Origin of the sequence: Kribbella sp. ALI-6-A, assembly GCF_001984195.1 — a bacterium.
Taxonomy (GTDB): Bacteria; Actinomycetota; Actinomycetes; order Propionibacteriales; family Kribbellaceae; genus Kribbella.
The window spans coordinates 563,267-619,355 of record NZ_MTQN01000012.1 but is presented as its reverse complement, the minus strand read 5'-3'; the positions used below and the strand labels follow the sequence as shown (position 1 = coordinate 619,355).

Below are 56,089 nucleotides of genomic sequence, written 5' to 3'. Positions count from 1 at the left end.
CGCTCGGCATGGGGTTCGCGCCCCGGCTGTTCTCCGGGCTGAGCCGGCGCCGCCTGTTCGCGGCCGGGCTGGTCGGCTCCGGCATCGGGCTGGCCGGGCTGGCGCTGATCCAGCAGATCGAGATCGCCACGATGATCGCGATCGTGCTCGGCTTCTGCGCCGGCGCGTCCTGGGTGTCGGGTTACACGCTGCTCGGCCTGGAGGTGCCCGACAACGTGCGCGGCCGGACCTTCGCGTTCGTGCAGTCGGCGGTCCGGACCGTGCTCGCGGTGACGCTGGCGGTGGCGCCGTTCGCCGCCGGCGCGATCGGCCGGCAGACCTGGAGCATCGGCGACCGTTCGATCAGCTACAACGGCGCCGCCCTGACGATGCTGATCGCGGCCGTGCTGGCCGGCGTGATCGGCCTGGTCGCCTGGAAGCAGATGGACGACCGGCCGGGCGTGCCGTTCTGGCGCGACGTACGGCGCAGTTTCGGCAAGACTCCGGGGGTGTATCCGACCACGGGCCTGTTCATCGCGCTGGAAGGTGGCGAGGGCGCGGGCAAGTCGACGCAGGCCGCGCTGCTGGTGAAGTGGTTGCAGGAGCGCGGCCAGCACGTGCTGCTGACCCGCGAGCCGGGCGCGACCGATCTCGGCAAGACGCTGCGGCAGATCGTGCTCGACCCGGCCACCGGCGACATCTCGCACCGGGCCGAGGCGCTGATCTACGCCGCCGACAAGGCCGAGCACGTCGACTCGGTGATCAAGCCGGCCCTCAAGGCGGGCTCGGTGGTGATCACCGACCGGTACGTCGACTCCGCGCTGGCCTACCAGGGGTCGGGCCGCGACCTGGACGTGTCGGACGTCGAGCGGGTGAACCGCTGGGCCACCGACGATCTGCGGCCGAACCTGACCGTGCTGCTCGACCTGCCACCGAAGAGCGGTCTCGGCCGCTTCGAGGAGCGCGACCGGATCGAGGCACAGTCGGCGGACTTCCACGAGCGCGTCCGCGCGGCCTTCCTGGAGCTCGCCGCGGCCGAACCGCAGCACTACCTGGTCGTCGACGCCACCCAGGACCGCGAACAGATCGCTGAACAGATCCAGGCGAGGTTGCTCCCGATGCTCCCGAAGGTGGACCTATGAGTGTTTGGGACGACTTGGTCGGGCAGGAGCCCGCGGTCGGGATCCTGCAGCGGGCGGTCTCGGGGGCCGCGGCGCGGTTGCGCGGTGAGAGCGGCGCGGCGACCGCCGGGATGACGCACGCGTGGCTGATCACCGGCCCGCCGGGATCCGGCCGGTCGAACGCGGGCCGAGCCTTCGCCGCCGCGTTGCAGTGTGCGAACGAGGGCTGCGGCGAGTGCAACGAGTGCCGTACGGCGCTCAGCGGCGCCCACCCGGACGTGTCGCTGATCCGGACCGAGCTGCTGTCGATCCGGGTCAGCGAGATCCGCGAGCTGATCCGGCGGGCGGCGATGAGCCCGACGCAGGGCCGCTGGCAGGTGATGGTCGTCGAGGACGCCGACCGGCTCACCGAGCAGGCGGCCGACGCGTTGCTGAAGAGCATCGAGGAGCCGGGGCCGAAAACCATCTGGGTGCTCTGCGCGCCGACGGTCGAGGACGTCGTACCGACGATCCGGTCGCGCTGCCGGCTGCTCGTGCTGCGCACCCCACCGGTCCCCGCTGTCGCCGAGATGCTGAGCCGCACGCTCGGGGTCGACGCCGAGCTGGCCGGGTTCGCGGCGCGCGCGGCGCAGGGGCACATCGGGCGGGCGCGGGCGCTGGCCCGGGACGAGACCGTGCGGGAGCGGCGGACCAAGGTCTTGGAGGTGCCGTTCGCGCTGCGCGATCTCGGGGCCTGTCTCAAGGCGGCCCAGCAACTGGCGGAGGCGGCCAAGGAAGAGGCGAAGGGCAGCGCCGCGGCGGTCGACGAGAAGGAACGGGCCGCGCTGGAGCAGGCGCTCGGCGTCGGCACGAAGGGCGCCAAGCCCCGCGAGGCCGCGGCCGCGGTGAAGGATCTCGAGGAGCAGCAGAAGGCCCGCGCCAAACGCTGGGAACGCGATGTGCTCGACCGGTCACTGGTCGACCTGATGGCGCTGTACCGCGACGTCCTGGTGGTCCAGACGCGCGCGGGCAGTGAGCTGATCAACGCCGAGCTGCACACGTCGATCGTCCAGTTCGCCGAGCGCACCACGCCCGAGCAGACCATCCGCCGGATCGACGCGCTGGCCGCCTGCCGGGAGGCGATCGAGATGAACGTCGCCCCGCTGCTCGCCCTGGAAGCGATGACCATCGCGCTCTTCGAGGGCTGATCGGCCCGCCGGAGCAGGCTCGGGTCTCGCCGCCTGTTCGAGGCGTGAGACACGAGTCTGAGGTGCGGACTCGATGTAACGAAGGTACGGACCGGGCCGATGTGCTGGCTGGCTGGGGAATCCAGCCACCGGCCCGTCGCGAAGGAACTGGATGACCCACCCGACTCGGCCGATCGAGCCCGCGCGATCGCTGCCGCCGGCCGAGTCGTGGCTGGAGGGAGTACCGGCGCCGACCCAGCGACGGCTGGACCGGTTCGCCGTCGCGGCGCTGGCGTTCAGCCTGCCCGGCCTGATCCCGGCCGGGATCCCGCTGGCCCTGGTGGCACTGCGGCGGATCCGTCGCTCCGGTCACCGCGGCCGGCGGATGGCGCAGGCCGCGCTGGCGCTGTCCGGCTGCTGGGTGATCGCGATCGCCGTCGCCGCCGGACTCGGCCTGTACGGCGAACGGCAGGCGGGCATCGGCCGGTCGGTGCCGATCGCGGAGGTCGGGGTGCTGCAGTGCTTCCACGCCGACCTGGCGGCCGAGACCCTGCGCACGGTCACCATCGCCGACTGCGGCGCGTCGCACTCGGGCGAGGCGTACGCGAAGGTGAAGGCGGCGATGACCGGGCTGACCACCGAGCAGAAGAACACCTCGGCGACCCAGCACTGTGCGACCGCGTTCCAGGAGTTCGTCGGCAAGCCGTACGAGCAGTCGGGTCTGGACATGTACTACGTCGTACTGGAAGATCAAGCTGTTGCTGATGGCAACGTACTGTGCATGGTGGGCGGCGAACGCCTGGTGGGCTCCATGCGCGGGGCGCAGCGCTAGGGCCTGGGGGACACCGAGATGACGCAACCGCCGTACCAGTACGACCCGAACCGGCCGCAGGACGGGCCGCGGAGCTTCCCCTCCTACACCGAGCAGCAGCGGCCGCAGGACACGCCACCGCCGTTCGTGCCGCCGCAGCACCAGCCGTTCGTGCCGCCGTACTCGGCGCCGCAAGAGCCTCCCCAGCAGCAGTTCCCGCCCTACCCGGCCCAGCAGTACCCGCCGGCCTACGGCCAGCCGCCCGCGCCGTACGGCTACGGCTACTCGGGCACCACGCGACCCACGAACGGGCTGGCGACCGCCGCGCTGGTCACCGGACTGGCGAGCATCGTGTTCTTCGTCGCCGCGCCGGTCGCGATCGGGCTCGGCATCGCCGCGCTGGTCCAGATCAAGCGGCGCAACCAGAACGGCACCCCGCAGGCGGTGGTCGGACTGATCGCCGGCTCCGTGATCACGCTGATCACGGCCGTGGTGATCGGCCTGATCGCGCTCGGGTCCACCTTGCCGGACGAGGACTACTCCGACGGTTCGTCGACCGGCTCGGACGCTTCCACCGGCGTCTACATCGAAGCCCTGGTGGTCGGCGAGTGCTTCGACGACGCCTCCGACGAGGACGAGGTCGAGCGCCGGTCCTGCACCACCGGTCACGACGGAGAGCTGTACGCCGTGGTGACACTGCCGGCCCAGCCCTGGCCGGGTGACAAGAAGGTCAGTGAGCTCGGCGAGGCGGCCTGCGACGAGAAGTTCGCGGTGTACGTCGGGATCGACGTCGACGACTCGGAACTGGAGCCGGTCGCCTGGTTCCCCGAGCGGGCCGGCTGGAACAGCGGTGACCGCAACATCTACTGCACGGTCTACGGCCCGTACGGCGACGAGCTGGACAGCACCGTCAAGGGCAGCAAGCGCTGAGCGTGCCGGTCGGGGTCACTCGGTCAGCGCGAGGTGCAGCAGCGAGCTGACCAGGCCTTTGGTCGTGTGCGGATCCCAGCCGGTCAGCTGGTGCCAGCGGTCCAGCCGGTACGCCATCGTGTTCGGGTGGATGGTGAGCGCACGGGCGGCGGCCGCCGCCGAGAAGCCGTTCTTCGCGAAGGCCTGGACGGCGTCGGCCAGGTGCGGATGGTCCCGCCCGATCGTCTCGTCGCCGCGCAGCAAGGGCGACAGCCGCTGCCGATGGGTCCCGACGACCGCCAGCAGCCAGTCCTCCTCGAACCTGACGACACCACCACGGAGCTCGGCCACGCGCAGGGCCTGCTCGGCGTCGAGCAGCCCCGCTTCGGCGCCGCCCAGTCCCTGGCGGGCCAGACCGATTCCGAGCGGGAGGCCGGGCCGGATGCGATGCACTGTCGAGACCACGACGTCCGGCGTGACGTCCTGACACAGGATCACCGTCACCGGTCCGCGAGTGGCGGCGCGAATGGTTCCGCGCGCGAACTGGAGAGAACGCTGCAGGTCGTCCAGCTGATCCTCCGCCCACGCGCCGCCCGGCGCGCAGACCGCCTGGAACAGGTGGTCGGGGTCGAAGCCCAGCGCGCGGGCGAGCCGGATCGCCTCGTCGGAACCGGCGTCGCCACTGTGCAGCGCTCCGAGGAACCGATGCGTGAGGTTGATCTGGGTCGCCTGCAGTGAACGGATCGCCTCGGCGTGCGCGTCGGCGGCCGCGCTGCTGAGCCGGATCCAGGTCCAGAACAGCGAGACCACCTCGACCAGCTGCGTGCTCAACTTGGGGTTGTTCTGGGCGCGCGCGAGCAGCAGTTCCCAGAAGTCGCGGTAGCCGATGTGGTACGCGCTGATCATCGCCTCGACCGCAAGGCCCTCCTCGGCGCGCGTGCGGCCCAGTGCCCGGGCCCGCTCGATCTGCTCGCCGCTGGGCGCCTGGCGGGTCGCCAGCCCCTGAGCCATGTCGCGCAGCTGTTCCAGTACGCCGAGCACATGGTTCTCCGGCGGGATCTGGGCGTACCGGGGCACCTCGGCGCGGATGTGCTCGGCGATCTTCGCCGCGACCTGGGGGAGCTCGGCCTCGATCGACCGGGACAGCGCGGCCACCTCGCTCCAGTCCTGCTGCTCACCGGCCACCACACCACTCCTTGGGGAATCACCGAAGCACCCGTCTCGGAACTCGTGGTTCCGCTCTGGTTGCGCGCTGAGGCTCCGGCACAAAATGGATCTGATCAAAAAGACTGCTCTTCGGTTCTGTGTATAACACAGGACCGGCGATGGTTCGGCCCGTACGGAGGGAAGTTCACCTGATGGCGAAGACGACGGTCACCGGCTACCTGCTCGACCGGCTGGCGGAACTCGGGGTCCGCCACCTGTTCGGCGTACCCGGCGACTACAACCTGCGTCTGCTCGACCAGGTCGTCGATCATCCGGCCATCGCGTGGGTCGGCACCGCGAACGAGCTGGGCGCGGCGTACGCCGCCGACGGCTACGCGCGGATGCGCGGGATCGGCGCGCTGCTGACCACCTCCGGCGTCGGCGAGCTCAGCGCGATCAACGGCGTGGCCGGCAGCTACGCCGAGCTGCTGCCCGTCGTCCACATCACCGGCAGCCCCTCCTCGGCGTTCGAGCGCACCGGCGCTGCGGTCCACCACACCGCCGCGGACGGCGACTACGAGCGCTTCGCCCGCGCGCAGGAGAGCGTCAGCTGCGCGCTCGCCACGCTCACGCCGGAAAACGCCGCGCGCGAGATCGACCGGGTGCTGCTCGCCGCTGTCGAGCACCGCCGGCCGGTCTACCTGCGGATCCCCGCCGACGTGGCCACGGCGCCGATCGACGCGGCCGAGGGTCCTCTGCGGCTGGCATCGCCCGCGGTGGACGAAACGGCCCTGCAGGCGTTCTTGGAGCACGCGCTGAAGCTGCTCGGCGACGCCCGGACCGCCGTGGTCCTGGTGGATCATCTGGTCGACCGGTTCGGCGCCCAGCCGGAGCTCGACCTGTTGCTTGCCGAGAGCAACTTGCCGTACGCCGACCTGGCGATGGGCAAGGGCCTGGTCGACGAGTCGGATCCCCGGTTCGTCGGCACGTACGTCGGAGGGTTCAGCCGGCCGGCGACGCAGCGGGCCGTGGAGGGCGCGGACGTGCTGATCCAGGCCGGCGTGCGCTTCACCGACACCACCAGCGGGTTCTTCAGCCAGCAGATCGACGAGGCGAAGGTGATCGATCTGCAGCCCGGCAGCGCGCGGATCGGCAGTACGGCGTACGTCGGCGTACCGCTCAAGGCGGCTCTTGCCGGTCTGGCCAAGCTCTTCGTGGATCTGCCGCGGTTCGAGGCGGTCGAGACCGAGGACGCCGACCAGGTGGTTGCTGGTGACGCTGATCTGCCGTTGAGCCAGGAGGAACTGTGGAGCCGCGTGACGGCGTTTCTCCGCGGCGACCACTTCGTCGTGGCCGACCAGGGAACGGCGTTCTTCGGGATGTCCGGGCAGCCGTTGCCTGCCGGCGCGGGCTTCATCGGTCAGCCGTTGTGGGGGTCGATCGGGTACGCGTTGCCCGCCGTACTGGGAGCGCAACTGGCTGACGACCGGCGACGGGGTGTGCTGCTGATCGGCGACGGCGCGGCGCAGATGACGGTCCAGGAACTCGGCAGCATGGTCCGGTACGGCGTCAGTCCGATCGTGGTGCTGGTGAACAACCAGGGCTACACGATCGAGCGGGCGATCAACGGCCCGCGCGCGCCGTACAACGACATCGCGCCGTGGAACTGGTCCGCGGTCGCCGCGGCGATGACCGGCGACCGCGCCCTGCTGCTCTCGGCGCGCACTCCGGCCGAACTGGAGACGGCACTCGCCGAAGCCGACGCCGCGAAGGGCCAACTGGTCTTCCTCGAGGTTCACACCGGCATCGACGACATCCCGCCGCTGCTCACCCGCATCGCCGCAGCCGCCGGAGGCCGCGCCGCCTGACCCCGGTCGCGGGCGACGCCCACCACCGATCAACCTCCCCGCCGGCGGCAGCTCCACGCTCGGGCGTCGACCGCAGGCAGAGGTTGGTCGGTGGTGGACGTCGGCGCCGCCGCCCAAACCGATCACCGGTCATGCCATACCCTGGCCGCGTGGGCATGGTGATGGCGGTGTCGTTCGAGCGCTACGGACGGCTGTACTACCTGGACCCCGGCCCGCACCGGCCGCGGGTCGGGGACAAGGTGCTGGTTCCGACCGACGACGGGCCGGAAGTCGCCGAGTGCGTGTGGGCGCCGCAGTACGTCACCGAGGACATCGGCGGCCTTCCGCTGTGCGCCGGAGTCGCGACCCCGGCCGACCTGGAACGCGACGAGCACAACCGCGACCGCCGGGCCGAGGCTCGGCTGATCGCGAAGCGGCTGATCCGTGAGCACGGGCTGCCGATGAAGGTAGTCGGCATCGACTTCGTCGACCGGCGGCCGGACGTGGACCAGCTGGTGATCGTGTACTTCTCCGCGCCGCACCGGGTCGATTTCCGCGAGCTCGTGCGCGACCTGGCCCGCGGGCTGCGCGCCCGGATCGAGCTGCGGCAGGTCGGTGCCCGCGACGAGGCCCGGCTGCAGGGCGGGATCGGACCGTGCGGGCGGGACCTGTGCTGTGCGACGTTCCTGAAGGACTTCGAGCCGGTCAGCGTGCGGATGGCGAAGGACCAGGACCTGCCGCTCAACCCGCTGAAGATCTCCGGCGCCTGCGGCCGGCTGATGTGCTGCCTGAAGTACGAGCACCCGCTGTACCAGGAGTTCAACGCCAAGGCACCCTCGGTCGGTACGCCGGTCGAGACGCCCGCCGGGGACGGCGTGGTCGTCGGGCACAACGTGCCGAGCGACACCGTCGTCGTACGGCTGGCGGCGTCCGGTCGCCGGTGTGCTTGCAGCCGCGCCGACGTGTGCTCGCCGCGCCAGCAGTACGAGGCGAGCAGCACCACCACGCCGGACGCCCCGGTGAGCCTCCCGACCCCGACCGCCCGGTCGGCTGAGCAGGAGCCCGCCCGGGAGCGGATCGCTGAGCAGGAGCGCACTCAGGAGCCCGAGCAGCAAACCACCCCGGACCCTGCGGCCGAGCAGACCACCCAGGAGCCGGCTGCCGGGGAGTCCGCCCCCCGCCGCCGCAAGCCACGCCGTCGGCGGCGTTTGAGCGACTCGTCGACGGACACCGGGCCCACCACCGCTGGACCGGACGACAACACGGGAGACGGCTCGTAGTGAAGACGCGCAGGGTTGTGGCAGGGCTGCTGGTCGTCGCGCTCGTCGGTGGATGTGGAGTCGCCACCCGGGCCCAGGACGCCGAAGGCCCGAGCGGTCCGACCGGCGGCAACCCGACAAACGCTCCGGCCGGGCCGATCCCCGTCGGGCTGGAGAAGTTCTACCAGCAGCGGCCCGCGTGGGAACGCTGCGGCTCCGGTAGCCAGTGCGCGACGATCACCGTCCCGCTCGACTACACCAAACCCGCCGGCGACACGATCGAGCTGCGCGCCCGCCGGATCCCGGCCCGCGACCGGTCAAGCCGGATCGGCACGCTGTTCATCAATCCCGGTGGTCCCGGCGCCTCCGGTGTCCAGTTCGCCTCGTCGGCGCCGTTCAGCCTGGGCGCGGCTCTGCTGCGCAAGTTCGACGTGATCGGCTGGGACCCGCGCGGCGTGGGTGACTCGACGCCGGTGCGCTGCCTGGACACCGAGGAGCAGGACAAGCTGCTCGCGACCGACGGCAGCCCGGACGACGAGACCGAGATCAGCACGCTGAACGCCGAGAACAAGGCGTTCGCGCAGGCCTGCGAGCGGCGCTCGGGCAATCTGCTGCCGCACGTGTCGACCGAGGACGCGGCCCGCGACATCGACGTCCTGCGCGGCATCGTCGGCGACGCCGAGCTGAACTACCTCGGCTACTCCTACGGCACGTTCCTCGGCGCGACGTACGCCGAGCTGTTCCCGAAGAACGTCGGCCGGCTGGTGCTGGACGGCGCGGTCGACCCCTCGAAGACGGCCGAGCAGAACAACATCGCCCAGGCGAAGGGCTTCGACGTCGCGCTGGACGCGTTCGCCGAGGACTGCGCCGCGCGGTCCTGCCAGCTCGGCGGCAGCAAGACCGAGGTGCTGGCCGCGGTCGACAAGCTGCTCACCGAGACCGATGCCAAGCCGCTGCCGACCGGCGGCGACCGTGAGCTGACGCAGGCGCTGACGGTGCTCGCGGTGATCTTCCCGCTGTACCAGAAGGAAGCCTGGCCGCAGCTCGAGGAAGCGGTGGCCAACGGCCTCGAGGGCAAGGGCGCCAAGCTGCTGGCGCTCGCCGACGCGTTCACCGACCGGACGCCGCGCGGCTACGCCGGCAACCAGAACGAGGCGATCTACGCGGTGAACTGCCTCGACCGCCAGGACATCACGTCGGTCGCGGACGCCAAGTCGAAGCTGGCCAAGTACACGGCCGAGTCCCCGCGCTTCGGCCCGTACCTGCTCTGGGGTTCGCTGGCCTGCGCGAACTGGCCGGTCAAGCCGACCGGCAAACCGCACCCGATCAAGGCGACCGGTGCGAAGCCGATCGTCGTGATCGGCACCACCCGCGACCCGGCGACGCCGTACGCGTGGGCCGTCGGTCTGGCCGGGCAGCTGGACAGCGGCGTACTGATCACTCGCGACGGCGACGGCCACACCGGCTACAAGGCCGGCAACCCGTGCGTCGACAGCGCGGTGGAGAGCTACCTGCTGCAGGGCTCGGCGCCGGCGACCGACATCGAGTGCTGACCCCAGTACGACGTACTGGCGTCAGCTCGGCCGGTCGTCGGACTCGCCTGACAGCTGCAGCGTTTCCGTCGCCCGCTCCAGTACGGCGCGCAGCCCGGCCTGGTCCTGCGGGCGGCCGCCGACGGTGATCTCGAGCGCCGACCGGTCGCTGTCGCCGGCCGCGATCCAGCGCGACAAGCCCATCCGCGGGCCGCGCTCCTGGTCGGTGTAGGTGTAGACCAGCGTGGTGTTGTCGGTGCTGATCACCTTGTAGTCCGGCTCGTCGATGCTGCCCTGGCGAGCCTCGAGCAGCGCGTCGGGCGTCTGCTTGCTGCCCCGTGCGTCGAACCTGATCTGCCAGACGCCGGTCGGGTCGACGTACCGTGGCCGGGTGCCGGTCTGGCTGGACTTCCAGCCCGCCGGAACCTCCGCGGTGATCGGCTCGCGCTCGGTGCCGAAGGTCTCGGCCACGAACTGCAAGGCATCGGGCTGCAGCCCGTCGCTCGCGATCGGCGTGGGCGTCGACGTCGGACTGGTGACGACGGTCTGGGCGGAGTCCTGCCCGGTCGCGCTGTTGATCGCGAGCACGGTGCCGAAGACGGCCACGCCGACGGTCATCCCGGCCAGTGTCGCCAGCAGCGCCTGGTGCCTGGGCGTGAGCATCCGGACCTCCGCAATCCTTGTCGTCGCCGTTGATTATCGACCACGAGGGGGCCGTCGGCGAAACCGCCGCTACGCTGGCCTGTCGTGGACTTCGATGCGGCGCTGCGCCGGTACCGAGCAGGTGAAGCCGAGCGGGCCGATCTGAAACTCCTGGTGAAACAACTGCTGAAGCTGCTGGTCGCGGAGGCGCCCGGTCACGCGGTCGAGGTGCGCGTCCCGCCGTACGGCGCGGTGCAGTGCATCGAGGGTCCGCGGCACACCAGGGGGACGCCGGGTGCGGTGGTGGAGATGCCGCCGGAGCTGTGGATCGACCTGGCGACCGGGCGGATCGGCTGGCCGGAGGCTCGGGACAGCGGCAAGTTGCGGGCCAGCGGGGAGCGCACCGATCTGAGTGCGCTCCTGCCGCTGGTCAGCGATTGACGAACCGGCTCAACGACCGGCGGTACCGGTGGACCAGACCGGGGTGCGGCCCGAGTAGATCACCAGGTTGCCGTCGCCCTGCATCTGCAGGATCGAGCCCTTCCTGGTGGTCCGGCTGGACCACAGCGCGGTGCGGCCGACGTACACGACCAGGTTGCCGTCGGTCTGCATGATCGCGAAGGCGCCCTTCTTGGTGGTCCGGGTCGACCACAGCGGGGTCTTGCCGGCCTTGACCAGCACGAGGTTGCCGTCGGCCTGCATCTGCAGCCGGTACATGCCGTTGCGCGAGTAGAGCAGCTGGCCGGTCTTCAACGTGCGGCCCGGGGCGAGCGTCTCGATCACGGTCCAGCGCGACCAGTAAGCGCGCTTGGCGGTGTCGTACATCACCAGGTTGCCGTCGTCCTGGACGACCAGGCCGGACGGCTTCTTGCCGGCGGTGTTGCTGTGCCAGATCGCCCGGGTGCTCAGGAAGACCACCAGGTTGCCGTCGCGCTGCAGCGCGATCGAGCTGCCCTTGACCTTCGTGGCGGTGGACCACAGAGCGGTCCTGCCCTGGTAGAGCACGGCGTTGCCGTCCTTCTGCATGATGAACGTGTACTTGTTGTTCCACGAGCGGCGGTACTGCCCCGGCCGCAGGATCTCGCCGGGCTTGAGCGTGAACGGCACACCGCTCCGCACCTGCGCCGGCGCGGCGGCGACCGCCGTGCTCGCAGGGGCCGCGCCGGCGGCGACCGGCGCCAGCAGCGCCGTACCGATCACGGTGGCGCCCGCGGCGACGAGGGCCAGGGCCCGGGTTCGGACCGTCGTGGTTGAGATCATCTGGTTCTCCGTCGGTGATTCACGCGCCGGTCGGTCGCCGACGCCGTCGTGGTTGACGCCGTGCCCGGCGATTTGGTTGCGGTCCAGACCGGGCACGCGGCCGACGGTAGGACCGAAATAGGGTCGTCGCGGCCCGCGACCGGGTGCAACCATGTGCCAGTGGCAACAAGTTTCCGCGAGCGCCTGACCCGGCTCCGGGTCGATCTGACCCCGTGGCGGGCGTCTCGCGACTTCCGGATCCTGGTGATCTCCGGCTCGGTGTTCTTCCTCGGTGGCATGGTCGGGTACGTCGCGCTGCCGTTCCAGCTCTACCAGTTGACCGGATCCAACTTCGCCGTCGGCGCGATGGGCCTGGTGACGATCGTCCCGCTGGTGGTCTTCGGCCTGTACGGCGGCGCGCTGGCCGACCACGTCGACCGGCGCAAGATGCTGATCCTGACCGGGATCGCGCAGGTCGCGGTCTGCGCGGTGCTGCTGGCCAACACGCTGCTCGCCAGTCCGCAGGTCTGGGTCATCTACGTCTGCGGCGCGCTCAACGCGATCGCATCGTCGCTGCAGCGGCCGTCGCGCGAGGCGCTGTTCCCGCGCGTCGTCCGGCACGAGGACATGCCGGCCGCGGTCACGCTCAACTCGCTGACCCTCCAGGTCGGCCAGCTCGCCGGGCCCGCACTCGGCGGCGTACTGGTCGGCACCGCCGGGGTGACCTGGGCCTATGCCGTCGAGCTCGTCGGGCTGGTGGCCGCGACGCTGTTGTTCCTGCTGCTGGGGTCGTACAAGCCGAGCGAGCACAGTACGCCGCCGAGCCTGCGGGCGATCGGGGACGGGATCAAGTACGCCTTCCGCCGCCGCGACCTGCTCGGCACGTACGCCGTGGACATGGTCGGCATGTTCCTGGCGATGCCGATCGTGCTGTTCCCGGCGTTCGCGACCGAGGTGCTGAAGGAGCCGAAGCTGCTCGGGTTGCTCTACAGCGCCGAGGCGGTCGGCGCGATGCTGGCCACGCTCACCAGCGGCTGGGCCCGCCACGTCCACCACCACGGCCGCGCGGTGGTTCTCGCCACCATCACCTGGGGCGCGTCGGTCGGCATCGCGGGCCTGGCGCCGAACATCTGGTTCGCGATCGCGTTCTTCGCCGTCGCGGGCGGCGCCGACATGATCTCCGGTCTGTTCCGCGCGGTGATCTGGAACCAGACCATCCCCGACGAGATGCGCGGCCGCCTGGCGGGCATCGAGATGCTGTCGTACTCACTCGGCCCGCTGGGCGGCCAATCGCGCTCGGGCCTGGTCGCCGACCTCACCAGCGTCCGTACGTCGATCGTCAGCGGCGGCGTTCTGTGTGTCGCCGGCGTTGTTGTCACGGCCGCGTGGCTGAAGGACTTCTGGCGCTACGACGCCCGCACCGACGAACACGCCGTCCGCGAACGCCAACTGAGGTCCGCGGGCTAGCGAAGAACAGCGAAAGATCAGAGGGTGGGGTGATGCGAGCTCTTCTCACGTCGTCCGGGATCACGAACAGCAGCATCCAGGACGCTTTGGTCGCCCTGCTGGGCAAACCGATCGCCGAGTCCAACGCCCTGTTCGTTCCCACCGCCCTGTATCCCTTTCCTGGTGGACCCGGCATGGTGTGGCAGACGATCGCCGGCCCTCGTTCGTCGACGTTGTGTGGCTTGGGCTGGAAGTCGTTGGGGATTCTGGAGCTGTCGGTGCTGCCGAGCGTCGAGCAGGCGACGTGGGTCTCCACGGTCCGCGACGCCGATGTCCTGCTGGTCGGGGGCGGCGACCCCTTGTTCCTCGCCAACTGGATGCGTCGCTCCGGACTGGCCGATCTCCTGCCGACGCTGCGCTCCGAAGCGGTCTACGTCGGCGTCAGCGCCGGCAGCATCGCGGCGACCTCCACCTTCGTCGAGACCTATACCGAACCGCCCCGCGGCACCGACGAACCGCAGAAGACCGAGGACGTCGTCTTCTCCACGCCCGAAGGCGACCTCGACCGGATCCTGGTCACGGGCCAGGGCGCGGGTCTGGTCGACTTCGGGGTGATTCCGCACTTCGAGCATCCCCACCACCTCGACGCCTCGCCGGCCAACGCGGAGAAATGGGCGGCACGGATTCCGGCACCGACGTACGCGATCGACGACGAGACCGCCGTGAGCGTGGCCGACGGCGTCGTCGAGGTCGTCTCCGAGGGGAACTGGAAACTGTTCCAGCCCTGACGTCGGTGGATACGCTGCGGGATGCCCGAACTCGTGTCGAAGCGCGCGCAGGTGGCCCGGCTGCGTCGTACGGCCGTGCGGGCGCTGGCTGACTACCCGGTGGACGAACCGCGGCTCACCTTCATCGCGCACGGCGAGAACACCACGTTCCGCGTCGACTCCCGCGACGGCCGGTTCCTGCTGCGGGTCCATCGGCCGAACCGGCACGGTCCGGGAGTCGACTCGCGGGTCGCGGTCGGGTCGGAGCTGGATTGGCTGGCCGCCTTGCAGGCAGACACGGAGTTGAGCGTGCCGGCACCGGTCCGGGCGCGCAGCGGGGAGTGGACCGCGGTCGCTGACGGACGGGTCTGCTCGCTGCTCGGCTGGCAGTACGGGCGGATGCAGGCGGCACATCCGCGTCCCGTGCACTTCCGGCGTCTGGGTGGCATCCTCGCCCGGCTGCACGAGCACGCTTCGGGATGGGATCCGCCGCCGGGGTTCGTCCGGATGCGGTGGGACTGGGACACCTTCTTCGGCAACACGATGGAGTACGGCGGGGTGCCGGCGGCCGGGTGCTGGGACCTGCTGCCGGCGCCGGTCCGTCCGCAGTTCGACGAGGTCGCACGCCGGATGCGGGGGGTGATGGCGGAGCTGGGATCGGCGCCGGAGGTTTTCGGCCTGATCCACGCCGACCTGCATCTGGAGAACGCGCTGTTCGACGGTGACGCGGTGCGGCTGATCGACTTCGACGACTGTGGACTCGGCTACTGGCTCTACGACCTCGCGGTGCCCCTCTGGGAGTACCGGACGCACCCCGAGCACGCCGCGATCCGTGAGGCGCTGCTCGCTGGCTATGGTCAGCTGCGCGCGCTGCCCGATCTCACGTACCTGGACGATTTCGTCGCTACGCGGGACGTGGCGTTCGGCCTGTGGTTCGCCGGAATGGCTCAGGTCAATCCGGCCTTCGCGGCCGATCTCGACAGGACCATGGACTATCTTCGGCGGTCGCTCGATCAAGCACTGAACACTCCCTGAAGCCGGAGGTGTGAGACGCACCCGCCGGGGAACCGGGCGCTGGTTGCGGCCCCTTCCGGACAGGAGTGCAGAGGGTGATCACCGGTACTGAGCGTGTGTTGGAGATTCTCGACCCTGCCGACGGATCGCGGGTCGGAACGGTCGCGATGGCGAGTGACGCCGAGGTGGACGCGGCGGTCGTCGAGGCGCGGCGGCAGAGCACGGACTGGGCGCGGACGCCGGCAGCTGAGCGCGGAGCCGCGGTGCGGGCAGCAGCGAAGACGCTGCGGGATTCGGCGGACGAGCTCGCGCGGCTCAACTGTTCCGAGACGGGGAAGCCGGTCGACGAGAGTCTGGGCGGCATCCTCGCCGGTGCGGGCACGCTGGAGCAGTACGCCGAACTGGGACCGCTGCGCGGCGGACGCACTCTGCTGGGAGATCCCAACGCCACGGACCTGATGGTCCCCGAACCCCGGGGCGTCGTGGTCGCGCTGACGCCCTGGAACGATCCCGTCGCCGTCGCCTGTGGGCTGATCGGCGCGGCCCTGGTCACCGGCAACACCGTCGTGCACAAGCCCAGCGAGCGCTGCCCGCACACCGGCGCGCGGCTCGGCCAGTTGCTCGCCGAGGCGCTGCCGGAGGGAGTTCTGCAGACGGTGCAGGGCGACGGATCGGTCGGCGCGGTGCTTGCCGCGCGCAACGATGTGGACGTGATCGCCCACGTCGGCAGTACCGCCGCCGGGCGGTCGATCGCCGCGGCCGCCGCCGCGACCGGCGCCAAGGCTCTGCTCGAGAACGGCGGCAACGACCCGCTGATCGTGGACGAGGACGTCGACCCGGTCTGGGCGGCCGGGCAGGCGGCGCTCGGATCGTTCGCCAACTCCGGCCAGATCTGCGTCGCCGTCGAGCGGATCTACGTACATCGCGCGGTAGCCGATTCCTTCCTGTCCGCACTGGTCGCCGAAGCGCAGTCGCGCGTCGTCGCCCCGCTGGTCGACCGGCGCCACCGGGACTCCGTGCACCAACAGGTCCGCCAGGCCGTCGACAACGGAGCCGAGCTGCTCACCGGCGGCGAGCTGCCGGACGGGCCCGGCGCGCACTACCCCGCCACAGTGCTCACCTCCTGCAGCCCTGAACTGGACGTCATGCGCACCGAGACCTTCGGACCAGTGGCCCCGGTGACAGTGGTCGACAGCTTCGACGAGGCCCTACGACTGGCCGCCGATGACGAGTACGGCCTGGCCGCGACCGTGCTGACCGGATCTCAGGCCAACGCTCAGCGCGCCTGGCGCGAACTGCCGGTCGGGACGGTCAAGATCAACGCGGTCTTCGGTGGTGCGCCGGGTGGTGCCGCGCAGCCCCGGCGGGCCAGCGGTGCCGGATTCGGTTACGGCCCCGAGCTGCTGGACGAGATGAGTCAGCTGAAGGTGGTGCACTGGGAGCCCGCGCCCGCCGGCTAGGTCCGCGGTTGGGGCCGTCGGTGGCAGCGTCTACAGTCGGAGACCTTGTCACCGAGCAGTCACGAGGAGTTCGGATGCGGGTCTCGGTCACCGTCACCGCTGCCACCGCCGTACTGATTCTGGCCGGTTGTGGCGGCGGGTCGGGCGAGTCGGCGCCGAACGTGCCGCCGCTGGTCTCGGTCAGTACGACGCCGACCGAGACCGCGAGCGAGACGCCCTCGGAGACGCCCAGCCCGCCGCCGACCGCCAAGGTCGCGGACACGCTCTGCGTCCGGATGAACCAGTCGCTGGTGCGGACCACGCTCGCCGTACCGGTGGTGACGATCCAGCCGAAGGCGGTGCCGGCCGAGATCGGCTTGCCCAGCTTCGACATCTGCCAGCTCGCCCTGAGCACGAACCCGAGCGGCCCGGTGCTGCGGCTCGGCGTCTCGGTGCTGCCCTCGACGAAGGCCGACCTGTCCGCGGCCCGGCAGGCGTACGTCGCGACGAAGGGTGAGCCGCCACGCACGCTCGCGGCCGGCCAGGGCGGCTACGTGACCAGCAAGTTCGCCGTCTTCCTGCTGGGAAACCGGCTGTTCAAGGTCGAAGGGCCGGCCGCGACCCAGACGAAGTACGTCGTACTGGCGCAGGAGGCGGCCCGTCAGGCAGCCGGGCTGCCGGAGGCCGCGCCACTGATCACCCGGCCGGAGTGCGAGCGCGGTACGTCGGCCGCCGCCAAGGTGATGGGCGCCGAAGCGATGGCGCGCCGCGACAGCCAGACGCCCGCGGGCGACGTCGTCTGCGGCTGGATCACGGCGACCAGCGTGCTCTCCACGACCGCCCGCCGGGTCCCGGACGCGGAAGCGGCGATGGCGACGGTCCGTAAGGCGCCCACGTCCCAGTCGGTTCCGCTCGGCGACGAAGGCTACGTCGACACCGCCACCGGCCGAGGCACGATCCGGGTCGGCACGGACAAGATCGCCGATCTGGTCCCGCTGCCCGGCACGAAGGTGAAAACCGACGACATGGTCGCCTTCGCGCTCGCGATCTCCCCGCTCTACACGCGCTGACGGCGTCCTGGCGGCCGGACCAGGTGCTGCGACCGCGTCGCAAGGTGAGCTACCGTGTGGGCGTCGTGGTGTTCGGGAAGCCGGTGTGGAACCGGCGCGGCCCTCGCCACTGTGATCGGGATTGTCCGACGAGCGTTCACGTGCTGTGAGACCACTGGTCCCTGCCGGACTGGGAAGGTCAGCTCGACGGATGCGGTCGTCCCGTCAGCCAGGAGACCGGCCACGACGCGTCCCGTCCACGAGGTGTTGGAGGAACGGTCGCCATGGCCGTCGTACCCAAGGCAGTGCTCGCTGCCGTCCTGCTGTCCCTGGTCGCCGCCTGCGGCGGTACCGCCGAAGCCGGTCCGAGCCCGACCGCGACCACGGTGAAGAACTGCGGGCTCGACGTCACCGTCGACGGCCCGCCCGAGCGGGTGTTCGCGGCGTACCAACCGGCCATTGAGCTGGCGCACGCGCTCGGCCTGTCCGATCGCTTGGTCGGCACGGCGTTCCTGGACTCCGAGGTGCTGCCCGAGTACGCCGCGGCGCAGCGCGATCGCAAGTACTACAAGAACATGCCGAGCCGCGAGGAGCTGCTCAGCCTGAACCCGGACTTCGTGCTGTCCGGCTTCAACGACATCTTCAGCGCGGCCGGCAGCGACGGCAGCTTCGGCAGCCGCAAGTCGCTGTCCGACCTCGGCGTGCAGACCTGGATCTTCAGCCCGCTGTGCCCGAGCGCGGACGGCAAGGGCGACGAAGCGATCGACCCGTCGACGGTTTCGATGGACAACGTGTACGCCGATCTGCGCGACCTCGGCACGTTGTTCGGCGTGCGGGACAGGGCCGAGCAGGTGATCGCCGACCAGCAGAAGCGGATCGCCGCGGTCGAGGCGGCGGTGAAGGACGCGGAGCGGCCGACGGTCGCGATCGTGCGGCCCGGGCTCGAGGGCGGCGGGATGACGGTGTCGGGCGGACCTGACTTCGGCACGGTGCTGATCCGGCAGGCCGGCGGCGTGAACGCGTTCGCCGGGCTGACGTCGAAGCGGAACGTGAAGATCAGCGTCGAGGAGTTCCTCAAGGCCGACCCCGACTACATCTTGATCAGCGCCTGCTGCGACGCGACGCTGACCGAGGCGCAGGCCCAGCCGGATGTCGCCAAGCTGCTGCGGAACCCGGCGTTCGCGAACCTGACGGCGGTGAAGAACAAGCACGTCGTCCCGTGGTTGTTCGCGCACCACTCGGCCGGCGTCCGCGGGGCGAGCTCGACCGAACTGATCGCGAAGATCATCCATCCCGACCTGGTCAAGTGATCGGGCCGGTCGTTGACGGCCGGCGCGGGCTGCTGCGGCACGGGGTGACCAGAACCGGCGGGCTGGTGCTCGCGGTCGTCGTCCTGCTGGCGGCGGTGCTGTTGTCCTTGCTGGCCGGGACGCAGTGGTTCGGGCCACGCGACGTCTACCTGGCGGCGGCCGACTTCACCGGATCCGACACGGACCGGGTGATCCGCTACCTGCGGCTGCCGCGAACCGCGACCGGGTTGATGGCCGGTGCGGCGCTCGGCATGGCGGGTGCGTTGATGCAGGGCGTGACGCGCAACGCGCTGGCGGATCCGGGCATCCTCGGCGTCAACGCGGGCGCCGCCGTGGCCGTGGTGGCGGCGATCGGCGTCTTCGGCGTGACCAGCCTGACCGGGTACGTCTGGTTCGCGATGGGCGGGGCGTTGATCGCGACGGTAGTGGTCTATGTCGTCGGCGCGCTGGGGAGGGGTGGAGCCACACCGGTGAAGCTGGCTTTGGCGGGTGCGGCGCTGTCGGCGATGCTCGGCTCTGTCACGTCGGCGGCGACGTTGCTGGATCTGTCCACGCTGAACGAGTTCCGCTTCTGGGTGGTCGGTTCGCTGACGCTCGCGACCGGTTCGATCGTCGGCCAGGCGCTGCCATTCGTTGCTCTAGGCATCGTCTTGTCGCTGGCGCTCGGCCGGTCGCTCAACCAGCTGGCGCTGGGCGAGGAACTCGCGACCACGCTGGGCACCCGGATCGGGCTGGTGCGCGTGCTCGCAGGGCTGGCGATCATGCTGCTGGCCGGTACGGCGACCGCGATGGCCGGGCCGATCGCCTTCGTGGGACTGGCCGTACCGCACGTCGCGCGGGCGATCGTCGGCGCCGACTACCGGTGGATCCTGCCGTACTCGCTCGTCCTCGCACCGGCGTTGTTGCTGCTCGCGGACGTGCTCGGCCGGTTGGTGGTCCGTCCGGACGAGCTGCAGGTCGGCATCATCACCGCTCTGGTCGGTGCGCCGCTGTTCATCGCGCTGGTACGCCGCCGCAGGCTGGCGGAGCTGTGAAAGGATCCGCTCGGGCGGTGCGCATCGGGCCCTTCTCGGCCCGGATCGATCTCGGCGGCGCCGTGGTCACTCTCGTCGCGCTGCTCCTGGCTGTTGCCGTCGGCGCCTACTCCCTGACGATCGGCGACTACGAGATCCCGCTCGGACAGGTGCTGAACACGCTCGCGGGCCACGGGTCGCTGATCATGACCGACGTAGTGGTGAACAACCGTCTGCCCCGCGTGCTGGTCGGGCTCGGCGTCGGCACCGCGTTCGCCGTCTCCGGTGCGATCTTCCAGCGCCTCGCCCGGAATCCGCTGGTCAGCCCCGACCTGATCGGCATCAACGCCGGCGCCGCGCTGGCCGCCGTCGTCGTGATCACGATTCTCGGTGCCAGTCCCTTCTGGCTACCGGTCGGCGCACTGCTCGGATCGTTGCTAACAGCAATCACTGTCTACCTGCTCGCCTTCAAGCGCGGCGTCGCGGGGTATCGCCTCGTGCTGGTCGGCATCGGCGTCACCGCAATCCTCGGCTCGCTCACGGCGTACCTGCTGACGCTGGCCGACATCTACACGGCCAAGAGCGCCCTGATGTGGCTGTCCGGCAGCCTGGCCGGAAGGTCGTGGCCGGAAGCAACCTTGATCGGCGCCACCGTGCTGGTGCTCGTCCCGGCCGCGCTGGCGTCGTCCCGGCAGCTTCGGCTGCTGGAGCTGGGCGACGACCTCGCACGCACCCTGGCCGGTCGCGTCGAGCTGTCCCGCGGCATCCTGATCGCGATCGGGGTCGGCCTCGCCGCGCTGGCGACGGCGGCTGCCGGACCGATTGCCTTCGTCGCGCTGGTCGCGCCACAGATCGCCCGCCGCCTGCTCGCCGAACGTGTCGCCGGACTGCTCGCGGCCGGTGCGATCGGTGCGCTGCTGGTGGTCTCCGCCGATCTGCTCGCGCGCCAGTTGTTCGCGCCGATCCCGTTGCCCGTGGGCGTCGTCACGGCGTTCCTGGGCGCTCCGTACCTGCTGTTGCTGATGGCCCGGGCCAACCGGGTCGGCCGAGGAGGATGACCATGCTGCGCGCCGAGAACCTCACCCTCGCGTACGACGGAACGCCGGTCGTGCACGACCTGTCGGTCGGCATTCCGCGCGGCCGGATCACCGTCATCGTGGGCGCCAACGCCTGTGGCAAGTCGACCTTGCTGCGCGGCCTGGCCCGCCTGCTCGTCCCGCGCGGCGGCACCGTCTACCTGGACGACGTCGACGTACGCCGCGTCCCCGGCGGCGAACTCGCCACGCAGCTCGGCCTGCTCCCGCAGCAGCCCGTAGCCCCCGAAGGCATCACGGTCGGCGACCTGGTCGGCCGCGGGCGGCACCCGCACCAGCGGTGGTTCCGCCAGTGGACTCCCGAGGACGAACGCGTCGTCACCGAAGCCCTCGCCGCCACCGGCACCGCCGACCTGGTCGACCGCTCCCTGGACCAGCTCTCCGGCGGTCAGCGCCAGCGCGTCTGGATCGCCCTCGCCCTGGCCCAGGACGCCGGCACGATGCTGCTCGACGAGCCGACCACCTTTCTCGACCTCGCCCACCAGCTCGAGATCCTCGACCTGGTCCAGGACCTCAACCGCGAGCACGGCAAAACCGTCGTCCTCGTCCTGCACGACCTCAACCTCGCCAGCCGCTACGCCGACCACCTGATCGCCCTCAAGTCCGGCACGGTCGTCGCCACCGGTGCTCCCGCCGACGTGATCACTCCCGAGGTCGTCGAAGACGTCTTCGGCCTTGCCTGCGAAGTCATCCCGGACCCGCTGACCGGCACGCCGCTGGTGCTGCCTCGCCCGCGAAGTCACCTCGTACAGGACCGGTGACTCCCCGAGGACTTCGTCGCGGCGAGGTCGGCGGCGGGGCTCGGCTTCGTCCGCGGGACGCGGCGGCGGGTGGTCCCTCGGCCCGAGCCGCCCCACCTCGGCTGGATCAGGCCGGAGCTTCGCTCAGCACCGGGGTCAGGTAACCAACCAGAGCGCGGTTGACCTCGGCAATCCAGGATTCGCGGTCCTCGGCCGGGGCGGCGAGCACGGTGCCGAGCAGCGCGGCGAAGATCTGCGTCGCGACGACGGCGGTCTGCTGCCGGCGATCGGCCGGAAGACCCGGAGCCCGGGCGGCGATCACCTCGGCGACCTTGCCGGTGACCGCGGCCTGCAGCGCGCGGGCCGGAGCGGTCAGGTGCTCGGGCAGACCGGTCCCGGCGAACAGCGCCTTGAAACCGGGGTTGGCGAGGTTGACCTCGACCATCGGCCGGATCATCCGGTCGACCAGCTCGGGCAGCGGAAGCTGGGCGGCAGCCGGGTCGAACGCCCGGGCGTGCGCTTCCTGCAGGGCGGTCCGGTAGCGATCGGCCAGCGCACCGGCGAGCGCCTCCTTGTTCGCGAAGAACTGGTACAGCGTGCCGGGGGAGACGCCGGCCTGCCGGGCGATCGCGTTCGTGGTCGCTTTCGCGTAGCCGACCTCGGCGAACACGACGGCCGCGGCGTCGGTCAGCTGCTCCATCCGCCGCTGCCCACGGGCCTGCCGGCGCGGCTGCTCGGTCACTGAGATCTCCGGGGTCGTTGACATATACGAGCAAATACTCGTATTTTCGTTCTGCGAGTGATCGCTCGTGTTTCAGTCTAGCCTGGGGGCGCCGCCATGCCGCAGCAGGATCTCGACCCGACCAGTCATCCAGACAACGGCTTCGCGGCTTGGCTCGTCCGGCGGCGCATCCTGGTGGTCTCGCTGGCCGGAGTGCTCGCCGTCCTGCTGCTGGTCGTCGCCGCCGGTGCGCTGGGGGCGCTGTCCCTGTCCCGGATCGCCGCGCCCGGGTCCGAGTCGGATCGAGCGCGCCAGATCCTGGCCGACCAGTTCCACACCGGTCCGCCCAACCTGGTGCTGCTGGTCGATGCGGGAGACCGGAGCGTCGACGACACCGCCGTACGACGTGCTGCCGCCGGGCTGGAGCAGGAGCTCACAACCCAGACCGGTGTGGCCGAGGTCGGTTCGTACTGGTCCCGCGGCGACAGCCCCGCGTTGCGCAGCCGCGACGGCCGGCAGGCACTCGTCCTGGTCCGAGTCCCCGGTGAGGTGAACGAGTCCCGTGCCCGAGTCGGCGAACTGGCCGACCGGTACGCCGGGCAACGCGGCCCACTGCACGTCCAAGTGGGTGGACAGGACGAGGTGTTCCGCGAGATCGGCGCCCAGGCTCGTGCCGACTTCGTCCAGGCGGAGATCATCGTCCTGCCCCTGGTGCTCGGGCTGCTGATGCTGATCTACCGCCGGATCGCGCTCGCCCTGATCACCCTGGGCATCGGCGTCCTCGCGACCGCGGGAGCGCTGGCCGGTCTGCGGCTGATCGCCTCGGTCACCGAGGTCTCCACCTTCGCCGCCAACCTCGCGCTGGTGATGGGCCTCGCGCTCGGCGTCGACTACTGCCTGTTCGTGATCGCCCGCTACCGCGAAGAGCTTGCTGACGGCAACGATGTGGGCCGGTCGGTGGTGATCGCGGTCCGGACCGCGGGACGAACCGTCTTGTTCAGCGGTCTCGCGGTCGCGACCTCACTGCTCGCGCTGCTGCTGTTCCCGCTGTCGTTCCTGCGGTCCTTCGGGTACGCCGGTGTCCTGGTGGTCGCCTCGGCGCTGTTCGGTTCGCTGGTGGTGCTGCCCGCCGGGCTGGCGCTGCTCGGTCACCGCGCCGCCGGACCGGTCCGCGAGCAGCCGGTCGAGCACGGTCGTTGGTTCCGATTGGCACAAGTGGTGATGCGGCGGCCACTGCTGATCGGGGGAGCGGTGCTCGCGCTGGTTCTGCTCCTGGCGTCGCCGGCGCTCGGACTGCGCTTCGGCCTGCCCGACGCGCGCATCCTGCCTGCGGAGGCGTCCAGCCGGATCACTGCCGACCAGATTCGCGCGGGTTTCGGGCAGGAGGAGTCCGACGCCCTGTACGTGGTCGCCACTCGTGCCGACGCGGCCGGCCCGCTCGCGCAGTACGCCGGGCAGCTGTCCCGCCTGGACGGCGTCGCGCAGGTCGACTCGGCGGCTGGTGGCTTCGTCGACGGTCAGCGGATCGTGCCACCGGCCTCCGACAGGTTCAGCCGCGACGGCGGGACCTATCTGACCGTGACGCCGACGCAGGCGGTGCTCGAAGGCGATGTCGCCACGCTCGTCGACCGGATTCGCGCGGTGCCGGCGCCGTACGACGTGGTGATCGGTGGCAGTCCGGCCGAGATGCTCGACTGGCGGGATGCGCTCGCCGACCGCATCCCGCTCGTGCTCGGTGTGATTCTGCTGCTCAGTTTCGCGGTCCTGCACCTGGCGACCGGAAGCGTGCTGCTGCCGCTGAAGGCGACGGTGCTGAACTTGCTGAGCCTGGGCGTGATGTTCGGCGTGACGGTCTGGGTGTTCCAGCAGGGCAACCTGTCCGGCCTGCTCGGCTTCACGCCGACCGGCGGACTCGAGGCGAGCATGCCGATGCTGATGTTCTGCATCGTCTACGGGCTGTCGATGGACTACGAGGTGTTCGTCGTGTCGCGGATCCGGGAGGAGTACCTGCGCACCGGCGACAGTGCGCTGGCGGTGGCGACCGGGTTGCAACGGTCCGCCCCGCTGGTCAGTGCGGCGGCGGTCGTGCTGGCGTCGTCCTTCGCGGTGTACGCGACCGGTGGGGTGGTCTACCTCAAGATGATCGGGATCGGGATGGCGGTGGCCGTTCTGGTCGACGCGACGCTGATCCGGGGCGTGCTGCTGCCGGCCTTCATGAAACTGGCCGGACGGGCGAACTGGTGGCTGCCGTCGTTCGGCGCAGCAGGGCTCCGAGTGTCGCGACAGCCTCGGTGAGTTCGGTCGGGGTGCGGGCGGCGTAGCCGAGGACCAGGCCCGGTGGGTGCGGCGTCTGGGTGTGCCAGCTGAGCGGATGGGTTTTGATGCCTTCGGCAAGTGCCTGGCGCGCGAGCGCGACGTCGTCGAGACAATGATCGGGAAACGTGATCGTCAGATGCAGCCCGGCCGCTGCGCCGTGCACGGTGGCGGCCGGAAGATGATTGCTGATGGCATCGATCATCGCGTCGCGACGCCGGCGATGGCGGCGGCGGGCGTAGCGGAGCCGGCGTTCCAGGTCGCCGGACTCCATCAGCTGCGCGAGCACCAGCTGGGGAAGCGCGGCGTTGCCCAGGTCGGCCAGGCGTTTGGCGGCGGCGAACCGGTCGCGGTACGCCGGGGGCGGCACCATCCAGCCGATCCGGAGCGCGGGGGCGAGCAGCTTGGAGACGCTGCCGGTGTAGATCACGTGATCGGCGAGCATCGCCCGCAGCGCGGGGACCGGCGGGCGGTCGTAGCGGTGTTCGGCGTCGTAGTCGTCCTCGACGATCAGGCCGTCGGACTCGACGGCCCACTGGATCAGCTCCCGGCGGCGTTCGCCGTCGAGCACGACCCCGGTCGGGAACTGATGAGCAGGCGTGAGCAGTACGGCGCGAACGCCGCTCCGGCGCAGCGCGTCCACCCGTACGCCGTCGGAGTCGACCGGGATCGGTGGCGTCCGCAGACCCAGGTTTCCCACGTGCTGGCGGGATCCGAGCGACCCGGGATCCTCGACGGCCAGGTCGTGGATGCCCTCGGCGGTGAGGACCTGCGCGGTCAGGCTCAGTGCCTGGGCGACCCCGGCGACGATGATCACCTCGGCCGGATCGACCTGGACGCCGCGGTACCGGGCCAGCCAGCGCGCGACCGCCAGCCGCAGTTCCGGCGTACCGGCGGGGTCGCCGTAGCTGAGGGAGGAGGCGGACAGCCGGTCGAGCACGGTGCGTTCCGCCTTCAGCCAGGCCGCGCGGGGAAAGGCTGTCAGGTCCGGAACCCCAGGAGTCAGGTCGATCCTCGCCGGAGCTGATCGCAGTGCGTCGAAGATGTCGTCTCCCGGCGTCTGCACGACCACAGCGGACCGGGACTCCCCGTTCGACGCCGGAACGGTCGTTGTCGTGCTGAAGGGCGCGGCGACGACGGTCGTGCCCGCTCGGCCGTTGGCGGTGGTGTGGCCGTCCTCGGTGAGGCGTTGGTAGGCCTCGGTGACCACTCCTCGGGAGACCTGCAGCTCAGCGGCCAGGACCCGAGTCGCCGGCAGGCGACTTCCGACGGGCAGGCGGCCGTCGGCGATCGCGGCGCGGAGTTGATCGGCCAGCCACGTGGACAGGCCGCCGGATGGCGCGTCGGCGGCGCTGAGCTGCAGGAAGTCGGATCCGGACATTATGGACCTGCCAATCTGGTCCGGATTGGATCTACTCACCGGACCATTGTGGCGCGACCGTGGAGCTATGGGAACCGACTACGTGCACGGCTACACCGCCTCCGAGACCCGCCGCCTCAGCGAGCAGGCAGAAACCCTCGCCGATCTGCTGCACGGCGACACGCACTACGCACCCGGCAGCCGCGTCTTGGAGGTCGGCTGCGGCGTCGGCGCGCAGACCGTGCAGCTCCTGACCCGCAGCCCCGGCATCGCACTGACCGCCGTCGACATCTCCGAGGAGTCGCTCGCCGAGGCCAAACGCCGCGTGGCGGTCAAGGTGCCGGACGCGCAGGTCGAGTGGCATCACGGCGACCTGCACGACCTCCCGTACGCCGAAGCCTCCTTCGACCACCTCTTCCTCTGCTTCGTCCTGGAACACCTGCCCGAGCCCACCGACGTACTGCGCACGCTTCGGCGGTACCTGCGTCCCGGCGGCACCATCACGCTGATCGAGGGCGACCACGGCTCGGCGATCTACCACCCGCGCAGCGCCGCCGCCCAGGCGGTCATCGAGTGCCTCAACGTCTCCCAGGCCGAGGCCGGTGGTGACGCGCTGATCGGCCGGCGGGTCCAGCCGTTGCTCACCGCCGCCGGGTTCACCGACGTCGTCACCCACCCGCGCACCGTGTACGCCGACCAGACGGTCCCGCACCTCGTCGACGGTTTCACCCGCAAGACGTTCATCGCGATGGTCGGCTCGGTCCGCGACCGCTCGATCGCCACCGGCCTCAGTACGCCGGCCGCCTGGGCGCAGGGAATCCGCGACCTGGAGCGCACCGCCGAGCCCGGCGGCACCTTCCACTACACGTTCTTCAAGGGCGTCGGGGTGCGATGATCGCGCTGCTCGTCCTGGTCGCCGCGGTCGTCGTCGTGCTGGAGTGGAACCGCCGCCGGCCATCCGGCCCGCCCGGCCACCCCGGCGTACGGCCGGATCTGCCGGATCGCGATCGTGACCGCCTGCTGGACGATCTTCGCGCGGTCGCTGACCGGACTTGAGCCAACTGGTAGACAAGAGAGATGACGCCGACCGAGCAGCTCGAGATCGAGACCAAGTACGACGTCGATGAGCACGCGATCGTGCCTGCGCTGCACGAGTTGCCAGGAGTCGACCGTGTCGAGCAGCCGGTCGAGCTCGCCCTGGAGGCGGTGTACTTCGACACCGCCGACCTGCGCCTGGCGGCGAACAAGGTGACGCTGCGCCGCCGGACCGGCGGTGAGGACGACGGCTGGCACATCAAGCTGCCGGCCGCGCGCGGCCGGCTGGAGATCCAGCACCCGCTCGGGCGCGCGGTCCGCAACGTGCCGATCCAGGTCCTGCGCGCGGTCCGGGTGCACGTCCGCGACCACGACCTCGTGCCGGTGGTGACACTGGCGACCCGGCGGATCGTGCACCGGCTGCTCGACGCCGAGGGCGAGGTGCTGGCCGAGGTCAGCGACGACCACGTCACCGCGACGGTCGACGGCGAGCAGCCCGCGACCTGGCGGGAGTGGGAGATCGAGCTGGTCAACGGCGGTTCCGAGCTGCTCGAGGCCGCCGAGCCCGTACTGCGGGAGGCCGGCGCGACGCCCGCGTCCGGGCCGAGCAAGCTGGCACGGGCGCTCGGCGACCGGGTGCCGCGGCGGGAGACCTGGGAGCTGCCGTCGAAGCCGACCACGGCCGATCTCTTCCGCGCGTACGCGACCGAGCAGGTCCAGGCGATCCACCTCCGCGACCCCGAGGTCCGGCGGGACCTGCCCGACGCGTTGCACAAGATGCGGGTGGCGACCCGGCGGCTGCGGTCGGCGCTGGCGACGTACCGGCCGGTGGTGGACCGCGAGGTCGGTGACCAAATCCGCGACGAGCTCAAGTGGTTCGCCGGTGAGCTCGGCGGCGCGCGGGACGCGGAGGTGCTGCGCGAGCATTTCCTGGTCGCGGTCTCGGAGCAGCCGTCGGAGCTGGTGATGGGACGCGTCGCCGGGTACATCGACGACCATCTGCGCGCCGTCTACAAGGAAGCGCGGACGCAGGCGCTGGAGGCGCTGGAGAGCGAGCGGTACTTCCGGCTGCTCGACACGCTCGACGGGCTGGTCGCCGCGCCGCCGTTGCTGGACGCGGAGACCAAGGCGAAGAAGCAGGTGCCCGAGCTGCTGAAGCACGACCTGAAGCGGATGCGTCGATGCGTGAAGCGGGCCGAGAACGCGGCGACGCTCGCCGAGCAGGACCACGAGCTGCACGAGACCCGCAAGGCGGCCAAGCGCCTCCGGTACGCCGCGGAGTCGGCCGTGCCGCTGCTGGGTGAGCGGGCGGCGGAGCTGGTCGAGCGGGCGAAGCACGTCCAGGAGATCCTCGGGGACCACCAGGACAGCGTGGTCGCCCGGGACCTCCTGCGCCGGCTCGCCGTCCAGCAGCATCTCGACGGCGGCAACCCGTTCACCCTCGGCCGGCTGCACGCCGCCGAGCAGTACCGCGGCGACAGGTCGCGCGAGGAGTTCCTGAAGCTCTGGCCGACAATCGACTTCAGCTGACGCGAGCCGGCTTCGCTGTCCTGCGTCAGCTGATCGGCGGCGGCAGCGTCAGCTGATCCAGGGCGGCGTCCCGCGGTCGGCATCCTCACCGGGGACGCTGACCTTGGCGTGCCCGTAGCCGGCGACCATCGCGGTGAATTCGCCGGTCGCGGTCACCTGACGCTCGACCCCGCCCGGCAGCACCACCGCCTCACCCGCCGTCAGCTCCACCTGCTCGGCGCCCACGGTGATCGTGGCCTGCCCGCTCAAGCCGGTCCACACCTGCTCGCTGTCCATCACGTGCACCGGCCCCTGCGCGTCGGCCTTCATCTCCACCCGCCACACACTCAGCTCCCGGCTGCCCTGCGTCGGCGACGCGTACGTCGTCATCACGGCGTTCGGCGTTTCGGTCCTGCGATACATCGTTACCCCCTCGTCGATCGTCAACCCGGTTGCCGAAATAGTACACCGGGTTGTCGATCTGTCCAGCGGTCCGCGACAATGACCGCCATGGACCGCTACGGCTACGAGCTGCCCCTCCTCCTGGCCGGAGCGTTCCGCCGGATCATCGACGAGCTGCACCGGCGCCTGGCCGAGCAGGGTCATCCCGACCTGCGCCCGGCGTACGGGTTCGCCCTGCAGGCGATCGGCGCCGACGGCTGCACCGTCTCCGACCTCGGCCGCCGCCTGGGCGTCTCCAAGCAGGCCGCCACCAAAACCACTGCCAAACTCGCCGCCCTCGGCTACGTCGACCGCACTCCCGACCCCGCCGACGCCCGCGCCGTGCTGCTCACCGTGACCCCGCACGGCCGAGCTGCCCTCACCGAGTCGGCCCGCATCTTCGAAGAGTTGCGCGCCGAGTGGAAGAAGACCCTCGGAGCCACCCGCCTTCGCGCCCTCGAAGACGACCTCGCCAAACTCACGCCGAGCGAAACTCCTACCCCGCTGATCGACCTTCCGGGCTGGTTCCACTGAGCCGCGTCAACGCGGCCGAGATCGCTGCCCAAGGCAACGGCCGGGAATCGACGGTGGACCTCGGCTCGGCCAGCGGCCAGATGTGGTCGCCGTACAGGAGTTCGACGCCGGCCCGCCGGAGCCGGTACGACGGCCTGCAGGTCCGCCTGAGGATGCGGCCGTGTGTCTCGCCCGGCAACCGCGGCGCCCAGCGGACCGGCAAGCCGGTGATTGCCTCTAGCAACGGAATTTCGCCGAGGTGGTGGAGCCAGATCGCGGCAGTCGGAGTGAGGCTGACCGCGACCGTGTGACCGGCGGCGACCAGCGGCTCGACGAGCTGCGGCCGGAGGTGCTCGAGTCCGCCGGCCGCGCTCCCGACCAGGGCGATGGTTCGCGCGGCCGTCGGCCGGGAACCCTGCGCGGCGGCCGGGCGGTCGCCGGTGACGTCGTTCATCGCTCAACCCTGGCACGACGAAGGGCCCAGCCGGCTGCTGGGCCCTTCGAGGGCGGTTGGTGCTGTCAGGCAGGTTCGCGGAGGTTCGGCAGGACCTGCCTGACAGGGCCGGGGGGCGGGGACGCCGGGCTGTCACCCGTGATCGGGACCGGCGTCCCCGCAGCTCAGTGCTTCACCGCCTTCTCGGCGCCGGCGCCGGTCAGCGAGCGGACCTCCATCTCGGCGAACCGGTCGACGTCGGTGCCTTCCTTGCTGGTCAGCGTGCCGACGATGCCGAGCACGAACGCCAGCGGGATCGACACGATGCCGGGGTTGTCCAGCGGGAACCAGCTGAAGTCGATCGAGGTGTCGGTGATCATCGACAGGCTGGCGCCGGTCTTGGCGTCGACCTTGCCGGACACCACCGGCGAGAACGCGATCAGGATGATCGCCGACCCGAGGCCGCCGTACATGCTCCACAGGGCGCCGCGGGTGTTGAAGCGCCGCCAGAACAGCGAGTACAGGATGGTCGGCAGGTTCGCGCTGGCCGCGATCGCGAAGGCGAGCGCCACCAGGAAGGCGACGTTCTGGCCGTTGGCGAAGATGCCGCCGATGATCGCGACCACGCCGATCACCAGCACGGTGATCCGGGCCACCCGGACCTCACCGTCGCCGCTGATCTGGCCCTTCTTGATCACCTGACCGTAGATGTCGTGGGCGAACGACGCGCTGGCGGTGATGGTCAGGCCGGCGACCACCGCGAGGATGGTGGCGAAGGCGACGGCCGAGATCACGCCGAGCAGGATCTCCCCGCCGAGCTCGAAGGCCAGCAGCGGCGCCGCCGAGTTCGCCCGGCCGGGCGCGGCGCGGATCACGTCGGGGCCGACCAGCGCGGCCGCGCCGTACCCGAGCACCAGCGTGAACAGGTAGAAGATGCCGATGATCCAGATCGCCCAGCTGACGCTGCGGCGGGCTTCCTTGGAGTTGGGCACCGTGTAGAAGCGCATCAGCACGTGCGGGAGGCCCGCCGTACCGAGCACGAGCGCGAGGCCCAGCGAGATGAAGTCCAGCTTGCTGATCCCCGATACGCCGTACTGCAGGCCCGGGTCGAGCAGGCGCTCGCCGACCGGGCTCTTCTCGACCGCTCCGCCGAGCAGGCCGGACAGGTTGAAGCTGTACTTGGCCAAGACCCAGATCGTCATGATCCCGGCGCCGATCACCAGCAGGACCGCCTTGACGATCTGCACCCAGGTGGTGCCCTTCATGCCACCGACGAGCACGTAGGTGATCATGATCAGGCCGACCACCGCGATCACCAGGTTCTGCCCGGCGCGGCCGTCGATGCCGAGCAGCAGCGCGACCAGACCACCGGCGCCGGCCATCTGCGCCAGCAGGTAGAAGAAGCTGACCACCAGCGTGGAGATCGCCGCCGCCATCCGGACCGGGCGCTGCTTGAGCCGGAACGACAGCACGTCGGCCATCGTGAAGCGGCCGGTGTTGCGCAGCAGTTCGGCGACCAGCAGCAGCGCGACCAGCCAGGCGACCAGGAAGCCGATCGAGTACAGGAAGCCGTCGTAGCCGTTCAGCGCGATCGCACCCGCGATCCCGAGGAACGACGCGGCCGACAGGTAGTCACCGGCGATCGCGATGCCGTTCTGCGGCCCGGTGAAGGACCGGCCGCCGGCGTAGTAGTCGGCCGCGGTCTTGTTGTTGCGCGAGGCCCTGATGACGATCGCCAGCGTCGCGACCACGAACAGCGCGAAGATCGCGATGTTGACCGTCGGGTTGCCGATGTCGGTGGCCAGCGGCAGCAGCAGGGGAGCGGTCACTTGTCCTCACCTTCGATCAGCGTGCGCATCCGCTCGGCGGCCGGGTCGATCTGCTTGTCGGCCCAGCGCACGTAGATCATCGTGATCGCGAAGGTGGACAAGAACTGCCCGAAGCCGAGCAGCAGCGCGACGTTGATGTTGCCGAACACGCGGGTGGACATGAAGCCGTGCGCGTAGTCGGCGAGCAGCACATAGAGGAAGTACCAGGCCAGGAACAGGCCGGTCATCGGGAACACGAAGCGCCGGAAGCGGCGACGCAGTTCGGAGAAGTCCGGTGACAGCTGGACGTCTCGGTACGTCGTGAGCTCCGGGTCGCCCGCGCGACGCGTTTCGCTCATCGCGGGACCTCCAGACGTGATCAGGCCGGGCGGAGTCCGGCGCGGGTTGCTGCTCCGTACTGTGGTCCAGCTCACCCCGCCCAAACAGCACCGACCGGCGTCGAGCGCTCAGCGGCCCACACCCCTCGACCGGCGGAAAGCCGAGGTGCGACGAGCGGTCGCATCCGCACGACGAACGGCCGACGCTACCGTCGGCGAACCAGCCGCTGCAGCGGACTGGGCGGCCGGACCGACGGCAGGCACTGACGAACGGCCGACGCCCACCACCGATCAACCGAGCGCTCCGGCCCACGCCCACGCGGGAGCGGCCCGGCGGCGACCGCGTATCAGGAGGTTGATCGGTGCTGCAGGTTCACCCGCGCGTGAAGCCCCGGTCGACGTCGACCGCTTCAGGGGTGTGCAGGCGGACCATGCTGCGGGCGGTGCCGGCCGGGATCCGGGTCGGCGTGAGCCGGGAAACCACGATGACGGTGAGGAAAGCCAGCGGCATCGTCCACGCGGCGGGCTGGGCGACGAGGGCGCCGAGCCAGCCGTCCAGGGGTGGGCCGACGACGTTGACCAGGACGGCGAAGATCGCGGCGACTCCGCCGACGAGCAGGCCGGCGGCGGCGCCGACCGTCGACATGCGGCGCCACCAGATACCCAGCACGAGCAGCGGACAGAACGTCGAAGCCGCGACCGCGAAGGCGAGCCCGACTGTGTCGGCCAAACTCAGCGCGCCGGTGAAGTTCCAGGCGACGTAGGGAACGGCCATGGCCAGCACGGCCGCGATCCGGAAGCTGTTGACGGCCAGGTAGTCGCCTCCGGTCAACCGGTGCAGGCGATTGCGCAGCAGGTCCTGATCGATCACGCCGGCGATCGCGACGGTCAACCCCGACGACGTGGACAAGAACGCGGCGAACGCTCCCGCCGCGACGAGCGCGCCGAGCAGATCCCCGACGGTGCCGGGGAAGATCCGTCCGGGCAGTTCCAGTACGACGGTGTCGGCGGCCGTGGCGACCAGATCCGGGGCGAACGCCCGCCCCAGTACGGCGTACACGGGCGGGAAGAGGTAGAAGACGCCGAGCAGCGCGAGCACCACGACCGTCGTCCGGCGGGCGGCGCGGCCGTCGGGATTGGTGTAGAAGCGGACCAGCACGTGCGGCAGGCCCATCGTCCCGAAACAAAGGGCCAGCAGTAACGAGTACGTCGCGTACAAGGGATGGTCGCGGCCGTCGGCGGTGGACAGCGGCTCGGCCCACTCCGAGCCTGCGCCCTGCAGCGAATCCAGTACGCCGACCGGGTGGTCCATCGAGCGCCAGGCGATCAGGATGACAAAAACCGGCGCGGCCAGGGCGAACAGTTTCAGCCAGTACTGGAAGGCCTGGACGAAGGTGATCGAGCGCATCCCGCCGGCGGCGACGTTGATCACCACGATGATCGCGACCAGCGCGGCCCCGACCGCGGGCGGTGCGCCGGTCACGGTCTGCACGGTCAGCCCGGCGCCGCGCAACTGGGGGAGCAGGTAGAGCGTGCCGATCCCGGCCACCAGGAACGAGCAGATCCGCCGGACGACGGCCGACTCGAAGCGGGTCTCGGCGAAGTCGGGCAACGTGTAGGCGCCGGAGCGGCGCAGCGGGGCGGCGATCAGGACCAGCAGCATCAGGTAGCCGACGGTGTAGCCGACCGAGAACCACAGCATGTCGGCGCCGTTCACCAGGACCAGTCCGGCGACGCCGAGGAAAGATGCCGCCGACAAGTACTCGCCGCTGATCGCGGAGGCGTTCCAGCGTGGGGTGACGGCGCGGCTGGCGACGTAGAAATCGCTGGTGGTGCGGGAGATCCGCAGCCCGAACAACCCGATGCCGATCGTTGCCGCGATCACCAGACCGATCGCGGTCAGGCTCATCGCCGGTGACATCTACTGCCGCCCGACGAACTCGGTGAACTCGGTCTCGATCCGTTCGGCGTTGCGGACGTAGATCCGGGCGGCGACGTAGACGACCGGGTAGACCACGACGCCGAGCAGCACCCAGGGCAGCGGGATGCCGAAGACGGCGACCGTGCGCGTGACGGGGACGAGGAAGAACAACAGCGGAAGACTGCCCAGGCCGATCACGGTGCCGGCGATGACGACCAGGGCCAGGCGCAGCTGGGACTGGATCAGCGAGCTCATGTAGACCTCGCCGACGCGGGTCTGCTCGTCGATCTCCCGGGTCCCGGTGTGCCCGCCGATCCGCCGGGCCGCGCTCGTCCGTGGACTCGTCACCCGAACCCGCCGCGGACCTTCCGGCGTACTCATCTCAGCCTCGCAGCGACGTCGAGCGGACCAGGAGGTCGCGGAGCTCGCGGGTGTGCCGGCGACTGACCGGGAGCCAGTCGTCACCGACCCGTACGGCGCACCGCCCACCGTCGACGCGCATCTCGTCGACGTGGGCCAGCGCGACCAGAGTGCTGCGGTGGATCCGGGTGAAGCCGGCGTCGCGCCAGCGTTCCTCGAGCGTGCTGAGTGGGACCCGGACCAGGTGCGAGTTCTGCCCGGTGTGCAGCCGCGCGTAGTCGCCCTGCGCCTCGACGTAGCGAACCGCCGACCGCTGCACGAACCGCGTCACACCCGCGAGCTCGACCGGGATCGTCTCGTCGTCGGTCTCCTCCGGCGAGTGCACCACCTGCGGGCCACCGGCGTTGACCACCCGGCGGACCGCCTCGGCCAGCCGCTCGGCGCGGACCGGCTTCATCACGTAGTCGGTCGCCTCCAGCTCGAAGGCCGCTACCGCGTGCTCGTCGTACGCCGTGACGAACACGATCTGCGGCGGGTTGGCGAACTTCGACAGCACCTTGGCGAGGTCGATCCCGTCCAGCCCCGGCATCTTGATGTCGCAGAACACCACGTCGATGTCGGCGGCCTGCAGGATCTTCAACGCGTCCGGCCCGTTCGACGCGGTCTGGATCGGGCCGATCCGGTCGTCGCGGGACAGCAGGTAGACCAGCTCGGCCAGCGCCGGCTCCTCGTCGTCGGCGACCAGCGCGCGCAGGGGAGTGTCGGCCATGCGCCACACACTAGATGGAGGCATGCACCCCTGAGGAGTATTTGGGCACCCGGAAGCTGACCTTTGTCCCTGCTTCCACCGCGGTCTCGACGACCAGGCCGTACGCGTCGCCGTACACCTGGCGCAGGCGGGCGTCGACGTTGCCGAGGCCGATCGAGTCGCTGCCGGACTGGCCGGACAGGGCGGCCCGGATCACCTCGGGGTCGCTGCCGGCGCCGTCGTCCTCGACGCTGATCTCGGCCTCCGAGCCGCGGTCCATCGCCCGGATCGTGATCTGCCCGACGCCGGTGGTGCCCTCCAGCCCGTGCCGTACGGCGTTCTCGACCAGCGGCTGGACGACCAGGAACGGGATCGCCACCGACAGCACCTCCGGCGCGATCAGCAAGGACACCGTCAGCCGCTCGCCGAACCGCGCCTGCTCCAGGACGAGGTACCGCTCGACGTTGCGCAGCTCGTCGGACAGCGTGGTGAACTCCCCGCCGCGGCGCAGCGCGTACCGGGAGAAGTCGGCGAACTCCAGCAGTAGCTCGCGCGCCCGCTCGGGATCGGTCCGCACGAACGACGCGATCGCCGCCAGCGCGTTGTAGATGAAGTGCGGGCTGATCTGCGCCCGGAGCGCCCGCAGTTCGGCCTCCATCGCGCGGGTCCGCTCCTTGTTGAGCTCGGCCAGCTCGACTTGGCCCGACACCCAGCGGGCGACCTCCTCGGTGGCCCGTACCAGCGCGGCCGACGAGCGCGGGCTGTACGCGACCAGGACGGCGACCACCCGGTCCTCGGTCACGATCGGCGCGACCACGGCGGTCCGGACCGGGCACTGCGGATCCCCACAGGCGACGTCGTGCGCCCCCAGTACGGCGGTCCGCCCGCTGCGCAGCGTCATCGCCGCGATCGCCTTCGCGTCGACGCGATGGTTGCTCTCGTACGCCCCGCCGACCCCGTCCCATGCCAGCACTCCCGACGCGTCGCAGATCGCGATCGCCGCCGTACCGAGCAGGTCCCGCAGGTGCTTGCTCGCCCGCCCGGCGGCGACCGGCGTCAGCCCTTCGCGCAGGTGCGGCGAGGCCAGCGAGGCGGTGTGCAACGTGGCATACGTCGCCTTGTCAGCCAGAGTCCCGAAATGCTTCCGCCGCCGCGCGAACATGCCTTGACGGTAGCCGCTCAGCCCTTCGCGCGGGGTGTGAACGCGGCCAGCGCCTCGGTGTCGGAGTAGTTGGTGCGGATGTACTCGTCGGCCCAGGCGGCCCGGTCCGGGTAGCCGGACTCGGCGACGACGCGGTCGGCGGCGGCGTCCAAGTCGACCGCTGCCCGTCGCAGCTGGACGTCTGAGCCGGTCAGCAGGGCCCAGCTGGGACCAGGTGCGCCGTACGGCATGCCGACGCTGCCGGCGTTCACCACCAGCCGTCGGTCGACCTGCCGGGCGAACGGCATGTGCGTGTGCCCGCAGACGATCGTGCGGATCTCGTCCGGTACGCCGCCGAGAACCTGTTCCCACCGGGTGATCGGGCTGTCGACCAGCACGACCTCCTCGTCGGTGCGGGGCGTCGCGTGGCAGAACAGGACGTCGCCGATCGTCACGGTGAGCGGCAGGGAGGACAACAGCTCGACCTGGTCCGGCCGGAGCTCCGCCGCGGCCCACGGGCTCACCTGATCGGGCGGATCCAGCTGCTCGCCACGGGCCATCGACACCAACTCGCGATCGGCGTTGCCACGCACCCAGACGGCCCGATCGCCCAATCCCTGCAGGAGATCCAGCGTCTCCACCGGCTGAGGGCCGGCCGCGAGATCACCTGCCAGTACGACGACGTCGGCGCTCTGCACGTCCGGCTCCGCCAGCACGGCCTCGAGCGCGGGCAGGACGCCGTGAATGTCGGCCAGCACCGCGATGCGTTCCATGCCGACCAGTGTGACCCGTCGGTCCGCCGTACCGGTGGTGACTCTGCTGTCGGCAGACGATTCAGCGGGCGAGGCCGATGCGCTTCCCGCCGAGTGGGACGGCGGATTCGCAGGCGCCGGTCGTGATCGTGCAGCGCAGGACGCCGCGCGGCATCGTCTCCTGGTCGTCGATCAGCATCAGCACGTGCTGGTCGTCCTCGGCCCGGGCGGAGACGAAAAACGCTCCGGTCCATTCGCGCAGGACGTTGCCGGTCCACACATCGAGGGCGGCCGTCGACGCGCTCGCCCAGCCGTCGTCGTACGGCGGGGTGGCGATCGCGGTCCGGCCGTCGGGGGTGAAGCTGCGGACCTCGTGGTCGCAGGTGCGCAACAGACTCCGGCCGGAGGCGAGGTCGTTCACCGTGGAGCAGGCCCGATGCTCACCGGGTGCCGTGCGCAGCGCGACCAGCTTGCCGTCGGGGCTGATCGCGGTCGGCGAGCCGGGAGTTGGCACGAGCTTCGACGCGGTCTCGCCGGGCTTCCAGGCATACAGCTTCCACGCCGGGGCGCCGTCGCTCGCGGCGGCTGTGTAGTAGACGGTCCCGTTGAGGTAGGCGAGCAGCCGGATCCCCCACACACCGCGAACCGTGAGCTTGTGGAGGTTGCCGTCGGTGTCCTGCGACAAGACCGTGCCGCCGGGCAGGTTGATCCCGTCCTTGCCCCGCGGCTGCGTCGAGTACGCGACCGCCGACTGGTCATCGGTCCCGATCAGCGAGGACACGCCCGGCACCTTCTCCACCTCGCCGGTGAGCTTCAGTTCGAGCAGTTCGCTGGTGTACTCGTCGCGGGACAGCACGGCGAACACCGCTTCACCCATCCGGGTGAACTCCAGCAGCGACGACGACCCCGGTACGGCGACCGTCCCGCCGGCGCCGCCGCGAATCTCCCGGTCGACGCTGTAGGCCACCTGGGGCTCGCGTCCGGGCTTGAGTTTCTTCAACTGCAGCGGGACTTTCACGGGTCCGGTGAACTCAGGTTGAGCGGAGGCCGACGGGCTGCTCCGGACCGCCAACGGCGAGGCGGCACCAGGGCGGTCGTCGTCCGCCTCGGGCCCCTGACTGGTGGCGACCACCCCGCCGATCGCGACCGCCGCCACGGCAACAGCCGAGACCAGGACGACCAGTCTGGTGTTGCCGGCAGCCATCAGCCGCCGAGCCCGAACTCGTCGCCGGGGGTGATCGGAGTGGCGCGTTCGCAGTCGCCGGTACTGATCGTGCACCGGATGATCGCGCCCTTGGTCTCCGGGCCGTCGTCGACCTCCATCAGCAGGTGCTGGTCGTCCTCGGCCCGGACCTCCCGGAAGGCCACGCCGGTCCATTCCCGCAGCAAGGCACCGGTCTTGCCGTCGAGGAGCCAAGAGCTCAACGGGGCGTAGCCGTCGCCGTATGCCGGGGTGCCGATCACGATCGACTTGTCGGGCGTGAAGCCGGCGATCATGTACTCGCAGGTCCGCCACAGCTTCTTGCCGGTGGCCAGCTCGCTCACGTTCGAGCAACTGCCGGCGCCGCCGATCGTCTCCGCCGCCGCGACCAGCTCACCGTCGGCCGACACCGCGGTCGGCGAGGTGATGCCCTTCACCGCCGTGGCCGAGGACCGGCCAGGCACCCACGTGTAGAGCCTGGGCACACCGGACTCGCTGGGGGTGGCCGCGTAGAAAACCTTGCCGGCGGCGACTGCGATCACCCGGACGTTCCAGGCATTGGGCAGGCTCAGCTTGTACCTGTTGGCGGCGCTGCCCTCGGCGTACACCGTGCTGCCGGCGAGCTGCTCGCCGGTCGACTTCTGCTTCTGGCTGGCGAAGGCCGCGAGACTTCCGTCGACCGCGCCGACCAGTGTGGTGACGTTGCGGACCTCACTGCTCTGGCCGTCGTTGCTGGTTCGGACCAGGACGAGGTCGGGCTCCCTGCTCTCCAGCACGAACGTCGTCTCCTCGGCTTGGGCAACCGCGATGATCGGGTTCGTGCCGGGCGCCTTGAACGCCTGGTCCGGGCCGCCGCTGACCACCCGGTCGAGCACGTGCACCACTTGCGGCGCTCGGCCCGCGTCGAGCTTGCTCAGCGACACCTTGACCTTCTTCGGTCCGGTGAATCCGTTCGCTGCCGGTGTCGAGGGGGTCACGGAAGGTGTTCCGGACGGGGTGGCGGACGGTTTCGGTGTGGGGGTCGGCGTGGGCTTCGGGGTCGGCGTCGAACTCGCGCTGGGCGGTCCACCCAGTGGACTCGCGCTGGTGTCGCTGTCCTGCGGTCCCTGCCGGTAGGCGAACACGCCGCCGCCCACGACCGCCGCCACCGCGACCGCGGCGACCACGACGGTCAGTCGCGCGTTCAGCTGCCTCATGAGCAGGCTCCTAACAAACAGTCGTGGTCCTCAGCAGTGTGCTGCACCCCGCGCGCCCGCGCACGACAGGGTGGGACCGAGGTGGTCGATCCTCGGTGTGACGTCACAACTGAGTGTTTTGTTCGCTCCGGCGACGCGGTCGCAGGAGGGATCGAGCATAATGCGGGCATGGACCAGCCACCCCGGATCGGCCGGTACTCCCTGGTCCGCCGGGTGGGTGCCGGCGGTTTCGCGACCGTCTGGCTGGCCCGGGACGAGCAGCTGGACGCCGAGGTCGCGGTCAAGATCCTGTCCGACAACTGGATCGACGAGGACGACGTCCGGCGCCGGTTCCTGGCCGAGGGACGCTTCCTGCGCCGGGTCGACTCGCCGCACGTGGTCGGGGTGCACGACGTCGGCGAGACCGAGGACGGCCGGCCGTACCTGGTGCTGACCTACGCCGACGGCGGGTCGCTGGCCGACAAGATCAAGGCCGGCCCGCTGGAGGTCGCCGAGGTGGTCGAGGTGATCACCCAGGTCGGCAGCGGACTCAAGCAGTTGCACGCCCGCGGCGTCCTGCACCGTGACGTGAAGCCCGCGAACGTCCTGTTCCGGACCGATCCGTCCGGCGACCGGGCGATGCTCGGCGACCTCGGCCTGGGCAAGTCGCTGGAAACCGTGTCCCAGTTGACGATGCCGGGCGGTACGCCGGCCTACGTCGCGCCGGAGCAGGTGATGGGCGACCGGCTCGACCACCGCGCCGATCTGTACTCGCTCGGCGCCGTCGCGTACGCCGCGTTCACCGGCCAGGCGCCGCACGGCGTGGCCAGTCTCGGCGCGGTGATGCGGATCGATGCGCCGCCGCCGTCGATGAGCACCCTGCGCGAGGACGTGCCGGACGCGATCGACGCCGTCGTCCGCCGCGCGCTCGAGCCGGACCGCGAGAAGCGCTGGCCCGACCTGGACAGCTTTCTCAACGCGTTGCGCGAGGCCCACACGACCGGCAAGATCCCGGCCGGGCTGGTCCCGGCCGAGGAACTGCCGGTGCCCACCGGGCCGGGTGGAATCGACCAGGAGACCCAGCTGGCGACTCCGGCCGACGCCAAGACCGTGGGCGGCGCGGACGCCGAGGCGACTGTCGGGGTCGAGCCTGCGCCTCGCCGGAACAAAAGAGCCGGCTGGATCGCCGCCGTACTGGCGGTGCTGCTGGCCGGTGGCGGTGGGTACGCCGGCTACGAGCTGGTGATGAGCCGGCCGGTCGAGGTGGTCGAGCGCAACGTCAAGGTCGAGGTGCCGCGGAGCTGGGACCAGAAGTCCACCCGGGACGAGCCGTTCGCGTTGCTGGTCAGCGAGGACACCTCGGCCTGGCCGAGCGATGCGAACACCTCTGGCGTCTTCGTGGGCCTGCTCAGCCAGACCAACCTGCCGACCACCGGTACGGCGCCCACCGGGTGTTCCCCCAACGGTACGGACACCACACCGGCCGGCGACCAACCGCAGATCACCTTCAAGTACGAGTGCAACGACAACGCCGACGTGATGGAGCGGTACCGGAAGGTCTCCGGCAACCAGCTGCTGCGCGTCCAGGTCCGTGGCGATGCGCAGGAGCTGACCGACGTGCTGAACTCCGTGATCTACAACGGGAGAGCCGGGTAGACCGGCGGCGGCTGGCAGTACGGTAGGCGGCATGACCGACCTGCGTGCGGCGATCGACCGCGTTCTGCCCTCCGTCCGTGCCGACCTCGAGGACCTGATCCGGATTCCCTCGGTCAGTGCGGACCCGGCCCGTGCGGCCGACGTCCAGCGGTCGGCCGAGGCGACCGCCGCGCTGTTCGAGGCGGAGGGGTTCACGGTGAAGATCGTGCGCGCGGGCGAGGGCGCGCCCGCGGTGATCGCGAAGAAGCCGGCGCCGGCGGGCAAGCCGACCGTGCTGCTCTACGCGCACCACGACGTCCAGCCGACCGGCAACGTCGAAGAGTGGACCTCGGAGCCGTTCGAGCCGACCGAGCGCGGTGACCGGCTGTACGCCCGGGGCGCGGCCGACGACAAGGCCGGGATCGCCGCGCACCTGGCCGCCGTACGGGCCTTTGGCAACGATCTTCCGGTCGGGGTGACGGTGTTCGTCGAGGGCGAGGAGGAGATCGGTTCGCCGACGCTGCTGCAGTTGCTGGACGAGTACTCCGACGAGCTGACCTCGGACGCGATCGTGATCGCCGACTCGGGCAACTGGGCGATCGGCCAGCCGGCGTTGACCGTGTCGCTGCGCGGCCTGGTCGACTGCTACGTGGAGGTACGGACGCTCGACCATGCCGTGCACTCGGGTTTGTTCGGCGGCGCCGTGCCGGACGCGCTGACCGCGCTGTGCCGGTTGCTGGCGACGCTGCACGACGACAACGGCGACGTCGCGGTCGACGGCCTGTACGCGAGCCGCGCGGCCGAGCTGGACTACCCGGAGGACCGGTTCCGGGCCGAGTCGAGCGTGCTCGACCAGGTCCGGCTGATCGGCTCCGGCTCGCTGGTCGACCGGCTGTGGACGCGCCCGGCGATCGCCGTCCTGGCGATCGACGCGCCGCGGGTCGCCGACGCCAGCAACACCCTCGTGCCGGTCGCCCGGGCGAAGGTCAGCCTGCGGGTCGCGCCGGGTGACGACGCGGCCAAGGCGATGCAGGCCCTGCGCAACCATCTCGAGCAGAACGCGCCGTGGGGTGCGCAGGTCACCGTGACCGACGGCGACCTCGGCCAGCCCTGCTCGATCAACGCGCGCGGCGCGGCCTACGACGCGGCCCGTACGGCGTTCGCCGAGGCCTGGGGCGTCGAGCCGGTCGACACCGGCATGGGCGGCTCGATCCCGTTCATCGCCGAGTTCCAGCAGGCCTTCCCACAGGCCGCCGTTCTGGTCACCGGCGTGGAGGATCCCGACACCCGGGCCCACGGCATCGACGAGGGCCTGCACCTGGCGGAGTTCGCCAAGGTCTGCCTGGCCGAAGCGCACCTGTTGAAGAACTTGGCCGGTTAGGGCGAGCGGGCTTTCCGGCGACCCAGAGTTTGGCATAGGTTTCGGCGAGTGAAGATCGCAGTCGTGCGAGAGACCCGTCCGGCCGAGCGCCGGGTGGCGCTGGTGCCGGAACAAGTCGTCAAACTCGTCCAGCTCGGGTACGAGGTCGCCGTCGAGCCCGCGGCCGGTGAGCGGGCGCTGTTCTCCGACGACGCCTACCGGGAGGCCGGTGCGGAAGTCGCCTGGGGCGCCGACCACGCGGCGACGGTGGTGGTCTCGGTCCAGCCGCTGGAGCGCGAACGCCTGCAGCGGCTGCACGCCGGCACCGCGCTGATGTCGTTCCTGCCGACGAACCCGCCGGACGTGGTCCGGGCCGCGACCCGCGCCAAGCTGACGGCGTTCGCGATGGAGCTGATCCCGCGGATCTCCCGGGCGCAGGCGATGGACGCGCTGTCCTCGCAGGCGTTGGTGGCCGGCTACCGCGCGGCGATCGTCGCGGCCGAGCGGCTGCCCCGGTTCTTCCCGCTGAACATGACCGCCGCCGGCACGGTGCCGCCGGCCCAGGTGCTGGTCCTGGGCGCCGGCGTCGCCGGACTGCAGGCGATCGCGACCGCGAAGCGCCTCGGCGCCGTCGTCAAGGCGTACGACGTCCGGACGGCCGCGGCCGAGGAGATCGCGTCGATGGGCGCGCAGCCGATCGAGCTCGAGCTCGGCACGCTGGACGGCCCGGGCGGTTACGCCCGCGAGATGACGCCCGAACGCGCGCAGCTGCAGCGCGAGCTGCTCGCGCCGTACGTCGCCGGCGCGGACGCGGTGATCACCACGGCCGCGGTGCCGGGACGGACCGCGCCGATCCTGGTCACCCGGGAGATGGTCGAGCAGATGAAGCCCGGCTCGGTCGTCGTCGACCTGGCCTCCGAGCAGGGCGGCAACGTCGAGGGCTCGGTGGCCGGCACCGAACTGATGATCGGCAACGCGCTGGTCTGGGGCGGTTCCAACGTGCCCAGCCAGATGGCCGGTCCGGCCAGCCGGCTGTACGGCCAGAACGTGGCGAACCTGATCACGTTGATGACCCGCAACGCCGCCTTCGATCCCGACTTCAGCGACGAGATCGTGGCCGGGTGCTGTGTGACGCACGACGGCAAGGTCCTGCACGAGCCGACCCGCGAACTTCTGGAAGGTCAGAGCTGATGACCGAATCCATTGCCCTGCTGACGATCTTCGTGCTCGCGGCATTCGTCGGTGTCGAGGTGATCAGCAAGGTGTCGGCGACCCTGCACACCCCGTTGATGTCCGGCGCCAACGCGATCCACGGCGTCATCCTGGTCGGCGCGATCATCGTCACCGGGCAGGCCGAGTCGGTGCCGGTGGTGATCGTCGGGCTGCTGGCCGTCGTACTGGCGACGGTGAACATGGTCGGCGGCTTCGTCGTCACCGACCGGATGCTGGAGATGTTCCGTGGTCCGGGCGGTCGCAAGAAGGAGCTGCACAAGTGATCGGCACCTGGGCGCAGATCGGCTACCTGGTCGCCGCGGTCTGCTTCATCCTCGCGCTGAAGGCGCTTTCCTCGCCGAAGACCGCGCGGACCGGTAACGCCCTCGGCGCGGCCGGCGCCGTACTGGCCGTGATCATCACGTTCATCGCCTACAAGCCCGACAACCTGGTCCCGATCCTGATCGCGCTGCTGATCGGCACGGTCGGCGGAGTGGTCGGATCGCGGCGGGTGCAGATGACGCACATGCCGCAGCTGGTCGCGCTGTTCAACGGTGTCGGTGGTGGCGCGGCCGCCCTGGTCGCGCTGATGGAACTCGACCACGTCCAGGACGGCCAGACCGTCGCCGCGATCGCCACGGCGTTCACGGTCCTGGTCGGGGCGATCTCGTTCTCCGGCTCGATCGTCACGTTCGCGAAGCTGCAGGAACTGATGACCACCCGCCCGATCACCTTCCCCGGGCTGCCGGTGCTGTTCGTGGCCGGGCTGCTCGGCGGGGTCGCGGTGTCGGTCTGGCTGGTCTCGGAGCCGCGCGTCCTGGTCGGCGTTCTGCTCTGCCTGCTGGGGCTCGCGGTCGGCGTGATGCTGGTGCTGCCGGTCGGCGGTGCCGACGTACCGATCGTCATCTCGCTGCTGAACGCGTTCACCGGCCTGACCGTCGCGGCGGGCGGCTACGTGCTCGGCAACACGCTGCTGCTGGTCGCCGGCACCCTGGTCGGCGCGGCCGGTACGTTGCTGACCAAGCTGATGGCCGACGCGATGGGCCGGTCGGTCTTCAACATCCTCTTCGGCGCGGTCCGCGGTGGTTCGACGCTCGGTGGCGGTACGGCGTCCGACCGGCCGGTGATCTCCGGGAGCGCCGAGGACGTCGCGATCCTGCTCGGCTACGCCCAGCGCGTGATCATCGTGCCCGGCTACGGCCTGGCCGTGGCGCAGGCGCAGCACACCCTGCGCGACCTGGTCGAGGAGCTGCAGGGCCGCGGCGTCAAGGTCGACTACGCCATCCACCCGGTGGCCGGCCGGATGCCCGGCCACATGAACGTACTGCTCGCCGAGGCCCAGGTCCCGTACGAGCAGCTGCGCGAGATGGACGAGATCAACGGCGACTTCAAGCAGGCCGACGTCGTCCTGGTCGTCGGCGCCAACGACGTCGTCAACCCGGCGGCCCGGACCACGCCCAGCGCCCCCATCTACGGCATGCCGATCCTCAACGCCGACGAGGCCCAGCGCGTCATCTTCCTCAAACGCTCCATGCGCCCGGGTTTCGCCGGCATCGAGAACGAGCTGCTCTACGACCCCCGCACCACCCTGCTGTTCGGCGACGCCCGCGAGTCGCTCGCCAAACTCCTGGCGTCGGTCAAGACGGTCTAACGGCTCTCCAGCAGAGCCTTCAGTCGCGCAAGGTCCTTCTGGTTGGCCCGGCGCATCGCGCCGGCCAGCAACGGCGCCGCGACCGTGGCGAACCCCGACGGTTCGCCACGGTTCCGCAGCGTCATCCGCGTACTCCGCGCGGACTCGGCCGACCACTGGTAACTGGTCTCCATCGGAAACGGCCCTTGAGCGGTCCGCATCACCAGCCGCTCGTCGGGGACCAACTCGACGACCTCGTAGGTGTAGGCGAGCCGCCGCCCGAGAAACCGCGCCACGAAGTCGAGCCGGGAGCCCACCGCGACCGGCGGCGTCGTCCGCCACTGCACCGACTCGATGTTCACGTACCATTCCGGCGCGTTCGCCGGGTTCGCGGCGTAGTCGACGACCACCGGCAGCGGCCGGTCGATCACGATCTCGCTCAAGACGTCGACACCCACGGTTGCCTCCTGCCCTCAGTTTCCACCAGGTTGCGCCCTGAACGTCAGCCCGGTCGACCAGACGCTGACCATCCGCCGTGACGGCACGCCGGTGGCCGAAGCCCTCGACCTGCCCGCGAGATCCGGCCGAATCCTCCGGCTGGAGTCGGCGGAATAGCGCGCCGGCGGACGTCCGGAGCGCCCACTCCGCCGCTTCGATTAGCTCGGCAATACCACACGAAGCGCCGCCTGGAGCCATTGCCGGTAGCTCTTGCACTTTTTTACCGCGAGCACAACCCCAATGGCACAATCTTGCCACCGTAGATGGTGAACCGGTCCAGTCCAGATGATTCCGCACTGGATTTGCCGCGGCCGCCGGCACGTGCGGTTTTCCGCCGAGCGCCGGGCTGGATCTGGTCGGCCGCTCTGCGGGCTGACCTGCGGGACCGGTCGGCGACGACGTCCTGGGCGCAGAGAATCCGTGATGACGGAGCGCGCGGCAAGAGTGATTTGTACGGCCGCGGGAAATGCAGGCCGTGCGGGTCGACTTGCCGTCTCGATCAGAATTCCGCTGTGCCCGGCGTACGAATTGCCGGAAATGCAGCGTCAGACCCAGCCGCGTTTTGCGGCGGCCACTCCCAATTCGAAACGAGAAGTGGCGTCCAGGCGGTCCGAGAGATTGGCGGTGATCCGGCGGGCGGTGCGCAGAGAAATGCCCAGCAGCCGGGCGACCTGCTCGTCCTTGGCGCCGCCGGCCAGGAGGCGGAGCACCTCGGCCTCGTGCGGGGTGAGCGGCGAGTCGTTGTCGCGGTCCTCGGGGGCGAACAGGTCGGTGGCGCGGGACCAGTACGCGTCGAACAGGGCCAGTGCGAGGGCGACGACCGCGGGGCTGCGGTGGATCACGGCGCCGGCGCTCTCCACGGCCGGGTCCAGCGGCATGATCGCGATCTCCTGGTCGATGATCAGCAGCCGCAGCGGCAGCGTGGGCGTCGCGCGGACCTCGTTACCCCGCTTGTGCATGTACGCGGCGTACTCGAGACCGGGCTTGGACACCGTCATGCTCTGCAGGTAGACGCTGCGCATCTTGATCCCGCGCTCCAGCAGCGGCAGGTCGGGGGACTCTTCGGGCGGGGCGACGATGTCGTCGACATGGGCGGGGATCAGGCCCCAGAAGCTCTCGCGGGCCTTGGCGCCCAGCTCCTCGATCCGGCGGGAGGCGTTCGCCCGGCCCTTGAGCACCTCGACGTCACCACTGGTGCGGGAGGTGAGCAGCTCGTTGTACTGCTCGGCCATCACCTCGGCCGCCGCCGACGCCTCGGCCAGCTCGCCGAGCTTCCGGTTGAGCTCGCTGCGCCTGCGCTCGACCAGGCCGGCCAGGCCGACCCGGGGGTGCACGGCGTGCTCGACGCCGGGATCGGTCCAGGTGGGGACCAGAAGGTCGAGTTTGCGCAACTCGTCCATTAGCTGGTGAACCTCGGCCAATGGCCGATTCACTCGCGCGGCAATCTCCTGTGGCGTACTGTCCGGTGCGCGGAGGAGGGCGTCATAGACCGCAGCGGTCGCCTCGTCCAGGCCCAGCGGTTCCAGCACTTTCCACACCCTTCCAACGCTTGTTGGGAACCGACCATATACAGGGTGCGTCGATTTAGCGCGTTCAGTAGACGGTTTCGGATTATTTCGGAGGGGACTGGCTGTGATCAAGAGGTTTCTGATGGTGGCGGTTTCGGCGGGGCTGCTGGCCGGCTCGGCGTGGCTGACGACCGGTTCGGCGGTCGCGGGGGAGGACCCGCCGGTGTCCGACGACCCGCACGCAGCGTGCGGCGTTTGCTGGTGACAGCAGTCCCGTAGACTGTTGCCCGTGGCTCGTGGCGATGGTCGGCTCACTCATGATCTCGACCCGCAGGATCTGGGTCCGCAGGACGCCTGTGGCGTCTTCGGAGTCTGGGCTCCTGGGGAAGAGGTCGCCAAACTCACCTATTTCGGTCTCTACGCCCTGCAGCACCGAGGGCAGGAGTCGGCCGGGATCGCGGTCGGCAACGGCAGCCAGATCCTGGTCTACAAGGACATGGGGCTGGTCAGCCAGGTGTTCGACGAAGCGACGCTGGCGTCGCTGCGGGGGCACATCGCCGTCGGGCACTGCCGGTACTCGACGACCGGCTCCAGCGTCTGGGCGAACGCGCAGCCGACCTTCCGGTCCACCGCGACCGGGTCGGTGGCGCTCGCCCACAACGGCAACCTGACCAACACCGGTGACCTCGCGGCCACGCTCGACGGCAGCGACGACCTGGATCTCGGGCTGGACCTGGAGGTCGAGCACGCCAAGGCGAACGCCAAGCACGGCGCCTCGTCCGACACCGACATCCTCACCTCGATGCTCGCGGCGTACCCGGACCTGAGCGTCGAGCAGGCGGCCGCGCGGGTGCTGCCGAAGGTCAAGGGCGCGTTCAGCCTGATCTTCATGGACGAGTCCACCCTGTACGCCGCCCGCGACCCGCAGGGCATCCGCCCGCTGGTGCTGGGCCGGCTCGAGCGGGGCTGGGTGGTCGCCAGCGAGACCGCGGCCCTCGACATCGTCGGCGCCAGCTTCATCCGTGAGGTCGAGCCGGGCGAGATCGTCGCGATCGACGAGAACGGCCTGCGCTCCACCAAGTTCGCCGAGCCGGACCTCAAGGGCTGCCTGTTCGAGTTCGTCTACCTGGCCCGGCCGGACACCCAGATCTCCGGCCAGCGGATCCACTCGACCCGGGTCGAGGTCGGCCGCCGGCTGGCCAAGGAGCACCCGGTCGACGCCGACCTGGTGATCGCCACGCCGGAGTCCGGTACGCCGGGCGCGATCGGCTACGCCGAGGCCTCGGGCATCCCGTACGGGTCGGGCCTGGTCAAGAACGCCTACGTCGGCCGGACCTTCATCCAGCCCAGCCAGACCATCCGCCAGCTCGGCATCCGGCTCAAGCTCAACCCGCTGCGCGAGGTGATCGAGGGCAAACGGCTGGTCGTGGTCGACGACTCGATCGTGCGCGGCAACACCCAGCGTGCGGTGATCCGGATGCTGCGCGAGGCGGGCGCGGCCGAGATCCACGTCCGGATCTCGTCGCCGCCGGTGAAGTGGCCGTGCTTCTACGGCATCGACTTCGCCAGCCGCGCGGAGCTGATCGCCAACGGCCTGAACACCGAGGAGATCTGCCGCTCGATCGGCGCCGACTCGCTCGGTTACATCAGCCTCGACGGGCTGATCGAGGCCACCACGGTGCCGAAGGACAAGCTCTGCCGCGCCTGCTTCGACGGGGTCTACCCGGTCGAGCTGCCGGACCCGGAGCGCCTGGGCAAGCACCTGCTGGAGGTGCCGGTCAGCACCGACGCCGACGGCCTGGCGTCGGTCTCCGGCGGCGCCGGCGCCGCGGACGCCCTGTCCCGCCCGTAGCCACCCTCGTCCGATGACCCAGCTCCCGACCGCAGCGTCCGCGTCCCGCGGGCCCCGGCCGGGCTGGGCGTCCGGCGACATCGGCCGGTGGACGTCCGCGGCGCACGCGACCGCGCCCGTCGCCGGCCGGCGAACTTCCGGGACGCCGTCCCGCCGACGAAGGAGAACACCGTGAGCCAGGGCGCGAGCTACGCCGCCGCCGGAGTCGACATCGAGGCCGGGGACCGGGCCGTCGAGCTGATGAAGGAGTGGGTGTCCAAGGCGACCCGTCCCGAGGTGGTCGGGGGGCTCGGTGGTTTCGCCGGGCTGTTCGACGCCAGCGCGCTGACGGCGTACCGGCGGCCGCTGCTGGCCACCTCCACCGACGGCGTCGGGACCAAGGTCGCGATCGCGCAGAAGCTGGACCGGCACGACACGATCGGGTTCGACCTGGTCGGCATGGTCGTCGACGACCTGGTGGTCTGCGGTGCCGAGCCGCTGTTCATGACCGACTACATCTGCACCGGCAAGGTGGTCCCGGAGACGATCGCGCAGATCGTCAAGGGCATCGCCGAGGCCTGTGTCGAGGCCGGTACGGCGCTGGTCGGCGGTGAGACGGCCGAGCACCCAGGCTTGCTGGAGGCCGACGAGTACGACGTCGCCGGCGCCGCGACCGGGGTCGTCGAGGCCGACGAGCTGCTCGGCGCGGAGCGGGTCAAGGCCGGGGACGTCGTGCTCGCGATGGCCTCGTCCGGCCTGCACTCGAACGGGTACTCCCTGGTCCGGCACGTCTTCTTCGACCGGGCCGGCTGGCAGCTCGACCGTGAGGTTCCGGAGTTCGGTGGCACGCTCGGCGACACCCTGATCACGCCGACGCGGGTCTACGCCAAGCACTGCCTGGAGCTGATCCGGGCGCTGAACGCCGACGGCGAGCGTCCGCTGCACGCGATGTCGCACATCACCGGTGGCGGCTTCGCGGCGAACCTGGCCCGCGTGATCCCCGACGAACTGGCGGTCCGGATCGACCGGTCCACCTGGACGCCGGCGCCGGTCTTCGGCCTGGTCGGCAAGCTCGGCGACGTCCCGCAGCTCGAGCTGGAGAAGACGCTGAACATGGGCGTCGGCATGGTCGCCGTCCTGGACCCGTCCACCGCGGACCGCGCGATCGCCGTCCTCGCCGAGCGCGACATCCCCGCCTGGGTCTGCGGCGAGGTCAGCACCGGCACCACCGGTGTCGAGCTGCAGGGCGACTACGCGAGCTGACCGGCGCCGGGGTACGACGCAGTGCCTCGTGGTCCGCAGCCGGGACCGCTCAGGTGGCGTTCACCGCGGGTGAGCGCCGCCTGTCGCGGACAGGCTCGTGAGCCACACCAGCGCCTGAACGCGGCAGAAAAAACGGCAGGCCAACAGGACCTGCGGTACTGGTGTGACGAACTCCGTCGGGTCGAGCACAGCTGACTGGTCCAGGCGCCTCAGGCGCATGGACCAGTCACTGGAGCTGCTGTCGCTTTACCGACGGGGGTGGTAGTCGTCGGCGTCATCGCCGGCGTCTGCGTCGTAGTCACCGTTCACAGAACTGGTACCGCCCTCGGCCCCACCGGCCAGCTCACGCTTGAGCTGCTCCAAGTCGGTCTCCCAGGTGCGGTACTTCAGGTCGCGAGCGACCTTCGTCTGCTTGGCCTTTGCACGGCCGCGCCCCATAGCGTCGACCCCCTCGCACAAGTCAACCGGGTACGCAGCGTGGCGCCCACGGATCAGTCGTCAGTAATCGTGGTTCTAGGTTACCCGGCCCCGGGGATCGACACACGCACCGCCCCCTGCTCGGACACTTCCAGACCTCCGATGACAGGCCGATGGGCCCGGCTGGTCCCCTCGAACCAGCCGAGCCCACCGCGTCTTTGCGCTCGTGAGCGCCGCTTACTTCACCTCGCGACGTGAGCTTGCCCACAGTCCGACGATCGTCGGCAGCACGATCCAGACCCCGATCGCGGTGAGCGTCTCGGGCAGCATCCCGCCGAGATCGCGCGCCGCGATCCGGCCGAAGGCGCCGAAGACGTCCAGCCAGTCCGCGTTGTCCTTGAACAGCGCCGGCCCGGCCAGCGACCAGGCGGTCGGCGCGATGAAGAAGACCAGGATGGCCACGGCGGTCTGTGCGATCACGGCGCCGAAGGCGGCGCCCATCACCACGTTCAGCGCGTTGGCCAGGTAGGCACCGGCCAGCGAGCCGCCCAGTCCGGCGTACGTCGCTCCGTCGCCACCGGCCGCACCGCCGACGGCGGTCGCGCCCAGCGCCAGCGCGCTGGTCACGGTCAGGACGACGACGCTCAGCACGATCGCCGCGACGAACTTGGCCAGCTGGACGCGGACCCGGCGCGGCGACAGCGTGAAGGTGGTCAGCGCGGTCCGCTGGGTCCACTCACTCGTCATCGCCATCACGCCGATCACCGGCAGCAGCAGCTGGACACCGGTCGAGGCGGCCATCAGGTTGTCGTTGAAGGCGACCGGGCCGTTGGGCAGATGCGTCAGCTGCCAGGCCAGCGCGGCCAGTGCGACGGCCAGGATGCCGAGAATCAGCACCCGGCCGCTGCGGGTGTTGACGGACTTGCGCAGCTCGATCGCGACGAGCTTGAGGAAGGGCTGGCCCGTGGCCGGCGGCAGGCTGGACCCTACGGCGGCCCGGTGCTTGCCGGCTGCCGCAGGGTTCGTCCCGGCGGCGGTCGGGGTGGTGACGTCGGTGACAGTCATGTCAGAAGCTCCCGGTGGAAGTGGTGATCAGGCCGCGACGGCGGTCGGAGTGGTCAGCTGGAAGAACAGTTCCTCCAGGCCGGCGCTGTCGCTCTCGCGCAGCTCGATCAGGATCTGGCCCGCCGCGGCGGCCGCACGGCCGACCTGCTCGGCGGTGGCGTCGACGCGCAGGGCGCCGTCGTGCAGCGGTTCCAGGCTCAGGCCGGCCGCGGTCAGGGCCTGGTTCAGGCCGACCGGGTCGAGGCCGCGCACCAGCGTGCCGCTGCCGGACAGCAGCTCGGCCAGCGAGCCGTCGGCGACGATCCGGCCGCCACCGATGACGACCAGCCGGTCGACGGTCGCCTGGACCTCGCCCAGCAGGTGGCTGGACAGGATCACCGTGCCGCCCCGGGCGGCGAAGTCCTGCAGCAGGCCGCGCATCCAGCGGATGCCCTCCGGGTCCATGCCGTTGGCCGGCTCGTCCAGGATCAGGGCGGCCGGGTCACCGAGCAGCGCGCTGGCGATGCCGAGCCGCTGCCGCATACCGAGCGAGTACTGCCCGACGCGGCGCTTCGCGGCCCCGGTCAGGCCGACGGCGTCCAGCATCTCGTCCGCCCGGCTCTTCGGGACGCCGAGCAGGCTCGCGTTGAGCTGCAGCGTCTCCCGGCCGGTGCGACCCGGGTGCTGGGCCGCCGCGTCGAGCATGACGCCGACGACGCGGCCGGGGTTCGGCAGGTCGGCGTACCGCTTGCCGGCGATGGTGGCGGTCCCCGCGCTGGGCGGGGTCAGCCCGGTCAGCATGCGCAGCGTGGTGGACTTGCCGGCGCCGTTCGGGCCGAGGAAGCCGGTGATGCTGCCGGCCTCGACAGTGAAGGAGACGTCGGAGACAGCCGTGGTGCTGCCGTACCGCTTGCTCAGGTTCTCGACGGTGATCATGGCCACCACTGTTCCGCGCCGCACCCCCGCGCCACATCGACCGACCGTCTCGACCGGCCCCCTACGAAAGTCGCCGCAAACGCGCCGGGAGGACCCCCGGAAGGGGGACGAAAGACAGCACGCAGCGCGACTAGGCTGACGGAGTGCAACGGTCGCGCCGGTGGTTCGCCTGGCTCCGCCGGCCGTACCGCTGGTTCCGCCGGTGGTACGACTGGCTCGTCCGGCACGCCCCGCGGCTGCGCGACCTGATGTACATCGGCTTCAGTCTGCTGACCATCGTCGCCCAGGCGGCCGGTACCGGCGGCCGGGCCGGCTGGATCACGAAGAGCTGGGTCGTGCTGGGCATCGGTGTGGTCGCCTCGCTCGTGCTGTGGTGGCGACGGCGTTACCCGATCGCCGTGACCATCATCGGCATCCTGGCGATGGCGAGTGCACAGATCTTCGTGCCGATGGGTTTGGCGCTGCTGACATTGGCGATCCGGCGCCGGGACGTCTGGCTGGCCGTGCTCAGTCTGGCCGGCTACGCGGCGTACGTCGCGACGTCCTGGCAGCAGAACACCGACCCGTACGTGCTGCTGTTCACCGGGCCGTTCCTGGTCGGCAGCTGGGTCGCCGTCGGGGCCTACGTGGGCGCCCGGCGCGACCTGATGGTCTCCCTGCGGGACCGGGCCGAGCGGGCCGAGGCCGAGCGTGAGCTGCGAGCCGAGCAAGCCAAGCTGGGCGAGCGGGCGCGGATCGCCCAGGAGATGCACGACGTGCTCGCCCACAAGGTGTCGCTGATCGCGCTGCACGCCGGCGGCCTGGAGGTGAACCCCGCGGTCGGTCCGGAGAAGGTGGAGAGCTCGGCCGGGCTGATCCGGCAGACCGCCCGCCAGGCGATGGAGGACCTGCGCGAGGTGCTCGGCGTACTGCGAACCGACCTGAGCCTGGACGGCGCCGACCTGGCTCCGGTGCCGAAGGCGTCCGACCTGGCCCGGCTGGTCGACGACTCGCGAGCCGCGGGCGTGGACGTGCGCAGCGAGCTGGACCTGCCGGACGGCGTACCGCCGCTGGTCGGCCGAACCGTCTACCGGATCGTCCAGGAGTCGCTGACCAACGTGCACAAGCACGCCCGGGGTGCGACCACCGAGGTCCTCGTCCGCGGCGCCGAGGGCGAGGGCGTCACCGTCCGGGTGCGGAACGTGCGGCCGGTCGCGGCTGGTTCACTTCTCCCGGGCTCCGGTGCCGGACTGGTCGGACTGAGTGAGCGGGTCACGCTGTCCGGTGGACAGCTGACCACCGGGCCCACGCAGGACGGCGGCTGGCAGGTCGAGGCCTGGCTGCCCTGGTCGGACGGCGGAGAAGGAGAACGATGACAAGACTGCTGATCGTGGACGACGAGGCGCTGGTCCGGGCCGGGCTGAAGATGATTCTGGAGTCGGCCGACGACCTCGAGGTGGTCGCCGAGGCCGAGGACGGCGCGGACGCCGCCGCGATGGTCCGGCAGCACCAGCCGGACGTCGTCTTGATGGACATCCGGATGCCCCGGCTGGACGGGCTGGCCGCGACGCGCGAGATCCAGGCCCTGCCGGATCCGCCGAAGGTGGTCGTGCTGACCACGTTCGACCTGGACGACTACGTGTTCCGGGCCCTGCAGGCGGGAGCGAGCGGGTTCCTGCTGAAGGACACCCCGCCGCGCGAGCTGGTCCAGGCGGTTCGCGTGGTCGCGGACGGGGAGGCGATGCTGTCGCCGGCGGTGACCCGGCGGCTGATCGGGCACTTCGCGGCGGATCCGCGGACCGACCGGCAGCGGCAGGCGCGGAGGCGGCTGACCGCGCTCACCGACCGCGAGCGCGAGGTGCTGGCCGCGGTCGCCCACGGACTGTCGAACGCCGACATCGGCAAGACGCTGTTCATGAGCGAGGCGACGGTGAAGGCGCACGTTTCCCGGGTGCTGGTGAAGCTGAACGCCACCAACCGCGTCCAGGTCGCGATCCTCGCCCACGACGCGGGACTGCTGGACCAGTAGAAGTCAGGACACAGAGGAAACCGGCCGTGCGCCGCCGGAGGGGTGGGGGCGGCGACGCACGACCGGTTTCAGGTCAGCGACCGGAGGGGGAGGCCGGTCTCGCTGACGGGCTGGACCGGGAGTGACCCGGCCTGGAGCCTCAGGCGCGGCCGAAGGCCACGTTCGAGCTCCAGATCTTCGCCTTCGCGACCGGGCGGCCCGGCTTCGAGGCGTGCCACAGCATGTTGCTGCCGGCGTAGATGCCGACGTGGTAGACGCCGCCGCCACCGCTCTTGAAGAACACCAGGTCGCCCGGCTTGGCGGCCTTGCGGCTCAGGTGCTTGGTGGCGCTGTACTGCTGGCGCGAAGTGCGGGGCAGCTTCTTGCCGGCCTTCTTGTAGACGTAGCCGGTGTAGCCGGAGCAGTCGAAGCCCTTGGGGGTGGTGCCGCCGTACCGGTACGGCGTGCCCTTGAGCTTCGCGGCCTCACGCAGCACCTTGGCCTGGAAGGTCGTCGCCTTGCCGGAGCCACGGTGCAGCAGACCGTGGTTGGCGGCGTAGAACAGCGAGCGCCAGGTGTTCACGGTCATGGTGCCGGTGCGGGGCAGGCCCACCCGGCGCTGGAAGTTCGCCACCGCGGTGCGGGTCGCCGAGCCGTACCAGCCACCGGCCGGGACGTCGAGCGAGCGCTGCACGTAGCGGACGGCCGAGCCGGCGTCGGCGTAGCGCAGCAGCGGCTTGGTGCTGATCGGCTTGTTGCCCCGGGCCCAGGCGGCCGAGGTGGTCTTCGAGGTTCCCGCGTGGGCGGTGTCGGCGGGGGCCACGACGGTGAGCGCCGCTCCACCGGAGACGGCCAGGCCGACCGTGAGGACGGCGGCCGCGGCCCGCGGGGCCGGGGACTTGCTGGTCTTGCGGTGCTTGGCCAGCGTCCGTCCGGTCGGCCGGGTACTGGATTCGCTCGTGGTGACGGCGCGCAGAAGCGCTGTCCGTCGGACAGTGACGGGCATGGTTGTCTCCCGACGCCTGCGGAGTTAGCTGTCGGGTTCGGGCTGGAAGTCGATCGCCCGGTCCGCTCCCGCGGACTTCACCCCAGGGACCCGGCCACTCACAGCCGGGACCCAACATCCTGGGTCCCCCACCCCTGCCATGGTGTTCGAGGGGAACATGTGTGCCTGGCAGGGCTCGGCGTTGACACACATGCAGTTCGAAGTATTTGTCGAACCGCCGACGACTGTATAACAGGACGGTCACGACGCAAACCCTCAAATCCACAGAGACCCTTCTGAAAGCCCCTCAGTGGGTCTCTGACGGGTCAGCAACCTCGGCTGAACATCAGGTGTCCTGAGCGTGTCTGAGCGGCTTTCAGGCGGCCGCAGAGCGGTTTTTGTGACCTGCGTCACAGTACGAAGTTGCTCTGTGTGACAACGCGCACAGTCAGTGCTCAGGCTGCCCTTCGCCGAGCAGTTCCTGGAACCTC

At 70.6% G+C, this 56,089-nt stretch carries 55 protein-coding genes and 2 riboswitches (2 of these 57 cut by a window edge); of the genes, 32 read left to right on the top strand and 23 right to left on the bottom strand.

Annotation, left to right across the window (positions count from 1 at the left end; translation table 11 throughout):
* The 4 genes from tmk to BWI15_RS29485 form a co-directional block, all read left to right on the top strand.
* Nucleotides 1-1,121: the 3' portion of a dTMP kinase gene (gene tmk, locus BWI15_RS29500; protein WP_083751097.1), read on the top strand. The gene continues 868 nt to the left of window position 1, outside the view; only the last 1,121 of its 1,989 coding nucleotides appear in the window; its start codon lies off the left edge, out of view; it ends in the stop codon at nt 1,119-1,121.
* Entirely contained in the window at nt 1,118-2,287 is a 1,170-nt protein-coding gene (locus tag BWI15_RS29495; RefSeq protein ID WP_077017816.1) for a DNA polymerase III subunit delta', read from the top strand. The genes tmk and BWI15_RS29495 overlap by 4 nt, the downstream gene beginning before the upstream one ends.
* A 151-nt stretch (nt 2,288-2,438) precedes the next feature.
* On the top strand, nt 2,439-3,098 hold the full coding sequence (locus BWI15_RS29490) for a DUF4190 domain-containing protein (RefSeq protein WP_077017815.1): 660 nt from the start codon (nt 2,439-2,441) through the stop codon (nt 3,096-3,098).
* Nucleotides 3,099-3,116: 18 nt separating this feature from the next.
* Nucleotides 3,117-4,007, top strand: a complete 891-nt coding sequence (locus BWI15_RS29485; RefSeq protein ID WP_077017814.1) for a DUF4190 domain-containing protein — start codon at nt 3,117-3,119, stop codon at nt 4,005-4,007.
* A 15-nt stretch (nt 4,008-4,022) separates the two neighbouring features.
* On the opposite strand, the gene BWI15_RS29480 is transcribed toward BWI15_RS29485, so the two are convergent.
* The gene (locus BWI15_RS29480; RefSeq protein ID WP_143465961.1) at nt 4,023-5,171 is read right to left on the bottom strand and encodes a PucR family transcriptional regulator; all 1,149 of its coding nucleotides are present in this window, start codon (nt 5,169-5,171) and stop codon (nt 4,023-4,025) included.
* Between the two features lie 173 nt (nt 5,172-5,344).
* Between BWI15_RS29480 and BWI15_RS29475 the strand changes: the two genes are divergently transcribed.
* From BWI15_RS29475 to BWI15_RS29465, 3 genes are all read left to right on the top strand, one after another.
* A complete protein-coding gene (locus BWI15_RS29475) occupies nt 5,345-7,000 on the top strand; it encodes an alpha-keto acid decarboxylase family protein (protein WP_077017812.1) in 1,656 nt (551 codons plus the stop codon).
* 155 nt (nt 7,001-7,155) lie between these two features.
* Complete coding sequence (locus BWI15_RS29470; RefSeq protein ID WP_077017811.1) at nt 7,156-8,259, top strand: PSP1 domain-containing protein; 1,104 nt, start codon at nt 7,156-7,158, stop codon at nt 8,257-8,259.
* A complete protein-coding gene (locus tag BWI15_RS29465) occupies nt 8,259-9,791 on the top strand; it encodes an alpha/beta hydrolase (protein ID WP_077017810.1) in 1,533 nt (510 codons plus the stop codon). The genes BWI15_RS29470 and BWI15_RS29465 overlap by 1 nt, the downstream gene beginning before the upstream one ends.
* Nucleotides 9,792-9,812: 21 nt before the next feature.
* Here BWI15_RS29465 and BWI15_RS29460 read toward each other — a convergent pair whose 3' ends face one another.
* Entirely contained in the window at nt 9,813-10,433 is a 621-nt protein-coding gene (locus BWI15_RS29460) for a hypothetical protein (RefSeq protein WP_077017809.1), read from the bottom strand.
* Between the two features lie 84 nt (nt 10,434-10,517).
* On the opposite strand from BWI15_RS29460, the gene BWI15_RS29455 reads away from it, so the two are divergent.
* Complete coding sequence (locus BWI15_RS29455) at nt 10,518-10,853, top strand: sterol carrier family protein (RefSeq protein WP_077017808.1); 336 nt, start codon at nt 10,518-10,520, stop codon at nt 10,851-10,853.
* A 9-nt stretch (nt 10,854-10,862) separates the two neighbouring features.
* Here BWI15_RS29455 and BWI15_RS29450 read toward each other — a convergent pair whose 3' ends face one another.
* The gene (locus BWI15_RS29450) at nt 10,863-11,672 is read right to left on the bottom strand and encodes a hypothetical protein (RefSeq protein WP_168197396.1); all 810 of its coding nucleotides are present in this window, start codon (nt 11,670-11,672) and stop codon (nt 10,863-10,865) included.
* Between the two features lie 159 nt (nt 11,673-11,831).
* On the opposite strand from BWI15_RS29450, the gene BWI15_RS29445 reads away from it, so the two are divergent.
* From BWI15_RS29445 to BWI15_RS29405, 9 genes are all read left to right on the top strand, one after another.
* The gene (locus BWI15_RS29445; protein ID WP_077017806.1) at nt 11,832-13,118 is read left to right on the top strand and encodes an MFS transporter; all 1,287 of its coding nucleotides are present in this window, start codon (nt 11,832-11,834) and stop codon (nt 13,116-13,118) included.
* 32 nt (nt 13,119-13,150) lie between these two features.
* Nucleotides 13,151-13,885 (top strand): Type 1 glutamine amidotransferase-like domain-containing protein, encoded by a 735-nt coding sequence (locus BWI15_RS29440; protein ID WP_077017805.1) that lies wholly within the window; start codon nt 13,151-13,153, stop codon nt 13,883-13,885.
* A 21-nt stretch (nt 13,886-13,906) separates the two neighbouring features.
* A complete protein-coding gene (locus BWI15_RS29435; RefSeq protein WP_077017804.1) occupies nt 13,907-14,899 on the top strand; it encodes a phosphotransferase enzyme family protein in 993 nt (330 codons plus the stop codon).
* Between the two features lie 74 nt (nt 14,900-14,973).
* Nucleotides 14,974-16,338 carry an aldehyde dehydrogenase family protein gene (locus BWI15_RS29430; protein WP_083751095.1) on the top strand — a complete coding sequence of 455 codons (1,365 nt, stop codon included), beginning with the start codon at nt 14,974-14,976 and terminating at the stop codon, nt 16,336-16,338.
* 74 nt (nt 16,339-16,412) lie between these two features.
* Nucleotides 16,413-17,387: a hypothetical protein gene (locus tag BWI15_RS29425; protein WP_077017802.1), complete on the top strand. Its 975-nt coding sequence runs from the start codon at nt 16,413-16,415 to the stop codon at nt 17,385-17,387.
* 49 nt (nt 17,388-17,436) lie between these two features.
* Nucleotides 17,437-17,626, top strand: a riboswitch (cobalamin riboswitch).
* A 24-nt stretch (nt 17,627-17,650) separates the two neighbouring features.
* Nucleotides 17,651-18,676 (top strand): ABC transporter substrate-binding protein, encoded by a 1,026-nt coding sequence (locus BWI15_RS29420; protein ID WP_077017801.1) that lies wholly within the window; start codon nt 17,651-17,653, stop codon nt 18,674-18,676.
* Nucleotides 18,673-19,710: a FecCD family ABC transporter permease gene (locus tag BWI15_RS29415; protein ID WP_077017800.1), complete on the top strand. Its 1,038-nt coding sequence runs from the start codon at nt 18,673-18,675 to the stop codon at nt 19,708-19,710. Before BWI15_RS29420 ends, BWI15_RS29415 begins: the two co-directional genes overlap by 4 nt.
* 17 nt (nt 19,711-19,727) lie before the next feature.
* Nucleotides 19,728-20,747, top strand: coding sequence for a FecCD family ABC transporter permease (locus tag BWI15_RS29410; RefSeq protein WP_077017799.1), 1,020 nt, complete (start codon nt 19,728-19,730; stop codon nt 20,745-20,747).
* A gap of 2 nt (nt 20,748-20,749) precedes the next feature.
* Nucleotides 20,750-21,544: an ABC transporter ATP-binding protein gene (locus BWI15_RS29405; RefSeq protein WP_143465957.1), complete on the top strand. Its 795-nt coding sequence runs from the start codon at nt 20,750-20,752 to the stop codon at nt 21,542-21,544.
* 106 nt (nt 21,545-21,650) lie between these two features.
* Here BWI15_RS29405 and BWI15_RS29400 read toward each other — a convergent pair whose 3' ends face one another.
* Nucleotides 21,651-22,265 carry a TetR/AcrR family transcriptional regulator gene (locus BWI15_RS29400; RefSeq protein WP_237771513.1) on the bottom strand — a complete coding sequence of 205 codons (615 nt, stop codon included), beginning with the start codon at nt 22,263-22,265 and terminating at the stop codon, nt 21,651-21,653.
* Between the two features lie 96 nt (nt 22,266-22,361).
* On the opposite strand from BWI15_RS29400, the gene BWI15_RS29395 reads away from it, so the two are divergent.
* On the top strand, nt 22,362-24,539 hold the full coding sequence (locus BWI15_RS29395; protein ID WP_077017796.1) for an MMPL family transporter: 2,178 nt from the start codon (nt 22,362-22,364) through the stop codon (nt 24,537-24,539).
* On the opposite strand, the gene pdxR is transcribed toward BWI15_RS29395, so the two are convergent.
* The gene (gene pdxR, locus BWI15_RS29390; RefSeq protein WP_083751093.1) at nt 24,457-25,938 is read right to left on the bottom strand and encodes a MocR-like pyridoxine biosynthesis transcription factor PdxR; all 1,482 of its coding nucleotides are present in this window, start codon (nt 25,936-25,938) and stop codon (nt 24,457-24,459) included. The genes BWI15_RS29395 and pdxR overlap by 83 nt on opposite strands.
* Nucleotides 25,939-26,005: 67 nt before the next feature.
* Between pdxR and BWI15_RS29385 the strand changes: the two genes are divergently transcribed.
* The 3 genes from BWI15_RS29385 to BWI15_RS29380 are packed head-to-tail and all read left to right on the top strand — an operon-like array spanning nt 26,006 to nt 28,482.
* Nucleotides 26,006-26,812, top strand: coding sequence for an L-histidine N(alpha)-methyltransferase (locus BWI15_RS29385; RefSeq protein ID WP_077017794.1), 807 nt, complete (start codon nt 26,006-26,008; stop codon nt 26,810-26,812).
* On the top strand, nt 26,809-26,973 hold the full coding sequence (locus BWI15_RS39570) for a hypothetical protein (RefSeq protein WP_168197395.1): 165 nt from the start codon (nt 26,809-26,811) through the stop codon (nt 26,971-26,973). The genes BWI15_RS29385 and BWI15_RS39570 overlap by 4 nt, the downstream gene beginning before the upstream one ends.
* Nucleotides 26,974-26,994: 21 nt before the next feature.
* On the top strand, nt 26,995-28,482 hold the full coding sequence (locus BWI15_RS29380; protein ID WP_077017793.1) for a CYTH and CHAD domain-containing protein: 1,488 nt from the start codon (nt 26,995-26,997) through the stop codon (nt 28,480-28,482).
* Nucleotides 28,483-28,530: 48 nt separating this feature from the next.
* Here BWI15_RS29380 and BWI15_RS29375 read toward each other — a convergent pair whose 3' ends face one another.
* On the bottom strand, nt 28,531-28,884 hold the full coding sequence (locus tag BWI15_RS29375; RefSeq protein ID WP_077017792.1) for a cupin domain-containing protein: 354 nt from the start codon (nt 28,882-28,884) through the stop codon (nt 28,531-28,533).
* An 87-nt stretch (nt 28,885-28,971) separates the two neighbouring features.
* Between BWI15_RS29375 and BWI15_RS29370 the strand changes: the two genes are divergently transcribed.
* A complete protein-coding gene (locus BWI15_RS29370; protein ID WP_202817760.1) occupies nt 28,972-29,436 on the top strand; it encodes a MarR family winged helix-turn-helix transcriptional regulator in 465 nt (154 codons plus the stop codon).
* On the opposite strand, the gene BWI15_RS29365 is transcribed toward BWI15_RS29370, so the two are convergent.
* From BWI15_RS29365 to BWI15_RS29320, 10 genes are all read right to left on the bottom strand, one after another.
* Complete coding sequence (locus BWI15_RS29365) at nt 29,399-29,869, bottom strand: hypothetical protein (RefSeq protein WP_168197394.1); 471 nt, start codon at nt 29,867-29,869, stop codon at nt 29,399-29,401. The genes BWI15_RS29370 and BWI15_RS29365 overlap by 38 nt on opposite strands.
* Before the next feature lie 164 nt (nt 29,870-30,033).
* Nucleotides 30,034-31,677: a solute symporter family protein gene (locus tag BWI15_RS29360; protein ID WP_077017790.1), complete on the bottom strand. Its 1,644-nt coding sequence runs from the start codon at nt 31,675-31,677 to the stop codon at nt 30,034-30,036.
* A complete protein-coding gene (locus BWI15_RS29355; RefSeq protein WP_077017789.1) occupies nt 31,674-32,015 on the bottom strand; it encodes a DUF485 domain-containing protein in 342 nt (113 codons plus the stop codon). Before BWI15_RS29355 ends, BWI15_RS29360 begins: the two co-directional genes overlap by 4 nt.
* A 352-nt stretch (nt 32,016-32,367) precedes the next feature.
* Entirely contained in the window at nt 32,368-33,903 is a 1,536-nt protein-coding gene (locus BWI15_RS29350; protein ID WP_237771512.1) for a sodium/solute symporter, read from the bottom strand.
* Nucleotides 33,904-33,915: 12 nt separating this feature from the next.
* The gene (locus BWI15_RS29345) at nt 33,916-34,296 is read right to left on the bottom strand and encodes a hypothetical protein (protein ID WP_077017787.1); all 381 of its coding nucleotides are present in this window, start codon (nt 34,294-34,296) and stop codon (nt 33,916-33,918) included.
* 1 nt (nt 34,297) lies between these two features.
* On the bottom strand, nt 34,298-35,044 hold the full coding sequence (locus tag BWI15_RS29340; protein ID WP_077017786.1) for a LytR/AlgR family response regulator transcription factor: 747 nt from the start codon (nt 35,042-35,044) through the stop codon (nt 34,298-34,300).
* Nucleotides 35,045-35,054: 10 nt separating this feature from the next.
* The gene (locus BWI15_RS29335) at nt 35,055-36,185 is read right to left on the bottom strand and encodes a histidine kinase (RefSeq protein ID WP_077017785.1); all 1,131 of its coding nucleotides are present in this window, start codon (nt 36,183-36,185) and stop codon (nt 35,055-35,057) included.
* A 17-nt stretch (nt 36,186-36,202) separates the two neighbouring features.
* Nucleotides 36,203-36,937 carry a metallophosphoesterase family protein gene (locus BWI15_RS29330; protein WP_077017784.1) on the bottom strand — a complete coding sequence of 245 codons (735 nt, stop codon included), beginning with the start codon at nt 36,935-36,937 and terminating at the stop codon, nt 36,203-36,205.
* Nucleotides 36,938-36,998: 61 nt separating this feature from the next.
* Nucleotides 36,999-38,120 (bottom strand): hypothetical protein, encoded by a 1,122-nt coding sequence (locus BWI15_RS29325; protein ID WP_077017783.1) that lies wholly within the window; start codon nt 38,118-38,120, stop codon nt 36,999-37,001.
* Entirely contained in the window at nt 38,120-39,313 is a 1,194-nt protein-coding gene (locus BWI15_RS29320) for a hypothetical protein (RefSeq protein WP_077017782.1), read from the bottom strand. The genes BWI15_RS29325 and BWI15_RS29320 overlap by 1 nt, the downstream gene beginning before the upstream one ends.
* A gap of 168 nt (nt 39,314-39,481) precedes the next feature.
* Here BWI15_RS29320 and BWI15_RS29315 point away from each other — a divergent pair, with 168 nt between their 5' ends.
* The 5 genes from BWI15_RS29315 to BWI15_RS29295 are packed head-to-tail and all read left to right on the top strand — an operon-like array spanning nt 39,482 to nt 45,150.
* Complete coding sequence (locus tag BWI15_RS29315; RefSeq protein WP_077017781.1) at nt 39,482-40,948, top strand: serine/threonine-protein kinase; 1,467 nt, start codon at nt 39,482-39,484, stop codon at nt 40,946-40,948.
* 31 nt (nt 40,949-40,979) lie between these two features.
* Entirely contained in the window at nt 40,980-42,308 is a 1,329-nt protein-coding gene (locus tag BWI15_RS29310; RefSeq protein WP_077017780.1) for a dipeptidase, read from the top strand.
* Nucleotides 42,309-42,356: 48 nt separating this feature from the next.
* The gene (locus BWI15_RS29305) at nt 42,357-43,478 is read left to right on the top strand and encodes an NAD(P) transhydrogenase subunit alpha (protein WP_077017779.1); all 1,122 of its coding nucleotides are present in this window, start codon (nt 42,357-42,359) and stop codon (nt 43,476-43,478) included.
* Nucleotides 43,478-43,783 (top strand): NAD(P) transhydrogenase subunit alpha, encoded by a 306-nt coding sequence (locus BWI15_RS29300; protein WP_077017778.1) that lies wholly within the window; start codon nt 43,478-43,480, stop codon nt 43,781-43,783. Before BWI15_RS29305 ends, BWI15_RS29300 begins: the two co-directional genes overlap by 1 nt.
* Nucleotides 43,780-45,150: an NAD(P)(+) transhydrogenase (Re/Si-specific) subunit beta gene (locus tag BWI15_RS29295; RefSeq protein WP_077017777.1), complete on the top strand. Its 1,371-nt coding sequence runs from the start codon at nt 43,780-43,782 to the stop codon at nt 45,148-45,150. Before BWI15_RS29300 ends, BWI15_RS29295 begins: the two co-directional genes overlap by 4 nt.
* Here BWI15_RS29295 and BWI15_RS29290 read toward each other — a convergent pair.
* Complete coding sequence (locus BWI15_RS29290) at nt 45,147-45,587, bottom strand: SRPBCC family protein (RefSeq protein WP_077017776.1); 441 nt, start codon at nt 45,585-45,587, stop codon at nt 45,147-45,149. The genes BWI15_RS29295 and BWI15_RS29290 overlap by 4 nt on opposite strands.
* Nucleotides 45,588-46,172: 585 nt before the next feature.
* Nucleotides 46,173-47,027 carry a helix-turn-helix transcriptional regulator gene (locus BWI15_RS29285; protein ID WP_237771511.1) on the bottom strand — a complete coding sequence of 285 codons (855 nt, stop codon included), beginning with the start codon at nt 47,025-47,027 and terminating at the stop codon, nt 46,173-46,175.
* 232 nt (nt 47,028-47,259) lie between these two features.
* Between BWI15_RS29285 and BWI15_RS39565 the strand changes: the two genes are divergently transcribed.
* The 3 genes from BWI15_RS39565 to purM all read left to right on the top strand — a co-directional run bounded on the left by BWI15_RS39565 (nt 47,260) and on the right by purM (nt 50,229).
* A complete protein-coding gene (locus BWI15_RS39565; RefSeq protein ID WP_168197393.1) occupies nt 47,260-47,400 on the top strand; it encodes a hypothetical protein in 141 nt (46 codons plus the stop codon).
* A 24-nt stretch (nt 47,401-47,424) separates the two neighbouring features.
* Entirely contained in the window at nt 47,425-48,987 is a 1,563-nt protein-coding gene (purF, locus tag BWI15_RS29280) for an amidophosphoribosyltransferase (RefSeq protein ID WP_077017775.1), read from the top strand.
* A 171-nt stretch (nt 48,988-49,158) separates the two neighbouring features.
* Nucleotides 49,159-50,229, top strand: coding sequence for a phosphoribosylformylglycinamidine cyclo-ligase (gene purM, locus BWI15_RS29275; RefSeq protein ID WP_077019377.1), 1,071 nt, complete (start codon nt 49,159-49,161; stop codon nt 50,227-50,229).
* A 246-nt stretch (nt 50,230-50,475) separates the two neighbouring features.
* Here the strand turns inward: purM and BWI15_RS29270 are convergent, their stop codons facing one another.
* From BWI15_RS29270 to BWI15_RS29260, 3 genes are all read right to left on the bottom strand, one after another.
* Nucleotides 50,476-50,667 carry a DUF3073 domain-containing protein gene (locus BWI15_RS29270; RefSeq protein ID WP_077017774.1) on the bottom strand — a complete coding sequence of 64 codons (192 nt, stop codon included), beginning with the start codon at nt 50,665-50,667 and terminating at the stop codon, nt 50,476-50,478.
* Nucleotides 50,668-50,883: 216 nt separating this feature from the next.
* On the bottom strand, nt 50,884-51,711 hold the full coding sequence (locus BWI15_RS29265) for an ABC transporter permease (protein ID WP_077017773.1): 828 nt from the start codon (nt 51,709-51,711) through the stop codon (nt 50,884-50,886).
* Nucleotides 51,712-51,738: 27 nt separating this feature from the next.
* Nucleotides 51,739-52,626: an ABC transporter ATP-binding protein gene (locus tag BWI15_RS29260; RefSeq protein WP_193432203.1), complete on the bottom strand. Its 888-nt coding sequence runs from the start codon at nt 52,624-52,626 to the stop codon at nt 51,739-51,741.
* A 143-nt stretch (nt 52,627-52,769) separates the two neighbouring features.
* On the opposite strand from BWI15_RS29260, the gene BWI15_RS29255 reads away from it, so the two are divergent.
* Together BWI15_RS29255 and BWI15_RS29250 are read left to right on the top strand one after the other, a co-directional pair.
* A complete protein-coding gene (locus tag BWI15_RS29255; protein WP_077017771.1) occupies nt 52,770-53,981 on the top strand; it encodes a sensor histidine kinase in 1,212 nt (403 codons plus the stop codon).
* Entirely contained in the window at nt 53,978-54,634 is a 657-nt protein-coding gene (locus BWI15_RS29250; protein ID WP_077017770.1) for a response regulator, read from the top strand. The genes BWI15_RS29255 and BWI15_RS29250 overlap by 4 nt, the downstream gene beginning before the upstream one ends.
* Nucleotides 54,635-54,773: 139 nt before the next feature.
* Here BWI15_RS29250 and BWI15_RS29245 read toward each other — a convergent pair whose 3' ends face one another.
* Both BWI15_RS29245 and BWI15_RS29240 read right to left on the bottom strand, forming a co-directional pair.
* Entirely contained in the window at nt 54,774-55,619 is an 846-nt protein-coding gene (locus BWI15_RS29245; RefSeq protein ID WP_077017769.1) for a C40 family peptidase, read from the bottom strand.
* A riboswitch (cyclic di-AMP (ydaO/yuaA leader) is annotated at nt 55,619-55,810 on the bottom strand. Its footprint overlaps the gene before it by 1 nt.
* Before the next feature lie 236 nt (nt 55,811-56,046).
* On the bottom strand, nt 56,047-56,089 hold the 3' end of the coding sequence (locus BWI15_RS29240) for a pyridoxal-phosphate dependent enzyme (RefSeq protein WP_077017768.1). It continues 926 nt past the right edge of the window; only the last 43 of its 969 coding nucleotides appear in the window; its start codon lies beyond the right edge, outside the window; its stop codon occupies nt 56,047-56,049.

Excerpts from the sequence above, each read along its gene's own strand:
- BWI15_RS29495 (WP_077017816.1), top strand. The coding sequence starts at position 1,118 with ATGAGTGTTTGGGACGACTTGGTCGGGCAGGAGCCCGCGGTCGGGATC.
- BWI15_RS29490 (WP_077017815.1), top strand. The coding sequence starts at position 2,439 with ATGACCCACCCGACTCGGCCGATCGAGCCCGCGCGATCGCTGCCGCCG.
- BWI15_RS29485 (WP_077017814.1), top strand. The coding sequence starts at position 3,117 with ATGACGCAACCGCCGTACCAGTACGACCCGAACCGGCCGCAGGACGGG.
- BWI15_RS29475 (WP_077017812.1), top strand. The coding sequence starts at position 5,345 with ATGGCGAAGACGACGGTCACCGGCTACCTGCTCGACCGGCTGGCGGAA.
- BWI15_RS29470 (WP_077017811.1), top strand. The coding sequence starts at position 7,156 with ATGGTGATGGCGGTGTCGTTCGAGCGCTACGGACGGCTGTACTACCTG.
- BWI15_RS29460 (WP_077017809.1), bottom strand. The coding sequence starts at position 10,433 with ATGCTCACGCCCAGGCACCAGGCGCTGCTGGCGACACTGGCCGGGATG.
- BWI15_RS29450 (WP_168197396.1), bottom strand. The coding sequence starts at position 11,672 with ATGATCTCAACCACGACGGTCCGAACCCGGGCCCTGGCCCTCGTCGCC.
- BWI15_RS29440 (WP_077017805.1), top strand. The coding sequence starts at position 13,151 with ATGCGAGCTCTTCTCACGTCGTCCGGGATCACGAACAGCAGCATCCAG.
- BWI15_RS29435 (WP_077017804.1), top strand. The coding sequence starts at position 13,907 with ATGCCCGAACTCGTGTCGAAGCGCGCGCAGGTGGCCCGGCTGCGTCGT.
- BWI15_RS29425 (WP_077017802.1), top strand. The coding sequence starts at position 16,413 with ATGCGGGTCTCGGTCACCGTCACCGCTGCCACCGCCGTACTGATTCTG.
- BWI15_RS29420 (WP_077017801.1), top strand. The coding sequence starts at position 17,651 with ATGGCCGTCGTACCCAAGGCAGTGCTCGCTGCCGTCCTGCTGTCCCTG.
- BWI15_RS29405 (WP_143465957.1), top strand. The coding sequence starts at position 20,750 with ATGCTGCGCGCCGAGAACCTCACCCTCGCGTACGACGGAACGCCGGTC.
- BWI15_RS29395 (WP_077017796.1), top strand. The coding sequence starts at position 22,362 with ATGCCGCAGCAGGATCTCGACCCGACCAGTCATCCAGACAACGGCTTC.
- pdxR (WP_083751093.1), bottom strand. The coding sequence starts at position 25,938 with ATGTCCGGATCCGACTTCCTGCAGCTCAGCGCCGCCGACGCGCCATCC.
- BWI15_RS29385 (WP_077017794.1), top strand. The coding sequence starts at position 26,006 with ATGGGAACCGACTACGTGCACGGCTACACCGCCTCCGAGACCCGCCGC.
- BWI15_RS39570 (WP_168197395.1), top strand. The coding sequence starts at position 26,809 with ATGATCGCGCTGCTCGTCCTGGTCGCCGCGGTCGTCGTCGTGCTGGAG.
- BWI15_RS29380 (WP_077017793.1), top strand. The coding sequence starts at position 26,995 with ATGACGCCGACCGAGCAGCTCGAGATCGAGACCAAGTACGACGTCGAT.
- BWI15_RS29375 (WP_077017792.1), bottom strand. The coding sequence starts at position 28,884 with ATGTATCGCAGGACCGAAACGCCGAACGCCGTGATGACGACGTACGCG.
- BWI15_RS29370 (WP_202817760.1), top strand. The coding sequence starts at position 28,972 with ATGGACCGCTACGGCTACGAGCTGCCCCTCCTCCTGGCCGGAGCGTTC.
- BWI15_RS29365 (WP_168197394.1), bottom strand. The coding sequence starts at position 29,869 with ATGAACGACGTCACCGGCGACCGCCCGGCCGCCGCGCAGGGTTCCCGG.
- BWI15_RS29355 (WP_077017789.1), bottom strand. The coding sequence starts at position 32,015 with ATGAGCGAAACGCGTCGCGCGGGCGACCCGGAGCTCACGACGTACCGA.
- BWI15_RS29350 (WP_237771512.1), bottom strand. The coding sequence starts at position 33,903 with ATGAGCCTGACCGCGATCGGTCTGGTGATCGCGGCAACGATCGGCATC.
- BWI15_RS29345 (WP_077017787.1), bottom strand. The coding sequence starts at position 34,296 with ATGAGTACGCCGGAAGGTCCGCGGCGGGTTCGGGTGACGAGTCCACGG.
- BWI15_RS29340 (WP_077017786.1), bottom strand. The coding sequence starts at position 35,044 with ATGGCCGACACTCCCCTGCGCGCGCTGGTCGCCGACGACGAGGAGCCG.
- BWI15_RS29335 (WP_077017785.1), bottom strand. The coding sequence starts at position 36,185 with ATGTTCGCGCGGCGGCGGAAGCATTTCGGGACTCTGGCTGACAAGGCG.
- BWI15_RS29330 (WP_077017784.1), bottom strand. The coding sequence starts at position 36,937 with ATGGAACGCATCGCGGTGCTGGCCGACATTCACGGCGTCCTGCCCGCG.
- BWI15_RS29325 (WP_077017783.1), bottom strand. The coding sequence starts at position 38,120 with ATGGCTGCCGGCAACACCAGACTGGTCGTCCTGGTCTCGGCTGTTGCC.
- BWI15_RS29320 (WP_077017782.1), bottom strand. The coding sequence starts at position 39,313 with ATGAGGCAGCTGAACGCGCGACTGACCGTCGTGGTCGCCGCGGTCGCG.
- BWI15_RS29315 (WP_077017781.1), top strand. The coding sequence starts at position 39,482 with ATGGACCAGCCACCCCGGATCGGCCGGTACTCCCTGGTCCGCCGGGTG.
- BWI15_RS29310 (WP_077017780.1), top strand. The coding sequence starts at position 40,980 with ATGACCGACCTGCGTGCGGCGATCGACCGCGTTCTGCCCTCCGTCCGT.
- BWI15_RS29300 (WP_077017778.1), top strand. The coding sequence starts at position 43,478 with ATGACCGAATCCATTGCCCTGCTGACGATCTTCGTGCTCGCGGCATTC.
- BWI15_RS29285 (WP_237771511.1), bottom strand. The coding sequence starts at position 47,027 with ATGGACGAGTTGCGCAAACTCGACCTTCTGGTCCCCACCTGGACCGAT.
- BWI15_RS29270 (WP_077017774.1), bottom strand. The coding sequence starts at position 50,667 with ATGGGGCGCGGCCGTGCAAAGGCCAAGCAGACGAAGGTCGCTCGCGAC.
- BWI15_RS29265 (WP_077017773.1), bottom strand. The coding sequence starts at position 51,711 with ATGACTGTCACCGACGTCACCACCCCGACCGCCGCCGGGACGAACCCT.
- BWI15_RS29260 (WP_193432203.1), bottom strand. The coding sequence starts at position 52,626 with ATGATCACCGTCGAGAACCTGAGCAAGCGGTACGGCAGCACCACGGCT.
- BWI15_RS29250 (WP_077017770.1), top strand. The coding sequence starts at position 53,978 with ATGACAAGACTGCTGATCGTGGACGACGAGGCGCTGGTCCGGGCCGGG.
- BWI15_RS29245 (WP_077017769.1), bottom strand. The coding sequence starts at position 55,619 with ATGCCCGTCACTGTCCGACGGACAGCGCTTCTGCGCGCCGTCACCACG.